This is a genomic window from Secundilactobacillus collinoides DSM 20515 = JCM 1123 (assembly GCF_001435975.1).
Taxonomy (GTDB): domain Bacteria; phylum Bacillota; class Bacilli; order Lactobacillales; family Lactobacillaceae; genus Secundilactobacillus; species Secundilactobacillus collinoides.
In genome coordinates this window covers 1-57,671 of the sequence record NZ_AYYR01000039.1, presented here as the reverse complement: position 1 = coordinate 57,671, position 57,671 = coordinate 1, and the positions used below count along the sequence as shown (strand labels likewise).

47 protein-coding genes and 1 other annotated feature (1 of these 48 running past the window's edge) are annotated in these 57,671 nt (G+C 47.1%); of the genes, 30 read left to right on the top strand and 17 right to left on the bottom strand.

Going from position 1 to position 57,671, the window contains the following annotated elements:
* From FC82_RS07115 to FC82_RS07105, 4 genes are all read right to left on the bottom strand, one after another.
* Positions 1-510, bottom strand: the 5' portion of a protein-coding gene (locus FC82_RS07115) for a demethylmenaquinone methyltransferase (RefSeq protein ID WP_056996604.1). Its footprint begins 216 nt before the window's first position; the window shows 510 of its 726 coding nt (coding positions 1-510); the start codon lies at positions 508-510; the stop codon falls past the left edge of the window.
* A gap of 141 nt (positions 511-651) precedes the next feature.
* Positions 652-1,443, bottom strand: coding sequence for a type I methionyl aminopeptidase (gene map / locus FC82_RS07110; RefSeq protein WP_056996603.1), 792 nt, complete (start codon positions 1,441-1,443; stop codon positions 652-654).
* 580 nt (positions 1,444-2,023) lie between these two features.
* On the bottom strand, positions 2,024-2,194 hold the full coding sequence (locus FC82_RS16990) for a hypothetical protein (protein ID WP_169790573.1): 171 nt from the start codon (positions 2,192-2,194) through the stop codon (positions 2,024-2,026).
* Positions 2,195-2,264: 70 nt separating this feature from the next.
* A complete protein-coding gene (locus FC82_RS07105; RefSeq protein ID WP_054759368.1) occupies positions 2,265-2,963 on the bottom strand; it encodes a zinc metallopeptidase in 699 nt (232 codons plus the stop codon).
* 318 nt (positions 2,964-3,281) lie between these two features.
* Between FC82_RS07105 and FC82_RS07100 the strand changes: the two genes are divergently transcribed.
* The 4 genes from FC82_RS07100 (at position 3,282) to FC82_RS07085 (ending at position 7,994) form a co-directional block, all read left to right on the top strand.
* A complete protein-coding gene (locus FC82_RS07100) occupies positions 3,282-4,661 on the top strand; it encodes an MFS transporter (RefSeq protein WP_056996602.1) in 1,380 nt (459 codons plus the stop codon).
* Positions 4,662-4,820: 159 nt separating this feature from the next.
* Positions 4,821-5,468: a nitroreductase gene (locus tag FC82_RS07095; RefSeq protein WP_054759370.1), complete on the top strand. Its 648-nt coding sequence runs from the start codon at positions 4,821-4,823 to the stop codon at positions 5,466-5,468.
* A 293-nt stretch (positions 5,469-5,761) separates the two neighbouring features.
* Complete coding sequence (locus tag FC82_RS07090; protein ID WP_056996601.1) at positions 5,762-7,462, top strand: hypothetical protein; 1,701 nt, start codon at positions 5,762-5,764, stop codon at positions 7,460-7,462.
* Positions 7,463-7,718: 256 nt separating this feature from the next.
* Positions 7,719-7,994 carry a hypothetical protein gene (locus tag FC82_RS07085; RefSeq protein WP_054759371.1) on the top strand — a complete coding sequence of 92 codons (276 nt, stop codon included), beginning with the start codon at positions 7,719-7,721 and terminating at the stop codon, positions 7,992-7,994.
* 60 nt (positions 7,995-8,054) lie between these two features.
* Here the strand turns inward: FC82_RS07085 and FC82_RS07080 are convergent, their stop codons facing one another.
* The gene (locus FC82_RS07080) at positions 8,055-9,446 is read right to left on the bottom strand and encodes a DUF2252 domain-containing protein (RefSeq protein ID WP_056996600.1); all 1,392 of its coding nucleotides are present in this window, start codon (positions 9,444-9,446) and stop codon (positions 8,055-8,057) included.
* A gap of 329 nt (positions 9,447-9,775) precedes the next feature.
* Here FC82_RS07080 and FC82_RS07075 point away from each other — a divergent pair, with 329 nt between their 5' ends.
* The 5 genes from FC82_RS07075 to FC82_RS07055 all read left to right on the top strand — a co-directional run bounded on the left by FC82_RS07075 (position 9,776) and on the right by FC82_RS07055 (position 17,108).
* Positions 9,776-11,509: a phospho-sugar mutase gene (locus tag FC82_RS07075; protein WP_054759376.1), complete on the top strand. Its 1,734-nt coding sequence runs from the start codon at positions 9,776-9,778 to the stop codon at positions 11,507-11,509.
* Positions 11,510-12,047: 538 nt separating this feature from the next.
* Positions 12,048-13,223, top strand: coding sequence for a galactokinase (locus FC82_RS07070; protein ID WP_056996599.1), 1,176 nt, complete (start codon positions 12,048-12,050; stop codon positions 13,221-13,223).
* 111 nt (positions 13,224-13,334) lie between these two features.
* Positions 13,335-14,339 carry a UDP-glucose 4-epimerase GalE gene (gene galE / locus FC82_RS07065; protein WP_056996598.1) on the top strand — a complete coding sequence of 335 codons (1,005 nt, stop codon included), beginning with the start codon at positions 13,335-13,337 and terminating at the stop codon, positions 14,337-14,339.
* 2 nt (positions 14,340-14,341) lie between these two features.
* Positions 14,342-15,805 (top strand): UDP-glucose--hexose-1-phosphate uridylyltransferase, encoded by a 1,464-nt coding sequence (locus tag FC82_RS07060; RefSeq protein ID WP_056996597.1) that lies wholly within the window; start codon positions 14,342-14,344, stop codon positions 15,803-15,805.
* A gap of 307 nt (positions 15,806-16,112) precedes the next feature.
* On the top strand, positions 16,113-17,108 hold the full coding sequence (locus FC82_RS07055; protein WP_056996596.1) for a LacI family DNA-binding transcriptional regulator: 996 nt from the start codon (positions 16,113-16,115) through the stop codon (positions 17,106-17,108).
* A 587-nt stretch (positions 17,109-17,695) separates the two neighbouring features.
* Here the strand turns inward: FC82_RS07055 and FC82_RS07050 are convergent.
* Entirely contained in the window at positions 17,696-19,615 is a 1,920-nt protein-coding gene (locus FC82_RS07050; RefSeq protein WP_056996595.1) for a M13 family metallopeptidase, read from the bottom strand.
* A gap of 795 nt (positions 19,616-20,410) precedes the next feature.
* Here FC82_RS07050 and FC82_RS07045 point away from each other — a divergent pair.
* From FC82_RS07045 to FC82_RS07020, 6 genes are read left to right on the top strand one after another with little or no spacing between them, the layout of a single operon-like run.
* Entirely contained in the window at positions 20,411-20,890 is a 480-nt protein-coding gene (locus tag FC82_RS07045; RefSeq protein ID WP_054759378.1) for a GAF domain-containing protein, read from the top strand.
* Positions 20,891-21,967: a methionine ABC transporter ATP-binding protein gene (locus FC82_RS07040; protein WP_054759380.1), complete on the top strand. Its 1,077-nt coding sequence runs from the start codon at positions 20,891-20,893 to the stop codon at positions 21,965-21,967. It abuts the gene before it with no gap.
* Positions 21,967-22,644: a methionine ABC transporter permease gene (locus FC82_RS07035; protein ID WP_056996594.1), complete on the top strand. Its 678-nt coding sequence runs from the start codon at positions 21,967-21,969 to the stop codon at positions 22,642-22,644. The genes FC82_RS07040 and FC82_RS07035 overlap by 1 nt, the downstream gene beginning before the upstream one ends.
* A 51-nt stretch (positions 22,645-22,695) precedes the next feature.
* On the top strand, positions 22,696-23,556 hold the full coding sequence (locus FC82_RS07030; RefSeq protein ID WP_054759382.1) for a MetQ/NlpA family ABC transporter substrate-binding protein: 861 nt from the start codon (positions 22,696-22,698) through the stop codon (positions 23,554-23,556).
* Positions 23,557-23,605: 49 nt separating this feature from the next.
* Complete coding sequence (locus FC82_RS07025) at positions 23,606-24,079, top strand: S-ribosylhomocysteine lyase (RefSeq protein WP_046948759.1); 474 nt, start codon at positions 23,606-23,608, stop codon at positions 24,077-24,079.
* A gap of 28 nt (positions 24,080-24,107) precedes the next feature.
* The gene (locus tag FC82_RS07020) at positions 24,108-24,878 is read left to right on the top strand and encodes an acetoin reductase (protein ID WP_054759384.1); all 771 of its coding nucleotides are present in this window, start codon (positions 24,108-24,110) and stop codon (positions 24,876-24,878) included.
* 945 nt (positions 24,879-25,823) lie between these two features.
* Here FC82_RS07020 and FC82_RS07015 read toward each other — a convergent pair.
* The gene (locus tag FC82_RS07015; protein WP_054759386.1) at positions 25,824-26,048 is read right to left on the bottom strand and encodes a hypothetical protein; all 225 of its coding nucleotides are present in this window, start codon (positions 26,046-26,048) and stop codon (positions 25,824-25,826) included.
* 193 nt (positions 26,049-26,241) lie between these two features.
* Between FC82_RS07015 and FC82_RS07010 the strand changes: the two genes are divergently transcribed.
* From FC82_RS07010 to FC82_RS06985, 6 genes are all read left to right on the top strand, one after another.
* The gene (locus tag FC82_RS07010) at positions 26,242-27,819 is read left to right on the top strand and encodes an amidohydrolase (protein WP_054759388.1); all 1,578 of its coding nucleotides are present in this window, start codon (positions 26,242-26,244) and stop codon (positions 27,817-27,819) included.
* Positions 27,820-28,081: 262 nt separating this feature from the next.
* Positions 28,082-28,525 (top strand): universal stress protein, encoded by a 444-nt coding sequence (locus tag FC82_RS07005; protein ID WP_056996593.1) that lies wholly within the window; start codon positions 28,082-28,084, stop codon positions 28,523-28,525.
* Between the two features lie 217 nt (positions 28,526-28,742).
* A complete protein-coding gene (locus tag FC82_RS07000) occupies positions 28,743-30,476 on the top strand; it encodes an ABC transporter ATP-binding protein (protein ID WP_056996592.1) in 1,734 nt (577 codons plus the stop codon).
* On the top strand, positions 30,469-32,298 hold the full coding sequence (locus FC82_RS06995) for an ABC transporter ATP-binding protein (protein ID WP_056996591.1): 1,830 nt from the start codon (positions 30,469-30,471) through the stop codon (positions 32,296-32,298). The genes FC82_RS07000 and FC82_RS06995 overlap by 8 nt, the downstream gene beginning before the upstream one ends.
* A 767-nt stretch (positions 32,299-33,065) precedes the next feature.
* Positions 33,066-34,193, top strand: a complete 1,128-nt coding sequence (locus tag FC82_RS06990; RefSeq protein ID WP_054759392.1) for a YibE/F family protein — start codon at positions 33,066-33,068, stop codon at positions 34,191-34,193.
* The gene (locus tag FC82_RS06985; protein ID WP_056996590.1) at positions 34,172-34,945 is read left to right on the top strand and encodes a YibE/F family protein; all 774 of its coding nucleotides are present in this window, start codon (positions 34,172-34,174) and stop codon (positions 34,943-34,945) included. Before FC82_RS06990 ends, FC82_RS06985 begins: the two co-directional genes overlap by 22 nt.
* A 257-nt stretch (positions 34,946-35,202) precedes the next feature.
* Here FC82_RS06985 and FC82_RS06980 read toward each other — a convergent pair whose 3' ends face one another.
* The 3 genes from FC82_RS06980 to FC82_RS06970 all read right to left on the bottom strand — a co-directional run bounded on the left by FC82_RS06980 (position 35,203) and on the right by FC82_RS06970 (position 37,923).
* Positions 35,203-36,303, bottom strand: a complete 1,101-nt coding sequence (locus tag FC82_RS06980) for a peptidoglycan recognition protein family protein (RefSeq protein WP_056996589.1) — start codon at positions 36,301-36,303, stop codon at positions 35,203-35,205.
* A 532-nt stretch (positions 36,304-36,835) separates the two neighbouring features.
* On the bottom strand, positions 36,836-37,321 hold the full coding sequence (locus tag FC82_RS06975; RefSeq protein ID WP_054759396.1) for a Fur family transcriptional regulator: 486 nt from the start codon (positions 37,319-37,321) through the stop codon (positions 36,836-36,838).
* Between the two features lie 137 nt (positions 37,322-37,458).
* Positions 37,459-37,923, bottom strand: a complete 465-nt coding sequence (locus FC82_RS06970; protein WP_056996588.1) for a GNAT family N-acetyltransferase — start codon at positions 37,921-37,923, stop codon at positions 37,459-37,461.
* A 153-nt stretch (positions 37,924-38,076) separates the two neighbouring features.
* Between FC82_RS06970 and FC82_RS06965 the strand changes: the two genes are divergently transcribed.
* Positions 38,077-39,117: a lactonase family protein gene (locus tag FC82_RS06965; RefSeq protein WP_056996587.1), complete on the top strand. Its 1,041-nt coding sequence runs from the start codon at positions 38,077-38,079 to the stop codon at positions 39,115-39,117.
* Between the two features lie 119 nt (positions 39,118-39,236).
* Here FC82_RS06965 and fucP read toward each other — a convergent pair whose 3' ends face one another.
* Positions 39,237-40,598 carry an L-fucose:H+ symporter permease gene (fucP, locus tag FC82_RS06960; RefSeq protein ID WP_056996586.1) on the bottom strand — a complete coding sequence of 454 codons (1,362 nt, stop codon included), beginning with the start codon at positions 40,596-40,598 and terminating at the stop codon, positions 39,237-39,239.
* A gap of 65 nt (positions 40,599-40,663) precedes the next feature.
* Entirely contained in the window at positions 40,664-41,059 is a 396-nt protein-coding gene (rbsD, locus tag FC82_RS06955; protein ID WP_056996585.1) for a D-ribose pyranase, read from the bottom strand.
* A 541-nt stretch (positions 41,060-41,600) separates the two neighbouring features.
* Here rbsD and FC82_RS06950 point away from each other — a divergent pair.
* Positions 41,601-41,885: a hypothetical protein gene (locus FC82_RS06950; protein WP_153021034.1), complete on the top strand. Its 285-nt coding sequence runs from the start codon at positions 41,601-41,603 to the stop codon at positions 41,883-41,885.
* Positions 41,886-42,444: 559 nt separating this feature from the next.
* Here FC82_RS06950 and FC82_RS06940 read toward each other — a convergent pair.
* The 4 genes from FC82_RS06940 to FC82_RS06925 all read right to left on the bottom strand — a co-directional run bounded on the left by FC82_RS06940 (position 42,445) and on the right by FC82_RS06925 (position 47,343).
* Positions 42,445-43,068: a helix-turn-helix domain-containing protein gene (locus tag FC82_RS06940; protein ID WP_056996582.1), complete on the bottom strand. Its 624-nt coding sequence runs from the start codon at positions 43,066-43,068 to the stop codon at positions 42,445-42,447.
* A 288-nt stretch (positions 43,069-43,356) separates the two neighbouring features.
* Positions 43,357-44,262, bottom strand: a complete 906-nt coding sequence (locus tag FC82_RS06935) for a sce7725 family protein (protein ID WP_054759407.1) — start codon at positions 44,260-44,262, stop codon at positions 43,357-43,359.
* The gene (locus FC82_RS06930) at positions 44,259-44,954 is read right to left on the bottom strand and encodes a hypothetical protein (RefSeq protein ID WP_054759409.1); all 696 of its coding nucleotides are present in this window, start codon (positions 44,952-44,954) and stop codon (positions 44,259-44,261) included. Before FC82_RS06930 ends, FC82_RS06935 begins: the two co-directional genes overlap by 4 nt.
* Positions 44,932-47,343, bottom strand: a complete 2,412-nt coding sequence (locus tag FC82_RS06925) for an ATP-dependent DNA helicase (protein WP_054759410.1) — start codon at positions 47,341-47,343, stop codon at positions 44,932-44,934. The genes FC82_RS06930 and FC82_RS06925 overlap by 23 nt, the downstream gene beginning before the upstream one ends.
* 192 nt (positions 47,344-47,535) lie before the next feature.
* Here FC82_RS06925 and FC82_RS06920 point away from each other — a divergent pair, with 192 nt between their 5' ends.
* The 7 genes from FC82_RS06920 to FC82_RS06890 all read left to right on the top strand — a co-directional run bounded on the left by FC82_RS06920 (position 47,536) and on the right by FC82_RS06890 (position 55,761).
* Positions 47,536-48,942 (top strand): MFS transporter, encoded by a 1,407-nt coding sequence (locus FC82_RS06920; protein WP_056996581.1) that lies wholly within the window; start codon positions 47,536-47,538, stop codon positions 48,940-48,942.
* A 398-nt stretch (positions 48,943-49,340) separates the two neighbouring features.
* On the top strand, positions 49,341-50,285 hold the full coding sequence (locus FC82_RS06915) for an aspartate carbamoyltransferase catalytic subunit (protein WP_054759413.1): 945 nt from the start codon (positions 49,341-49,343) through the stop codon (positions 50,283-50,285).
* A 15-nt stretch (positions 50,286-50,300) separates the two neighbouring features.
* Positions 50,301-51,578 carry a dihydroorotase gene (locus FC82_RS06910; protein WP_054759415.1) on the top strand — a complete coding sequence of 426 codons (1,278 nt, stop codon included), beginning with the start codon at positions 50,301-50,303 and terminating at the stop codon, positions 51,576-51,578.
* Positions 51,579-51,682: 104 nt separating this feature from the next.
* Positions 51,683-51,892, top strand: coding sequence for a hypothetical protein (locus tag FC82_RS06905; RefSeq protein WP_056996580.1), 210 nt, complete (start codon positions 51,683-51,685; stop codon positions 51,890-51,892).
* Between the two features lie 123 nt (positions 51,893-52,015).
* On the top strand, positions 52,016-52,426 hold the full coding sequence (locus tag FC82_RS06900; protein WP_056996579.1) for a hypothetical protein: 411 nt from the start codon (positions 52,016-52,018) through the stop codon (positions 52,424-52,426).
* Between the two features lie 375 nt (positions 52,427-52,801).
* Positions 52,802-53,036, top strand: a binding site (T-box leader).
* Between the two features lie 48 nt (positions 53,037-53,084).
* Positions 53,085-54,185: a 5-methyltetrahydropteroyltriglutamate--homocysteine S-methyltransferase gene (locus FC82_RS06895; RefSeq protein WP_056996578.1), complete on the top strand. Its 1,101-nt coding sequence runs from the start codon at positions 53,085-53,087 to the stop codon at positions 54,183-54,185.
* Between the two features lie 421 nt (positions 54,186-54,606).
* Positions 54,607-55,761: a 5-methyltetrahydropteroyltriglutamate--homocysteine S-methyltransferase gene (locus FC82_RS06890; RefSeq protein ID WP_056996577.1), complete on the top strand. Its 1,155-nt coding sequence runs from the start codon at positions 54,607-54,609 to the stop codon at positions 55,759-55,761.
* Between the two features lie 267 nt (positions 55,762-56,028).
* On the opposite strand, the gene FC82_RS06885 is transcribed toward FC82_RS06890, so the two are convergent.
* Complete coding sequence (locus tag FC82_RS06885) at positions 56,029-57,444, bottom strand: hypothetical protein (protein ID WP_054759421.1); 1,416 nt, start codon at positions 57,442-57,444, stop codon at positions 56,029-56,031.
* Between the last annotated feature and the right edge of the window lie 227 nt (positions 57,445-57,671).

Sequence of the window (57,671 nt, the reverse complement as noted above, 5' to 3'; positions counted from 1 at the left end):
CCAACCGAGATGAATGATCGGTTGGGTGGGCTGCGATGTTTCCAAACAAGCTACCTGACCGCCGGAGTGGATGACCCGCGTCATTTCACTGAGGACTTGACTGGCATCAGGAACGTTGCGCAGGCCAAACCCAATTGTTGCGGCGTCGAAGTAATCAGCAGGGTAGGGTAGGCTCATGGCATCACCTTGAACAAGCGTAATTCTGTCTTCTAGGTTGGCTGCCTCAACCTTTCGTTTAGCGATTGCTAGCATTTCTTTGCTAAAATCGAGGCCGACCACGTGCCCAGCGGGGCCAACCGCTTGTGCCAGGGCGATGGTCCAGTCTCCTGTTCCGCAGCAAACGTCGATGGCAAAGTCGCCTGGGCGAAGCGCCATCTGTTTCATGGTCACCTTTCGCCAATGGCGGTGCGTCCGCAGGGTGATTAAGTTATTCATGTCATCGTAGTTGCCGGCAATGCGGTTAAAGAGCCCCTGAACGTTTTTTTCGGGGGTGTTATTCGTGATTGGCATGGTGCACCTTCTTGTTTAAAAATTTTCGGTATTACATTTATTGTAACAGACCACATGGCCAGTAAAGTAAAAAGTGATTACAACACAAAAATCGCGCCTCCAGCAACTAGTTGGGGGGACGCGATTTTTTTATGTTATGAATTAAAGGTATTTAGCATCCATTTTGGGATCTTGTGAGGTCAAGATTTTTGGGCCATCTTTCGTGATAACCAAGGTGTGTTCGTACTGTGCGGATGGGGTACCATCAGCAGAAGCGTAGTATTCCCAAGTGTCGCCAGGGACTTTCTTAGAAATAATTTCCCAGGTGCCAGTGTTGACCATAGGTTCGATGGTGATGGTCATGCCTTCACGTAATCGCAGACCCTTACCTTTTTCACCGTAGTGGGGCACGTTTGGCTGTTCGTGCATGGTTGGTTGAATACCGTGGCCAATCAGCTCACGGACATCACCCATGTGGTTTTCGTCTTCAACGTAGTGCTGAATGGCGTAACCAATGTCACCAATCCGGTTGCCAATAACGGCCTGGTCGATACCCAAGTACAGTGCCTTGAGGGTAACGTCCATCAAGTGTTGTTTTTCTTCTGAAATCTTGCCAACGGCGTAGGTCCAGCAAGAGTCGCTCATAAAACCATCCAAGTTCACAACCATGTCAACGGCAACGATATCGCCTTCCTTTAACAGCAATTCCTTGCGGGGAATGGCGTGGGCAACTTCATCGTTGACACTGACACAGGTGGCATACTTGTACCCTTCAAAGCCTTTTTCTTCAGCCTTGGCGCCATGTTCTTCAATATATTTATTAGCAAACCGTTCAATATCCCATGAGGAGATACCAGGTTTAATAATGTCGCGCAGACCGAGGTGAACACCAGCCAAAATGGCACCAGATTTACGCATCATTTCAATTTCACGAGGTGATTTTAAAGTAATCAAATTCTTTTTCTCCTTTGAAGTTAGTCTCATGTATTAATGTACACCTTTTGTAGAGTGTGGAGCAAGGCGTTTAGGGGGCGGAGCATAACGGACTCTGAGCCAAAAAGTCCGGGCCTGACTTTTTGGCTCAGAGTCCGTTATGCAGGAGCCCCCTGCCTTGCGGAACACATTTCGGCAATAAAAAAAGGGAGCGCGTCGCAATAAGCAACCCAAGTCAAAGTTCAACCAAACGAGCTCCAGACTTTTGTGACCGGAGTTGCTTCCTTGCCTTGCGGAACACATTTCGGCAATAAAAAAAGGGAGCGCGTCGCCATAAACAACCCAGTTCACTACGTCAGCAAACCGCAGTCATAATATTAGCCAAGAGCTTTATAAAAATACACCAAGTTGCAGTGGCCTGTATTCGTCACATCAGGCTGCACTTCCAGCGTCTAGTAAGCAGTCGACAACGAGAGCCAATGGCAGTAGTAGGCGACTGCAGAAATTTCTAAATCAATCAATCGACCGACCCAAAGAATACCGCAACCTATTAAAAAAAGCCACCAACGCAACTCGCGGTGATGGCCTCTAGACTAACAGCCTAAGTTAAGCTTGTAATGTCGCCATTTTTGATGGCCTTCATGATCTTGTTTGCTTCGTCAAGACGGGATTCGACGATGTAACGCATGGTGACGTCGTTCTTGTCTTTGGCGTCGTTAAATTGTTCTGTCAAGAAATCGATTTGGTCGTTCAGATAAGAAATTAAGTCCATATTTACACCTACTTTACATGTTCTTCACAATCCATTATAGCGCTTTTCTGACGGTTCCGACACGGAAACACTAATTGTCGCGATTACCACCAAAGAGGAGCACTAGCCGAAGAAGCTGGAGGAAAGTGGACAGGGCAGCAGCGACATATGTGAGGGCTGCTGCTGTGAGCACTTTGCGAACCATGGGTACTTCCTCCTGAGTTAAGCCCTCACCGAGAATTTTTAATGCACGGTGGGAGGCGTTGAATTCAACCGGTAATGTAACCAGTTGGAAGAGCAGGGCAAGCGAGAAGAGGAGAATACCGATATGGACCAGCGTTTGGTTAAAACTCAGCACGACCCCAATGATAATCAGGGGTAACGATAGTGAGGAGCCGATGTTTGCCAGTGGGACGATGGCCGTTCGCAGGCGCATTGGTGCGTAGTTGGTCGCGTCTTGCACAGCGTGGCCGCATTCGTGGGCGGCCACACCAACGGCGGCAACCGAGGTTGAATTAGCGGTCGATTGTGACAGACTCAATACCTTTGTTTGTCCGTTGTAGTTATCCGTTAAATTACCAGAAATTTGGGTGACACCGACATCGGTAATGCCGGATTGCTGCAAAATATAGTTGGCGGCATCCGTACCGGTCACACCACTGCGAGAGCGGTACTGATCGTACTTGCGAAACGTGCTGTTGACGTAACCGGACGCTGCCATGGATAATACCAAACCGATGATCACTAAGAAATAGGTGGGGTCAAACAGGGCAAAGATGGGTGATGTCATTCAGGTTCCTCCTTTAAATACTTTGACTAATGCTGACTAATATTTTATCAAGAAGAACTATAATAGTCACGGAAAATCCTCTGATTTCATGAAATTCTTAGCGTTGGTGCCGGTTTCATACGTATCGCTAAATTGTCTCGCACGCGCGAAAATAATCAGCACAAACGAGTCGCCAATAAAACACATCTCTAGCAGGACATAGGCGTGAACGATTGGCATCCAAGAAGAGGGTATGTTTACATTTGCGTTTTAAAGCGCTAAGATAAAGGTGGATTAGATAAGAATCGTTCTAAACTAATGTGAGAGGAAGATCATTGTATGTCTGATGCAGTTCAATTACGGGACTCACGGCGGTTGTGGTTTATTACCACACTGCTGATGGGTACTTTTACGATGTCCATAAGTCAATCAGCTTTGTCCACAGCTTACCCGACGCTGATGCGTTATTTCAGTATTTCCGCTTCGACAGTGCAGTGGCTGACCACCGGGTTCATGCTGATCATGTGTGTCATGATGCCGATTAGCCCTTGGTTGTTGAATAATATTGGGTTTAAGCCATTATTCTTGTTCGTGCTGGTCATGTTTGATGTCGGCACACTGCTGATTATTCTGGCACCGAATTTTCCGTTAGTGTTGCTGGGCCGGGCAATGGAAGCTGTAGGGGTAGGCATCCTTTTTCCTTCCTATCAAACAGTACTGCTGACAATCACGCCAAAGGAAGATCGCGGCAGTGCCATGGGTGTTGCCGGACTGGTCATGGGATCGGCGTTAGCGGTTGGTCCCATCATTTCAGGAATCGTGTTGAAGTTTACGACTTGGCAGGGGTTGTTCTGGGTGTTCTTGGTAATTATTACCTTGGTGGCTATTTTGGCAACGCGTACCATCGTGAACGTCATGCCCAGTGATAAATCCAGTTTGGACTGGCTGTCAGTTATTTGTCTGGTCGGGTTTATCGGTATTTTGTACGTCATTAATTTAACGGGTCAAACCGGTGTGAACTGGCCGTTAGCCTGGGGGATTCTGATTGTTAGTGTGCTGGCTGTTATCCTGTTTGCGACGCGTCAGTTCAGACTTGAAACACCGCTGTTGGACCTGCGGGTGTTTGGTGTGGGTCAGTTCAACATTGCCGTTTGGCTAACGGGGTTGTCTTACATCGCACTGATTGTGGTCACCATTGTTTTTCCACTGTATTACCAAATTGTGCTTGGCGTCAGCCCGTTTATTTCTGGGATGGCGTTGGTCCCTGGGGCGGTGTTCCTGAGCATATTGAACCCAATTACGGGGAAACTTGCTGACCGTCTGGGGTTTAAAAAAGTTCTGCTGATCGGGATGATCATGATTCTTGCCGGCTGGGGACTTCTGGTGTTGATTCCCGGACAAGTCGGTCTGTGGGGCATGATGCCAATTGCGATGCTGATCGAAGGCGGGAATGCGTTTGTCATGATGCCGGCGGTAACGCTGGGCGCGGATGCTCTGCCGACACATCTGGTATCTCATGGGACGGCGGTCATTACGACGATGCGGCAACTGCTCGGGTCCACCGGGGTCGCAGTGGCCACCTTGTTGTTGTCATTAGGTCACGTGAAGACGGCCACGCTGGGTAACTTCCACATTGTGTTCTGGGTGTTCTTTGCCCTGGAAATTATCGGGCTGGCCTTAGCCTTGGCACTGAAAAATAAGCAACAAGCAGCTTCATAAAAACGAAAGAGACGGTTGCGGTCATTTCCCGCAGCCGTTTTTCTGTGGCAAAATTTTGCGAAATTATGAGGTACTTTTGCGGTATGATGGTCTTGACTGCTGGAACCGTCACCATTGTTTCAGCGTGAGTGATATTTTGAATAGATGGGATGATGATACATGGAAGTTGAAGCTAGTATTAACGCGCGGCATTCAGTCCGAGCATACAGCGATAAGCCGGTTTCAAAGGCACTCTTGACTGACCTGGCAGCCCAGGCACAAAAAAGCCCGTCGTGGGTCAATTCGCAGCCTTGGAAAATCTATATTGCAATGGGCAAAACAATGCGCCATTTAGCCGAGCAACAGGCAGCTTATGAAACCCAGGGAGTGGACTCGCATCCGGATATTCCGGTGCAACATCGGGAACTATGGGATAAACCGCAACAGGCGAACATGCGGGAAAATTCGACACGTCGGGCAGTCTATGGTGAGGAACACGGCGTGAGTTATCCAGAGTCGCAGCGCCATTTGTACAATGCGCCAGCGGTGGCCTACCTCACGATTCCAAAATCCAGCCCGCAGTGGTCACTTTATGACCTTGGCAGCTTTGCTGAGGCGTTAATTCTTTCTGCCACTGACAAAGGTTTGGGTACAATTCCCTCCTATTCATTGGTAAAGTATCCGGAACTGGCCCGGCAGGCACTCGGCATTCCAGATAGTGAACAATTGGTCATCGGGATTGCAATCGGCTACGAAGCAGAATCACCCATGAACGCATATCGGTCAAACCGGATGCCCTTGGATCAAATTTTAACTATCAAGGACTAATTTAACGTTTCAAAAAATCACTGATTGCAAAAATGTATAAATATTAAAAAATACGTCATTTTTTCTAATTTTTTAAAAATGAAAAGTCCTATTTTCACGAAAATTATTAAAATGATAAGATATGAAAAGACTGGTACAGCTTCCTTTCTGTACTGCTAAATGAGATGTAAGCGATTTATATGAAAAAATGCTAATTTTTTTATTTATATTTAATTTTTGTATTTTCGTTCGTGTTTAAATAGGCTACAATAGCCTTAAGTCGAGAAAATGACCTGGAAGGAGAACTTGATTATATGACAGAACCACAGAATGTTGAAACGGCTGCGTTATACATGAACCCAGCCCGAGACGTCGCTGTTATCGATTATAGCAGCAAGCACATGTCAGACATCTTTACGTTAATTAACAGTAAGGAATTGTTTGAAGTCGTTCGTTTATATCTTGAACAACACAGTCACCACGAGGAAGGTACCGATAATGAATTTGAGGATACCGACCCGAAAACATACTTGGATACTGTGAAAGCAGTATTACTTGATCGTGAAGACGCCTACGATAAGTTCAACCGATATGAAATCCTTGATAGTATTGAAAACCTTTATTCATACTACCGGTCATTCCTGAGAATCGGCGTTTTGAACCTGCATGGCAGTGAAGCTTCAGCCAACACGTTCATGCAATTAGATGATCAATTTAATAGCCTAGTGATCCGCTCATACCGGACACTTGAAGAAAAACTTCAGGGCTTTAAGAACAAGACATACCGTCAAGTGAGTGCTGGGACTTCTGCTGTTGTCCTGACTCAATCACACGACTGGCCAATCCCAAAGGGTTACGAAGCATTGAAGCCAATTCGTTTCCTGGACACATTGAGCTTACGGCCACCAATGATGATGACCACGCCAAGCAACAAGCGTGAGGGGACCTTTACTGCCGTTCCTGACAACCCAATTGACAAGTTCCATGGCGATCGCAAAGAATGGTACTGTTTCCCAGCTAAGATCGGTGAAAGCCTTTGCTACATCTACTTCCACCGTGACTACTTCGTAAGTGGTATCTCACTTGCCAACTTGTTTGAAGTTGCTGACGCTAAGGAAGTTGCTGGTCACAAGCCAGATGAAATTCTGTTATTTGGGATCGACAAGACTGAGGGCGACGTTTGCCACTACCACCACGATGAAGAAAATGACATCTGGGTCGGTGAGGTTCCTTACAACGACAAGACCACCTACTTCGGTTACATGAAGAAGATGTGCTTGACCCTGCATAACCTGCACATGATCTATGAGAACCACCTGCCAATTCACGGTTCAATGGTTCGAATCAAGTTTGCAAACGGCAAGAACAAGAACGTTGTCTTCTTCGGCGATTCTGGTGCCGGGAAGTCTGAATCATTGGAAGCCCTGCAAGAAATCGCTGATGACAAGATTATCAGTTTGGAAACGATTTTCGATGACATGGGCAGCTTTGCCTTTGATAGTGACGGCAACATGTATGCTCAGGGGACAGAAATCGGCGCCTTCGTCCGGTTGGATGATTTGAGTTCCGCCGTGGCCTTCAACAACATGGACCGTGGGGTTTACTTGAATCCTGACCGGAAGAACGCCCGGGTTATTATCCCAGCCGATTCTTACCGTCGGGTCATTAAGCACCACCAAGTTGACATGTGGGTTTACGCCAACAACTACGATACTGAAATTGGAATCCACCAATTTGAAAACGAAGATGATGCTAAGAAGACCTTTATCACTGGGAAGCGGTTTGCGCTTGGAACCACTGATGAAGTTGGGATGAGCACGACCTTCTTCGCTAACCCATTCGGCCCTGTTCAAGAAGAGGAAAAGACCCGTCCAGTTATCGACAAAGTCTTTAACCACTTGTTTAAGCAAGGCATCTACGTGGGTGAAATTTACGCCCACCTTGGCACTGATAAGTCTAAGGACAGTTTGAACGAATCTGCACAAGAATTGCTTGATGTGCTCTGGAATTCATAAAATAAAATCGTATGACTTGAGCCGGCAGCAGTCGAAATGACTGCTGCCGGCTTTTGTTGTCGAAAAATGCTGTCAGTTTTGAGCTGGTAGTCATTTTTTTGCGTAGTTATGGGTATTGTCCGATATTTCAGCAACTAATGAAGTGTAAATAAAGTCAGTGGACTGTATTGCGGCAGAGATTGATCGTATTTCTTAGACAGCTGAATGAAAAACTGGGACACTCATTGAATGGAACGGAAGACAGAGGAGGCACTGAATGTATTTACGTACGAAACAGATTGAAGATCATCATATGATTGAAGTTCCGATTGAATTTAACATTGGCCCCGGCGTCATCGTTCGCCCCTACCGGTTTAAAAATGGGTTCGGTTACGAATTCGTGTCGAAAGACCGTTTGCATATGACGGACGATGATATTCTAGCGGAAGTCTTGCGCGAAAATATCCCGCGCGAGGCCGTTTTGACAGAATTTCAGCGCCGGCGAGCGGCCATCGAGCACGCGTTGAATTTGCTGCTGCCCGAACGCAATTAAAAAACGTGCCAACAATTACCATTTTTGGTAGTCATGAGCACGTTTTGATTGTTAATTAAATTAGGCGTTGCTGAGCTGCTCTGCATCCTTTGCTAACCGGTACAGTTTAAAGGCCTGATAGTCACCCTTAACCTGCTCAATGTATGCTTGAGACCAGTCAGCAATGGCGGTATCAAACTTTTCAGAATGGCCGACATAGCCGAGGATCATTCCGGCAGTCGGACTCTGAGCATGAGCGGTGCCGAGAATCCAAGCGCAGGTCTTGGCGTAAGCCTCAAACTGTTCCCAGTCAAGTTGGCTAAGGTCAACGGAAGCCTTCATATCCCGGAATTGGCGGACGTAGTAGGAGCGTGACGTACCGGCAAAATAACCGAGAAACGGGTCGGAGGCAGATTGTAGGATCTTCTGTGAGTAAACGATTCGTTTGCCTTCATTCTTTTCAAAAGCAACACTGGCTTCATCAGGGAGGCGATCGGCCAATTTACGGGTCGGCAGGGCTTCTTTGATTTGGAGCACCAGGTGGCTGCCATCGGTACTCGTCATTAGGACAAGGTAGCAGCGGGAACCAAAACTGCCAACGCCCACACTATGCCGCACCACATCGGTAACCGTAAACTGCGACAGCATCATATTGACATCCGGCTGCAGAGTATCACGGTAGTCAGAAAGGTATTTTTCAATATTTTTTGTGACATTATCCTTAACGTGACGGGTTCGCGGCGCGTTCTCATTGAACAGGCAAGTCCCGTCTGCCTTGGTTGTAGTGAACTTGCGGACAACTTGTTCAGAATCGCGTTTGCCGGCCTTTTCCATGAACTTTTTGAGTTTCTTATTGTGTTGCAGTTCATCGGGAATCGCGTTCAGCAGTGTCTCAACTTCATTTAAAGGATAGAAGCGGTTCAAGGTGGTGCGTTCAAACATGGCGTTCATACTTTCGCGGTAGGAGCGGCCAAGGTCCTTCAGCAAAGCAGGCAACAGCGAGCTGTCAAAATCAGGATGTTCGCCAGCCGCCAAAATGACACTGACGGCGAGGCGTTTCACGTCCCATTCGAATGGGTTGATGCCGGCTTCGTCAAAATCGTTCAAGTCAAACAACAGGTGCCGTTCCGGCGATGCAAACAGCCCGAAATTTCCGACGTGGGCGTCACCGCAAGTGATGGCGTGAATCGGCGAGTTGGTTTGGTGAGCTAAATCATATTCCATCAGTTCTGCCGTTCCTCGAAAGAACGTGAAGAGCGACTCACTCATCCGTTGAGTGCGTTCCGGCAACAGTTCTGGAATCAAAATCTGCCGAACTTGATCCATCAGTCGATTGGGATCACGGGAGATCGGCTTAAAGCTGCCCAGCGTTTCGAAAGGCGCGGTCTTACGGATGGTCTTACCCAGTTTTTCCTGTTTTTCAAGGGACTGGGTGATTTGAACTTGGCTAAAACTATAGGGGCGGACTGACAATATAATGACCTTCTTTCGAGTTTACGCATTTCATCGACAAGTGTACCATGACTGAGCCAGAAGCGTTAGTATGGGCAACCGACTCTGTGGAAAAGCAGTTTTTGTAAGATTACAGGGGAAAACCAGACATCGCAAGAAGATAAAAATAGTTCATAGCAGGCGCATAGGATCGTCAGATGAATGGAATGTGGAAGGGCTTTCAACTCAGGTGCTATGCACTGAATGATTATTTAGTAAAATTTTTACTATTTTTCGACTTTCTGCGTTACAATGAAAACGGTATAATTAGTCTATCGCAAATAAGAAACGATAATAAGGAGCGATTTTTAATGAGCTGGAAAGATAATTATCAAACCTGGAAGAACTATAAAAATCTTGATCCACAATTAGCCACTGACTTGGCTGACATGGCCAACGATAATGAAGCACTTGAAGAAGCCTTTACAAAACCAATGTCCTTTGGGACGGCCGGAATGCGCGGCTTGATTGGTCCCGGTATCGGACGCATGAACCTGTACACGGTTGGTTCAGCAACTGAAGGTTTAGCCCGATTCATGGATACTTTAGATGAAGAGACCAAACAACGCGGCGTCGCCATCAGCTTCGATTCCCGTTACCAGTCACGTGAATTTGCCCACCACGCCGCAATGGTGTTGGGGGCCCACAAAATCCCAAGCTACGTTTTTGATGACATCCGGCCAACCCCAGAGTTGTCGTTTGCAGTGCGTCATTTGCACACCTACGCTGGAATCATGATCACCGCTAGTCATAACCCGAAGCAGTATAACGGGTTCAAAATCTACGGCCCGGATGGCGGTCAAATGCCGCCCGTTGAAGCTGACAAGATTACTGATTATGTGCGTGGCATTGATAATTTGTTCACGGTGGCAACCGTTGCCGAACCAAAACTCCGTCAATCTGACACTATGCACATCATTGGCGAAGACGTCGATGAAGACTACTTCAAAGGTATCGCTGAAGTCTCCATCAATAACAAACTGATTGATGAAGTCGGTAAGGACATGAAGCTGATCTACACACCGCTTCATGGGACCGGGCGTGTCATTGGCTACCGTGCCCTGAAAAACGCCGGTTATGACCACTTTACGATGGTCAAGGAACAAGCAATTGCTGACCCTGAATTTCCAACGGTTGAACACCCGAACCCAGAATTTCCCGAAGCCTTCAACATGGCAATCAAATTAGGGAAGGAACAGGGTGCTGATTTATTAGTAGCCACTGACCCTGATGCCGACCGTTTGGGCGCCGCAGTTCGGATGCCAAACGGTGAGTACCAGTTGATGACTGGCAACCAAATTGCTTCTGTTTTGCTGAACTATATCCTGAAGGCCAAGCAGGACGCCAACGCATTGCCAGCCGATGGGCTTGTTGTGAAGTCCATTGTTTCGACGGAACTTGCCACTAAGATTGCCGAACATTACGGTGTCACAATGAAGAACGTGTTGACTGGGTTCAAGTACATTGCTGAACAGATCAAACTGGCTGAAGAAAATCACGACCACACCTTCCTGTTCGGGTTCGAAGAAAGTTTCGGTTACCTGATCAACCCGTTTGTTCGGGACAAGGATGCCATTCAGTCGACTATTTTGCTGGCGGAAGTTGCTGCTTACTATAAGCAACAAGGGCTGACACTTTATGATGGTATTCAGCAATTGTACAAGGAATACGGATTTTACGCTGAAAAGACCACCTTTAAAGAATTCGACGGCGTGGATGGTGCTGACAAGATGGCGGCTATTATGAGCGCTTTGCGTGAAAATACACCGACCGAATTTGCCGGCGTCAAAGTTGAAACCACCGATGATTATCAGACCCAAACAGCAACCCACACAGACGGCACCACTGATAAATTGGATCTGCCAGAGTCAAACGTGTTGAAGTACTGGTTAACGGATGGCACGTGGATCGCTGTCCGGCCTTCCGGAACCGAACCCAAAATCAAGTTCTACACTGGTACCAGTGGCAAGACTGATGCTGAAGCAAACCAGAACCTCACCAACTTCGTCAACGCGCTTGACGAATGGGTGGCTAAGTTCGATTAACTTTTACGGATAACAGCTAGCAATCACTCATCTTGAGTGGTCGTTTTTTTCGTGAGTAATACGCTTTTAAACGCACTTTATGCTAATTGACAACAATGAGCCATTTCTATCACAACAATCATTGCATTAGTAACCATCTGAGCTAATGACCATAAACGATGATGATCAAGGGTTGTGCGAATTGAGCAAAGATGCACTCAGGTGCTTTTCCGTTCGGGCATTAAAAACTTGGCTTGAAAGTAAAACTAGTGGTTTTCCAGTTAGTTAATTATCAGTTATAGACGGCAACCACTTTCCTGGCGGTAACTCCTAATCGTTTTTTTATGGTAACCAATAAAGGAGACCTTCAGTGCGCAGAGTTAGTCAGCAAAGTGACGTATAACTTACCTGCAAACCCAATAACCGTAGTAAAATTCACAAGAAAAAACGAGATTGTGAAATTTTACTCCTGAAAAGTAACCGATTACATTTGACTTGTGACGGCATTTGGCGTATCTTAGTTTATGGTAAAAGTTTTAGTAAAAACGGAGGCGTGATCATGGACTATCAAAGTTTAAAAAAGGAATTTAACGATGCATTCGGCTACGAAGCTGACAAGGTATACTTCGCTCCAGGCCGGATCAATCTGATTGGTGAACATACTGATTATAACGGTGGCAACGTGTTCCCATGTGCTATCAGCATGGGGACTTACGGGGTCTACAAAACACGTGAGGATAACAAGATCCGCGTGCAATCCGCCAACATTCCAGACGCCGGCGTCATTGAATTTACAACTGATGAACTCGATTTCAAGAAGGACTTAAGCTGGGACAAATTCGTCCGTGGCGTGCTCTACGAATTAAAAGCAAACAAGAACCTTACTGCCCCTCATGGCTTCGATTTGTTTGTTCACGGTGACCTGCCAGATGCATCCGGTTTGTCATCATCTGCATCAATTGAATTATTGCTGGGCAACATTTTCAACACTGAATTTGGCTGGGGCTTGGAACAGCTTGACTTGGTTAAGAACGGCCAAGCGGTTGAAAACGACTATCTTGGTTTGAATACTGGGATCATGGACCAATTCGCCATTGGGATGGGTAAGAAGGACCAAGCAGTTTTGCTTGATACCAACACACTGAAGTACGAATACGTTCCAGCTGAATTAGGCGATAACGTGGTCGTTATCATGAACACCAACAAGCGCCGTGAACTGGTTGATTCTAAGTACAACGAACGCCGCAACCAATGTGAAGAAGCTGTTGCCCGGATGCAAAAGGGCGGCGTCGATATCAAGACGTTAGGTGAACTGACCCAGGATCAATTTGACGAAGACTCCTACCTGGTCGACGATGACACCCTGATCAAGCGTGCCCGTCACGCCGTTATCGAAAACCAACGGACCTTGCGCGCTAAGCAGGCCTTAACGGATGGCGACTTAGTGAAGTTCGGTAAGTTAGTGAACGCTTCCGGCGTTTCATTACGTTACGACTACGAAGTGACCGGTAAGGAATTGGATTGCTTAGTCCAAACGGCTTTGCAACAAGATGGGGTCCTTGGCGCCCGGATGACTGGTGCCGGTTTCGGTGGCTGTGCGATTGCCATTGTGAACAAGGACAAGGTCGATGCCTTCTCTAAGGCAGTCGGCGACGTTTATAAGAAGGAGATCGGTTATGATGCTAGTTTCTATGTTGCTAATATTGCTGATGGTCCAAAGGAAATCAAAGCTTAATCTAGTTTTAGTAAAAGCGTACAATTAAAGTGATACAAGCGACACTCGCTGGCCCCGCCCAGTGAGTGTTGTTTATGAGATAAGACGAGAGAATTACAGGAGGCTACTTACATGACAGTTGTTGTTTTAGGCGGTGCCGGCTACATCGGCTCTCACACCGTTGATCGTTTAGTTGAAAAGGGCTACGACGTTGCCGTGATCGATAACTTGATCACTGGTCACCGCGCCGCAGTGAACCCCAAGGCACGTTTCTACCAGGGGGATATCCGCGACCGTGGGTTCTTGGACCGTGTATTTGGGACTGAAACCAACGTTGAAGGCGTGATTCATTTCGCAGCCTTTTCAATCGTGCCAGAATCTATGGAAAATCCTTTGAAGTACTTTGACAACAACACCGGTGGCATGATCACACTGTTGGAAGCGATGAAGGATCACGACATCAAACGGATCATCTTCTCAAGTACCGCTGCGACCTATGGCGAACCAAAGCAGATTCCAATCAAGGAAACGGACCCGCAGATTCCAACTAACCCATACGGCGAATCAAAACTCTGCATGGAAAAAATTATCAAGTGGGCTGACAAGGCATACGGTATCAAGTTCGTGGCTTTACGCTACTTCAACGTTGCCGGTGCTAAGGACGATGGCTCGATTGGTGAAGATCACCATCCAGAAACTCATTTGGTTCCTATTATTCTCCAAGTGGCTGCCGGCGAACGTGACGGGCTGAAAATCTTTGGGACCGACTATCCAACTAAGGATGGGACTAACGTTCGTGACTATGTGCACGTTATGGATTTAGCTGACGCCCATATTTTGGCGCTTGAATATCTCAAGGACGGCCACGACAGTGATGCCTTCAACTTAGGCTCATCGACTGGTTTTTCAAACAAGGAAATTTTGGAAGCTGTCCGGAAGGCTACCGGTCAACCAATTCCTGCCGAAGACGCCCCACGGCGCGCCGGTGATCCAAGTACCTTGATTGCCGCCTCTGACAAGGCGCGGAAGATTCTTGGCTGGAAGCCGCAGTACGATGATGTTGAAGAAATCATTCGCACTGCCTGGAACTGGAAGCAAAGCCATCCAAAGGGTTACAACGATCGGGGTGAAGCATAATCATGGCCAAAACAGTCGATCAATTTGTTGACGCAATCATTGCAAGCGGCACGTATCAACCGCTTGACCGAATTTACGTCACTAATAAAGTACTCGGTTTTGTGGGTGATGCTGATGCGATTGACGCGAAAAGCGATGATTTGTTAGACGTGCTTGATGCGTTGCTTGAAACGGCCGTTAAGAATGGCAAAATCGAAGACAGTCAGACGGACAAGGACATTCTTGAAGCGCAACTGACTGATCTGATGACGCCAACGCCCGCAAATGTGAACACCACCTTTTGGAACAAATACAATAACAGTCCGGAAGAAGCTACTGACTACTTCTACGATTTAAGTCGTAAGAATGATTACATTAAGACGCGTGCCATTGCGAAAAATATTGTTTTTGATGCCCCAACAGACTTTGGCGATTTGGAAATTACCATCAACCTTTCTAAGCCAGAAAAGGACCCAAAGGCAATCGCAGCGGCCCGGAACCAAAAGACGAACACCTACCCGTTAAGCCAGTTGGCAATTGAAAACGAAGGTTACCTAGGGCGTTTAGGTTACCCAGCGCGTTCAAATCACCGGGTGATTCGGATGACCCTGGGCGGTGAACCATGGGGCTTCCAATATTCGCCATACGCCTACTTCAGTGAGCATGCCATCTTCTTGCTGGCGGCGCACCGGCCGATGGCCATTACGCAACGGACGTTTACTAACCTATTGGAAATTGTCCACACTTTCCCGCACTATTTTGTGGGGAGTAACGCTGATTTGCCAATTGTCGGTGGTTCAATGCTCGCTCAGGACCATTATCAAGGCGGTCGGCACCAGTTCCCGATGATGAAAGCGCCGGTTGCACGCAAGGTCACCTTGCCTGGGTTTGACGACGTGGATGCCGGGATCGTGAAATGGCCAATGTCTACGATTCGTCTGACTGGCGATGCCCCAGATTCACTGATCAACGCTGCCAACCTGATTGCCGAATCTTGGAAACAGTATTCGGACGAAACCGTTGACGTTCGCGCTTACACCGATGGTGAACGGCATCATACGGTTACGCCGATTGCTTACCGCAAGGGTGACAAGTTTGTGCTGGATATCGTTTTACGAGATAACCAAACCTCAAAACAATATCCGGACGGCATTTTCCATCCACATCAGGATGTTCAACACATCAAAAAGGAAAACATCGGTCTCATTGAAGTTATGGGTCGCGCGATTTTACCTGCCCGTCTCAAGACTGAGATGCAGGATGTTAAGAAGTATGTCCTTGATCAACCTAACGAGATGAAGGACTACCACAAGGCTTGGGCCGATGATTTGAAGGCCAACAACGACTTTACGGCCGACAACGCTGATCAATTGATTGATCAAGCTATCGGGAAAGTCTTTGCCCGTGTTTTGCAGGATGCTGGCGTGTTCAAACAGACAGCTGACGGTGAAGCGGCCTTTGACCGGTTTATCGGCCAATTAAAGTAGGTTAGTTAAAGAAACGTTTTTGATGACCAAACAAAAGCCACGATGGTTCAGAAGGTGAATGCCTTTTTGAAGCAGCGTGGCTTCTGTAATAGACTGTTTCATTTTGAAGAGGATATTGCGGCGCTTGAACCCGTTTTAGTGGTTGACGGAAGGGTTTCCATGCGACACAATTAATGATGTAAATAATTATGGAAGGCTAAATAGAGAGGGTTTCTCTTATCTAGCCGGAACGTGTATAACAGGGTACGGAGCTAGTGTGTACGGCCTCCTAACCGCCCTGCTGAACACTCTAGGAGGGGCGCCCATCATGAAAGTCACACTAAAAGATATTGCGCAGAAAGCGGGTGTTTCCTTATCCACGGTTTCTCGAGTACTGAACTACGACACCACGCTATCCGTGAGTGATGACACTCGGCAACGCATTTTTGAGATTGCTGAGGAGTTAAACTACACAAAAATCAAGCGGTCACCGAAGAATCCTGAAGTGCACCGGATCGCTGTTGTTCAGTGGTACTCAGAAAATAAGGAAATGGATGACCTCTACTACATGGCCATCCGTATGGGGATTGAAAAACGCAGTCAGGAATTACAGATCCAAACCACGCCCGTTTTTCAAAGCCAGGTTTCAGAAATCAGTCAGGATGTTGATGGCATTATTGCCGTCGGAAAATACAGCGCCGACCAAGTGAGTCAACTTAGCGAGCTGACGAATAACCTGGTGTTCGTTGACTGGAGTGAAATCGACCGTGGGTTCGACAGCGTGGTCACCGATTTTAAGACACCGGTGACCCAAGCGTTAAATTTGTTATTGGAACAAAGTGACCAGGTGGGTATCATTTACGGGTCTGAATATACGACCGACCGGGCACTGAAAATTCCCGACCCGCGGTATAACACATACAAACGAATCATGACGGAAAAGGGCAAGTTTAACGACAGACTGACGTTTGAGGGTAACTACACCAATCAATCCGGTTACGATCTCATGCAGCAGGCCATTCACGAACTGGGCGATGATTTACCGCACGCGTTCTTTGTCAGCAACGACCCGATGGCCATTGGGGCGCTAAAGGCGCTGGGTGAAGCCAACATTGACGTTCCGGACCGGGTTAGCCTATTTAGTTTCAATGACACATCCGTAGCGAAATACGTGTATCCGGAGTTGACTGCCGTTCACGTGTACACCGATCAAATGGGTGTCACGGCTGTGGATATGATGAAGTCGCGGCTGGACGACGGAAGGGAAGTCCCGTTGAAGACGGTGGTTGCAACGACTTTGATGAAGAGAAAGAGCACAAGGTAGAGTGTGGAGCAAGGCGTTTAGAGGGCGGAGCAGAAGCAACTCTGGGCAGAAAAGTCTGGGTCTGACTTTTGTGCCCAGAGTTGCTTCTGCAGTAGCTCTCTGCCTTGCGGAACACGTTTCTGCACAGCTGTCTAAGAGCACGTGGCGGGTACCACTCGGTGGAAAACACCCACAAAAGTCTGGGTCTGACTTTTGTGCCCAGAGTTGCTTCTGCAGTAGCCCTCTGCCTTGCGGAGCACGTTTCTGCACGGTTGCCTAAGCGCACGTGGCAGGTACCACTCAGTGGAAAACACTCAAGAAAAGTCTGGTTCTAATTTTTGGCGCCAGCCAACTTTGACGAAAAGCAAGCGCACCAGCAACTCTTTTGGCCCGGCTTCAATCCCAAATAATAGGTAACAATCAGTATGCAGTCTTTCAATGTTTGTATGAAGCTTTCAACAACCTTCTAACCAACAGACATTGATGACTATGCAATACTGACAAACAAAAAAATACCGGCAGTAAGTTCCATACGGAGCTTACTGCCGGTATTTTGAATTTTTCATTGAAATAGATGCAGCTTTTTTGTTCGCAGTTTAACAGTGAACTTACCAGATCTTGACCCGGTCAGCCGGTGCCTTGTACATCGCGTCGCCTTCAGTAATGTCAAACGTGTTGAAGAAATCGTCCAAATTTTGCGCCTGGACGTTTGCCCGCAGTTTTGCAGGGGAATGGACATCAATGGAAAGCAACAATTGTTCGCGCTCCTTTGTGGCCTTTGAACGCCAGATAGCGGCCCAGTTAATGAAGAAGGCTTTCAGGTCGACGTCGGGTTCGCCCTTAGCGGCTTCTAAGGCGCAGCTTAAGCCGCCGCCATCAGCGATGTTTTCAGAGACGGTGAGTTTACCGTTCACTTTCTGACCCGCAAATGGGAGCCCATCGAACTCGTCGATCATGTTTTGGGCAAGGTCTTTAAAGTGGGCGTTGTCGGCTTCAGTCCACCAGTTGTTCAAATTCCCGTACTCGTCAAACAACGAACCGTTGTTATCGAAAGCGTGGGAAATTTCGTGCGCGATGACAGCACCGATCCCGCCGAAGTTTTCGCTGGAAGATTGCTTAAGGCTGTAGAACGGTGCCTGCAGAATTGCGGCTGGGAAAACGATGATGTTGTGGAATGGGTGGAAGTAGGCGTTAACCGTATTCGCACTCATTTCCCAGCGGGTCCGGTCTACGGGTTGGTTCCACTTTGAGAATTCATCTTCATTGCGGATGCGGGTGAAGGCCATGACGTTGCTCAACAGTGAACCGCCGTCTTCAGCGGTTGTGACCTTAAACTTCGAGTAGAGGGGTGTGATGGCATCAGGATAGCCAACTTGAATGCCTAGCTTGTCCAGTTTTAAAACGGCTTTATCACGAGTAGCTTTACCCAACCAAGTGTTGTTTGCGAGGCGTTTTTTGTAAACGTTGACCATCTTGACGACCATGTCGTGAACGTCTTTCTTAGCCGCTTCGCCAAAGTACTTGCGGCCGTAATAGTCGCCGACGACTTGGTCAAACACGCCGGTCGCGAGGTCGTAGGCGGCCTTTTCTTGACTGCGTGCTTCCTTACGGCCGGAAAGTGCGCGACCGAAAATGGTGCTCGTTTGTCGGAAGTCTTCGGTTAAGTAGGACGATAACCCGGAAACGGTCTTTACCAGAAGCCAGCTCTTCAATAGTGGGAAGTTAGCATCGGTGAGCAGCTGGTTCAGGGCATCGAAGTAGGCAGGTTCCGGCGTGATGATGACTTCTGGGGTACCTTGAATCAAGGCCGTGATAGCAGCCTTTAAATCAAGTTTATCAGTGCTGCCGGCAATGTCATCCAGGCTGCGCGGGTTGTACATCTTACTGTAGTCGGCGCCCTCTTCAGCGGATTTGACGTTCGGTGCAATTAACCGGTCAAATTGTTCCGCTTGGTCAATGATGGTCTTTGCGTCGTCCTCTGTATACCCAGCCAGTTTAAACAACTGTGTCATCATGTTGGTGAAAATCGGCATCAGTTGCGCTGCAGCCTGATTACCCTCAGCATAGTAGGTTTTATCAGGCAGGAACAGGGAAGGTCCACTCGCAAACAGGGCGTATGTTGTGGAGTTCTTCATGTCGGAGTCGATGTCAAATGAAAATGGCGTCGGCAGACCAGTCAAGATCCAATCAGCCAGTTGGTCGCTGAGATCCTGATAATTGTTTAAGCCGTTGATCCGGTCAATAAATGGTTTCAGCGGCGCACTGCCATCCTTTTCACGTTTTGCAAAGTCAGTGGTCAGTGTGTAGAATTTCTTGAATTCAGTTTGTTCAGGATTTGTTGGCTGTAGTTTACCTGAGCGTAAATCATCAAAGTCGCTCATCAGCGTCTTTTCAATGTTATCAGCCAGATCCGTGAACCCACCGGTCGTGGAATGGTCAGCAGGAATGACAGCTGTTTTAAGCCAATCGCCGTTAACAGCGTCGTACAGATCAGTTTTGATTTTCGTTTCATCAATTGTGTTTGCCATGCAGATACCTCCAGAATTTTCAATTATGTATGCCCATTATATCGCTTTGATGTTGGTTAACCAATTATTAAACAAGCGGTTAAATCAAATCAGGGCGTGCCGCGTTGCCGGACTGGATAAACTAAGCGCGCTATGATAACCATCTTAATATTAGTCAGTGTGAATACGCCCTTTGTCGCGATTTTTTCATAATGGCTTATCGTCATGCAAAATTCCGATAATGTCTAATCAAAAAAAGATTGTGCACGGTTGAATATTATTTCAAAATGATAGCTGCATCATTACTTTCTATTTCCGTTGATGGTTTCCAGAAAAATTGCTACTAATCGGTACAGACCCCTTTATGGTGCTATGAAAACCGATTTCAAAATGAGTAAACTTTAACGATAGCTCATATTTTTTTAATTTATCTGTTGACACCCGTTCAATTTCAATGCATAATAATCACTGTTAAATTCATATGAGAAACTAACGAGAAGATGAGTAGGACAGTCACCATCCTGAGAGAGTTGCCGTTTGGTGCAAGGCAACGTTGGGAGCTGTTCGAAGATGGTCTTTTAAATCGTTTCAGCGCTGAGCTAAGGCTAGGTGCTGGCGGGGACGCTCGTTACAGCGTTAGGGTATGCACAATAGTAAGTACTGATCATAAAACCAGGCTTAGTTTTGGCGTACCCGCGAGGAATGGCTCGTGAGGGTCGTTTAAACTAAGGTGGTAACGCGAATGGCATTTTCGTCCTTGTCTAGAAATAGATTTGGATGGAAATGCCTTTTTATTTTGGAAAGGGAGTGTCCCGAATGAGTGAAAAAACGGAACGTTATGAGTTATTGAAACAGCAGGCACAGGCATTGTTGACGGGCGAATTTGATTTGGTTGCCAACATGAGTAACCTTGCGTCACTGGTCTTTAACGAATTACCGCAATTGAACGGGACCTCGTTTTACAGGTTCAAAAACAATGAATTGATTTTAGGCCCGTTTCAGGGCAAACCAGCATGCATGCATATTGCGGTTGGCAGAGGCGTCTGCGGCACGGTTGCTAAAACCCAGAAGGCAGAAGTTGTGCCAAATGTCCACGATTTCAGTGGGCACATTGCCTGTGATAGTGCATCCAAATCCGAGGTCGTTGTTCCTGTGTTCAAAGACGGGAAGTTCTGGGGTGTCCTTGATTTGGATAGTCCCGAATACAACACCTTTGATGATGTGGATGCAAAATATCTTTCAGAGATTGCGCCAATTGTCTTCGGTGTTCAAGCAGAGGTTGGGGGTCGAGCCTAAATGGCAGAAGATATCAGTAACGTCATTGATCTGCAAGATATCAGGGTGACGTTTAAAAACAGCGGTAAGGATTTGAAGGCTGTCGATGATGTTAACCTCAAGATTAAAAAGGGCGACATTTATGGCATCATCGGGTATTCCGGTGCTGGTAAGAGTACCCTGGTGCGTGTGATCAACTTATTGCAGCAGCCAAGCGAGGGCAAAGTCATCGTGAACGGCCAGGACCTGCGGGAATTGAAACCAGTCAAATTACGGGAAGCCCGCCAAAAGATCGGCATGATTTTCCAACATTTTAACCTGATGAAATCACGAACGGTGTTGGGAAACGTGGAGTATCCGCTGTTAGGTAAGAAAATCAGCAAGCAGGAACGACAGGAAAAGGCGTTGACTTTGCTGAAACGGGTTGGTCTGGAAGAATACGCCAACACCTATCCGCAACGGTTATCCGGTGGGCAGAAACAGCGGGTGGCGATTGCCAGAGCGTTAGCAACGGAACCAGAAGTACTGATTTCTGATGAAGCTACCAGCGCGTTGGACCCGAAAACGACCAAAGCCATCTTGGAGTTGTTGAAGAAACTCAACGATGAATTGGGGCTGACCATCGTTTTGATCACCCATGAAATGCAGGTTATCAAATCCATTTGTCATAACGTGGCGGTGATGGATGAAGGCAGAATTATAGAGCGGGGTACCGTTGCCAAGGTCTTCACTGATCCGCAAGAGAAACTAACAACCGATTTCGTGGAAACGTCTACGAACGTAAAGGCGGCCATTGACCGGATAACGGCAACCATCAACGTTGAAGACCTGCCTGACAACCAGGAACTGGTATATTTCAACTTTATTGGAAATGCGACGAAACAAAGCATTCTCTCAGAGTTATCGCAAACCTATCACGTTGCCGAAAACATTCTGTTTGCAAACATTGACCAGATTGATGGCGAAAATGTTGGTTATATGATTGCTATTATTGAAGGCGAGTTAGTACCATTCAACAAAGCACTTGAGGATTTGCGGCCGCACGGGGTTAAAACTCAGATTCTTAGTGGCGTACCGGTGAAGGGGGATGAGGCATAATGTTACAAAAACTGATTCCAAACGTCCTCCAGATGAAGGGTGAATTTGTTCAAGCCACTTGGGAAACCTTGTATATGACCTTTGGTTCAGCCATCATTGCCGCGGTGCTCGGACTGCTCCTCGGGGTCTGCTTGGTCATTACACAACCCGGGGGAATCCTTGAGGACGGTTTAACCTATTCCGTTTTGGATAAGATTACCAACCTGCTACGGTCAATTCCATTCATTATATTGCTGGCGGTGATTTCACCGCTGACCCAGTTTTTGATTGGGACAACCGTTGGGACGACAGCGTCGCTAGTGCCGTTGATAGTCGGCATCTTCCCGTTCTACGCCCGTCAGGTTCAAAACGCGTTGTTGGATGTTGATCACGGCGTCATTGAAGCCGCACAGTCCATGGGGTCAAGTCCCACGGAAATTATTTTCCGGGTCTATCTCCGGGAAGGGCTGGCAGACATTCTGCGGGTGTCTATCGTGACTGTTATCAGTCTTATTGGGTTGACCACCATGGCCGGTGCCATTGGTTCTGGCGGTCTCGGGGACGTTGCCATCAGTATCGGGTACGCCCGGTTTGAAAACGACGTCACCTTCGTGGCTATGATCATCATTTTAATTTTAGTGTTTGCGGTTCAGATCATTGGGGATCTAATCGTCAAAGCTGTCGAACACAATGAATAGTAGGAAACAAACTTTAAAAGAGGATTTAGAGATTAATTAGAGGTGGAAAGTATGAAGAAAAGTTTTTGGTGGTTAATCGGCATTATTGTCGTGATTGTAATCGCAATTTTTGGGATTCATGCCGCAACGAGCCATAGTGCTAGTGCGACGAAGACAAGCACCATCACGGTTGGCTCACAGGGGTCTGACTACGACATCTGGCAACACATCGCAAAGTCGAAGGATGCAAAGAATATGGGCCTGAAAATCAAGGTTAAGCAGATTACCGATGGGGTCCAGCTGAATAAGGCGACCGCTCAAGGCAACGTTGACGTTAACGCCTTCCAGTCATGGTCATACTACCTGGCTTACAACAAGGAAAACAAGTCCAGCAAACTGGCTGCTTTAGGAACCACTTACCTGGAACCCATGGGCATTTACTCTAAGAAGTACAAGAGTGTTAAAGACATTCCCGATGGTGCAACGATTGCGATTGCCAACAACCCATCACAAGCCGCTCGTGGTTTGATCCTGTTGCAAAAAGCCGGTCTAATCACTTTGGATAAGAACTTCGGTTACTTAGGCACTGTGAGTGACATCAAGTCCAACCCAAAGCACCTGAAGTTTAAGGAAATTGATGATACCACTGGTCCACGGGTTATCAACAACGTTGACGCCGTGCTCATTTCAAACACGGTCGCTTTGGAAGGACACCTGCACGTGCTGACCGATTCCATCTTCCACGAAAAGGTTGATCAAAGTACGAAGGACAACATCAACATCTTGGCTACTGCTGCTAAGAACAAAAACAACAAGTCATACAAGAAGTTGGTTAAGCTCTACCACAAGAAAGATATTCAAAAATACATCAAGCAGAAGTACTACGGCACCAAGATCGAAGTTAGCAAGCCGCTGTCGTACTTTAACAACTAGGTCGTTTCAAATCAGCTAAAACAGTTAATATAAAAGGAGATCATCAATTATGGCTAAAGTAGAAAGTTTCACCCTGGATCACACAAAGGTAAAGGCACCATACGTTCGTTTAATTACTGAAGAACACGGCGAAAAGGGCGACATCATCAGCAACTACGACCTGCGTCTCGTTCAACCAAACGAAAACGCCATTCCAACAGCCGGTTTGCACACCATCGAACATTTACTTGCTGGCCTGCTGCGTGACCGTCTTGACGGCGTTATCGACTGTTCACCATTTGGTTGCCGGACCGGTTTCCATTTGATTACTTGGGGTCAACACTCAACCACAGAAGTTGCCAAGGCTTTAAAGGGCTCTTTAGATGACATCGCAAACAAGATTACCTGGGACGATGTTCAAGGCACTGACAAATACAGCTGCGGGAATTACCGGGATCACTCATTGTTCTCAGCTAAGGAATGGTCAAAGGACATTTTGGCTGAAGGTATCTCTGACGATCCGTTCAACCGTAACGTTATCTAGTTAAAGCCCATTTAAGGAGGTATGCGAAATGAGTAAACTTGCAATCATTACTGGTGCCGGCCAAGGAATTGGCGAAGGCATTGCTCATCGCTTAGTGAAGGATGGTTACGCCATTGCCGTGGCAGACATCAATGATGACACAGCTGCGAAAGTGGCCGCCGATTTAACCAGTGAAGGCCACCAGGCAAAGTCATACCACGTTGATGTGGCGCACCGGGATGAGGTCTTTGAACTTGTTAAAAACGCAGTCGCTGATCTCGGCGACTTAGCACTGTACGTCAATAATGCAGGAATCGCATTTATTGACAGTTTCGTAGATTCGGATCCCGATGACGTTGAACGATTATTGGACGTTAACCTCAAGGGGACTTATTGGGGTATCCAAGCTGCCGCAGCCCAGTTTAAGAAGCAGGGCAATGGCGGTCGTATCGTGAACGCAGCGTCATTGGCCGGATATGAAGCTTCAGCTTTGCAAAGTGCTTATTCTGCCTCCAAGTTTGGTATTCGTGGTCTGACCCAGTCGGCAGCCAAGGAATTAGCTAAGGATAAGATCACGGTAAACGCCTACAACCCAGGAATTGTCCGCACTAAGATGCGGGACGCCATCGATAAGAAAACTGCGGCAATCAAGCATGAAACGATTGCAAAACAACAGGCGGATTGCTTGGAAGAAATCGCAATCGGCCGTGAAGCAACACCAGCTGATGTAGCAGAAGTCGTGGCATGGTTCGCATCGGATGCCGCCGGCTATATCACCGGGCAGTCACTGCAGGTGGATGGTGGGATGAGATTTCATTAGAGTGCGGAACAGGCCGGTTAGGGGGCGGAGCCTAAGCAACTTTCGGCAGAAAATCCCGGTTTTGGATTTTATGCCGGAAGTTGCTTAGGCAGTAGCCCCCTGGCCTGTGCAGCACGTTTAGTCTCGAGGACAGCCAAGCACAGTGCCAATGGGGCCTTTAAAAAGAGAGACTCAAAAGTTCGCTGCCCAGAACACTTGAAACAGTCATAAAAAGGATACTCGTACTATGAGTATCCTTTTTATGACCTTAATTACCATCCGGGTTTGCCTTTTTTGGTCGAAGTGCCTTAGGCAGGAGCCCTCTGCCTTCTGCAGCACGTTTAGTCTCGAGGACAGCCAAGCACAGTGCCAATGGGGTCTTTAAAAAAGAGAGACTCAAAAGCTCGCTGCCCAGAACACTTGAAACAGTCATAAAAAGGATACTCGTATTATGAGTATCCTTTTTATGACCTTAATTACCATCCGGGTTTGCCTTTTTTGGTCGAAGTGCCTTAGGCAGGAGCCCTCTGCCTTGTGCAGCACGTTTAGTCTTGAGGACAGCCAAGCACAGTGCCAATGGGGGTCTATAACAAAGAGAGACTCAAATACTCGCTGCCCAGAACACTTGAAACAGTCATAAAAAGGAAACTCGCATTATGAGTACCCTTTTTATTAATTTAATTACCGGCCAAATTTGCGTTTCTGGTCGAAGTGCCTTAGACAGTAACCCTCTGCCTTGTGCAGCACGTTGAGTTTCGAGGACAGCTAAGCACCGTGCCAATGAAGCCTTTAACAAAAAGAGCCTCCAAAGTTCACTTCCCAGAACTTGCCCTATCAATAATAAAAAGGATGCTCAACCAGTGAGCATCCTTTTTATTATGATCGTTTAATACTTCTATTTTATGTAACCGAAACATGCTCCAAAAGACTAGACACCACGCCTTAACTGCCTTTCTCCACACGCGCTTAATTCGTCCACCATTTCTCATTCACAACCTGAACGCCCCTTAACTCGTCCAGTTGGAACTCTTTGACGTCACCATCGTGGGTCAAATAAAAATGGCCATCATCGGTGTAGGTATTGACCATGCCGGTGACGCTGCCATTGCGATTAAATTGAAGTTGGATGACCCAGTTATGGCGATAAGCGTTCTTGATTGTCGTTAATAAATTACTTGATGTGTCCTGCATTTTAATTCCCCCCGAGTTAAACTAGTTCCCATTATAGAAACAGAAAAATTGCAATTCAATATTGACTTTTGGAGAAAATCTGGCGTTTCAAGTGGGACGCGGGTTTGTAGAATTGGGCTTTTTTTCGGTGGTAAAAATCGGTAGAATAGGGGCAAAGATAATCAAACAATAACTTGTAAAATGAGGGATTATGATGACGACATTTGTGAACGGACACATTTTTACAGGGAAAAACGAAACCGCTTTCGTTGAAGCTATGCAAGTGGTTGACGGACGAATCACTTGGACTGGGGCAACCGCAGCTGCCCCGCAATCTGACGACGTGGTGGACTTAAAGCGCCAGACTGTTTTACCGGGGCTGCTGGACATCCATACCCACCCGAAGTATATCGCGGATGCGCTTCATGGTGTGGCCTGCACACCGCCGGACATTAACAGCATTGCCGACATGCAGCAGGCGTTGCGCCGCTCACCCGAATTTGGTCAGGGACCTGATGTTTGGCTCGAAGGGTGGGGCTTTGACGAGACAAAACTAGCTGAACACCGCACGCCAACAATCGATGATTTTGATGCCATCACAACTGAACAGCCGATTTTTATCTACCGGTCGGATTGCCATTCATCGGTTGGTAATTCCAAGGCTCTTGCGTTAGCGGGCATCACGGCTGATACTCCCGATCCAGAGGGCGGACACATTGGTCGTTTTCCGGATGGTCGTCCTAACGGCTACATGCAGGAAGTGGCGGCTTCTCAGCTGTTGATTCGCGAAAAATCCGCGCAAAATTACCAGCAGGATGTGATCAACATGGTGAATACATCCGACCACTATTTGGCTAACGGATTGGTTGCTATTGGTGAGTTGATGGGGCGCAAGCGGCCGTATGATTCGCTCAACCTGTATCAGGACGCTATGAAGGCTGGTTTTAAACCGCAAACGGCTATTTATTACGTGTGGGACGAACTTAAAAACGACCCGCAACCGATTTTGCCAACTGAAAATGACAACCTGACTATTGGCGGCGTTAAGGTGTTCATGGACGGCAGTATTTCGGGCGAAACGGCCTGGAACCAGCAGCCCTATCCAAGTGGTCAAAACGGCATACAGTTAACCACAGGGGCTGATTTAATGGCTGCAGTGACGTTTGCACGGGCACATCAGTTACAGGTGGCCGTGCACGCGATGGGCGACGCCGCAGTTCAATTGATTTTGGATACAACGGACCGGGTTGAGCCGTGGCTGGCAGACCGGCCGTCCATCCGAATCGAGCACGCTACCTTGTTGAGTGACACCATGCTGGCCCAGATCAAGGCCGCCAAGATGCAGTATGCATTGGTGACCCAACCGATCTTCTACTTTGCTGAAGATGAGTCTTACCGGACGTATTTGTCGGCAGGCCAATTTAAGAACGCTTACCGCATAAAATCGATGCTGGCGACGGCAGCGACCGCGCTGAGTTCCGATGCGCCATGCACGCCATGGGCCGAACCGGACAGCCCGTTTATCGCCATGCAGGCGGCGGTGAATCGCACGGCAGTGAATGGTGATGTGGTCAATGCTTCGGAGGCAATTTCGATTGGCGAGGCCGTTTTAGGATACACCAAGTGGGCCGCTGCCATTGCGGGCCTCACTGATAGTGGACAGCTAGTCGTTGGCAAGCGCGCAGATTTTGTCGTTTTGAATCAAGATTTGTTTTCGGTGATCCCAGATAAAATAGGAGAAACGCGCGTCAATAGTACTTGGATGAAGGGGCAGCCGGTATACGAATCATAAGACGGCACGATTAAATGAGAACGTGCTTATGTTCAGAAACAAACTTTTTTGTGCCACTTGTATGTTTGCGGTGAGTGAAAATTTGATTTTTTAAGTGTCAGCCATTTAGAGATTAACGTGTTATTTTCACAACGGGTGTTTCGCATACCGTATTTAAGTAGAAGAAAGAAATGAAGCAGAAATTCACGGTACGTATCAATACCGGTACCGCTTTCAACTGTGCTAACATTAAGGTATAGACAACAAAACGGAGGTGGTCTCGATGTTTGAAAAAATCTTGGTACCCTTAGACGGTAGTGAAAATGCTTTTGCGGCCCTCAGAGCAGCGTTTGATATTGCAAAACACTACGATTCGAAGATCTACGCGGTGAGTGTGGCCAATGATCAAAGTTACACTCAGTATGGCGCGGTCTTTGGTGATGATATTATGCAGCACATGAAGGACCAGGCTGAAGTCGCGCTGAACCAGGCGGCTGGTGAAGCGAAGGACGCTGGCATCGTGCTGGAAACGCATTTTGAAGTCGGCATTCCCAAACAGGCCATCGCAGAATCCTTGCCAGAACGGCTTGGAACAACGTTGACCGTAATTGGTAAGTCGGGTGCTCACGGGTTAAACCGGGCAATTATGGGTTCGACCACGGCATACGTGGTCAGAAGATCAACCGTACCAGTCCTCGTTATCAGCCAAGATGAGAAGAAACACTAAGAATATTGGCTTAAGGGTAAACTCTCGAATAGACAGGAAAAAGTCCACTTCAATGTGGACTTTTTTGTTGGCTTGAGGTGCAAATTTGTGAACAGTAAAGGCTCATATGATGGGCATGCCACCATGCTTTCACAATTAAGTGTTTCAACAACAAATTAGCTGGGTGCAATGCTAAAATAAGGCGATTAATCATTGAAGGATTGGGGGTAGGGTTACGATGTTACACACCTTAATGCAATCGATACGTGAATATAAACGAATGACGATCATTTCGCCCATTTTGGTGGTCGCTGAAGCCGCTATAGAAACATTTATTCCCTTTTTAATGGCGGCAATTATTGACCAGGGCATTCGACCCGGCAACCTAAATTTAGTGGTACGGGTCGGCCTTTTGCTACTGGTGATGGCCCTGTTTTCTCTGGTGATGGGCGCTGGTGCCAGTTGGGTGTCCAGTCAGGCAGCTGCGGGGTATGCGAAAAACTTGCGACAGGATTTGTTTTACCACATTCAGACCTTTTCGTTTCAAAATTTGGACCAGTTCTCAACCTCCAGTCTGGTAACGCGGCTGACAACGGATATCACAAACATTCAAACGGCCTATCAAATGCTGATTCGAATTGCCTTTCGGGCGCCGTCCATGCTGATTTTTTCAATCGTCATGGCGTTTACAGTGAATGCTGAAATGGCGTGGCTGTTTGTCATCGTCGTTCCAATTCTGGCCGTTGGGTTGGTCACGATCGTTAGTAAATCACGACCGCTTTTTCGGCAGGTTTTCAAACGGTACGACCAGTTGAATCGGGTCGTTCGGGAAAACCTGCGGGGCATCCGGGTTGTCAAAACATATGGTCAGCAGGATAGCGAGACAGCCAAGTTCAAAGCAGCTTCCGGCAACATCTTTAAAGTGTTTTCCAAAGCACAACGAATCGTGGCCCTCAACATGCCGCTGATGCAACTGGTCATCAATACGACCATGTTGCTGCTCTCATGGTTTGGCGCCAAGCTGATCGTCGGTAAACAGCTTGAGGTTGGCCAGTTTGTAAGTCTCTTTTCTTACAGCACCTCCATTCTCTTTAGTTTGAACATGCTGTCGATGATTTTTTCCCAACTATCTGTTTCTCAGGCCTCAGCAGAACGTGTGGTGGAAGTCCTGAACAGTGAATCGGCCATTGCGGACAAACCAGATGCACGCACAGACGTGGCGAACGGTGCCATTGATTTTGAACGAGTCTCATTTCGTTATCCGGGCACAAAAAAAGACCAGCTCCACGATGTCGACCTGCATATTAAAAGCGGGCAAACGATTGGTATTATCGGTGAGACCGGGACGTCGAAGAGTACGCTGGTCGAATTGATTCCGCGACTTTATGACGCGACTGCTGGAACGGTCCGTGTCGCTGGGCAAGACGTGCGGGATTACGATTTAAAAACGTTACGGGATAATGTTTCAGTTGTCCTGCAAACGACCACCCTGTTTTCCGGCACCATTCGCGATAATCTCAAGTGGGGTGACGCGGATGCCACCGATGAGGAGATTCAGCATGCCGCCCAATTAGCCCAGGCAGACGGTTTTATTCAAACGCTGCCGCAGGGTTATGACACGCCGCTGGAACAGACCGGACAGAATGTTTCCGGCGGCCAGAAGCAGCGGCTCACGATTGCGCGGGCGCTGCTGAAACACCCGAAGATTCTGATTCTCGATAACGCAACGAGTGCGACAGATACGAATACTGAGGCGAAAATCTGGCAGGCGTTTCGCCATGAAATGCCGGACGTTACCAAACTGATCATCACTCAGCGGCTGGGCGGTATCGTTGATGCAGACAAGATTTTAATCATGGCTGGCGGCAAAATTGCCGCCGCGGGTACCCACAGCGAATTGCTGGCTGAAAATGAGTGGTACCGGCAGCTGTATGACACGCAAACAAAGCGGGGAGGTGGCCAGCATGACTAACGCGACAACACAAACATCAAAAACAACGCAGCGCCGTCAGACGTTTAAACGCCTTATTGCACTCATTTTCAGTCAGTACAAGGGGTGGCTGGTCATTGCCTTCATTGCGATCATTATCAGCGCGTTGGCGGGGGTGGCTGGTTCGTTGTTCATTCAACGACTGATCGACGACTATGTTTTGCCGTTAATGCGCAGCAATCATCCTAACTACGGCCCGCTGCTTGAAGCAATTTTGATCATGGGTGCCCTATTTTACACCGGCGTACTTGCAACCGTCGCCTACAGTCAAATCATGGCTGTTTTAGGACAACGGATTCAAAAATCGATTCGGGACCAGATGTTTACCAAGATGGAATCCTTGCCGTTGCGCTACTTTGATGAAAACGACTACGGTAACGTGATGAGCCGTTATACCAATGACGTTGACACGCTGACGCAGTTGATCACGCAAAGCTTTCCGCAGTTTATCGTGGCCACGTTTAACGTAGTTTTCGCGCTGGTAGCCATGGTGAGCTTAAGTCCGATTTTGACACTCATTTCACTGTTGATTTTCGCCACGAGTATTGTCATCGTCCGTTGGCTGACCGCGCGTTCCAGCAAATATTTTCGCGCGCAGCAGGCGTCGATCGGGAGCCTGAACGCGTTTATCGAAGAGATGCTGAACGGGCAAAAAGTAATCAAAGTCTTCTCGCATGAGGCCACTGTTAAACAGGAATTTGACCAGTATAATGACGACCTGCGAAATGACGCGCGGCTGGCTAACGGTTTTTCGACGATGTTATTTCCAATCATGGGTAACTTGGGAAATCTGCTGTACGTGCTGATTGCGATTGCTGGCGGGGCACTGGCAATCACCCATGCCAGCTTGCTGACACTGGGAACGATTGCTGCATTTCTGCAACTGAGTCGGTCGTTCAGTCAGCCAATCGCGCAGATCTCACAACAGTTAAACGCAATTATCCAGGCTATGGCCGGAGCAGGGCGAATTTTCCAGTTGCTTGATGAGGCGCCGGAAGCCGATAGCGGCACTGTTACCTTGACGCAAAAGGGCGAGACCTGGTGCTGGCAAGATGGTGACAAACAGCTTCCCGTTCGCGGTCAAATTAGTTTTAAAGACGTTAGCTTCGAATATCCAAATTCAGATGCCGGGTTGCACGACATCAGTTTTGACGTCGAGGCCGGTGAAAAGATTGCCTTGGTTGGTGAAACTGGGGCGGGGAAAACGACTATTACCAACATGCTGAACCGGTTCTATGACATCGACAGCGGTCAGATCACCTATGATGGTATCAATATTACTCGGATCAACAAAGAAGCACTGCGCCGCTCCGTGGCCATTGTACTGCAGGAGACCCATCTTTTTAGCGGTACAATTGCAGATAATATTCGGTACGGACGGATGACGGCAACCGATGATGAAGTCATTGCAGCCGCAAAACTGGCCAATGCGGACAAATTTATTGAAACGTTACCTGATAAATACGAGACTCAGATTACTGGGAATGGTAGTGAGTTGTCTTCAGGACAGCAGCAAATGTTGTCGATTGCGCGGGCGGCACTCGTGGACCCGCCGGTGATGATTTTGGATGAAGCCACTTCGAATATTGATTCGCGGACGGAGCAACTGGTTCAGGCAGGGATGGATAATTTGATGACTGGCCGAACCACGTTTGCGATTGCCCACCGGTTATCGACAGTGTTTAACGCCGATTTAATTCTCGTGATCGGTGACGGCCGCATTGTTGAGTCTGGGACGCATGAGGCGTTGCTGGCTAAGCATGGGAAGTATTATGAACTGTATACTGGGGCGCTTGGTGGGTGATGGTCGTCCACTGGGTACAGAATAAGCACCATAGCTAACTTGATCATCGTTTGGATGATGTTGTTAGCTATGGTGCTTATTGGTGTTGAGTGGGATCGGCTGCTGCGGTTTTTAGCTACATAGCTGAAACGTGTTCCAGCAGGCAGAGGGCTCCTGCCTAAGGGGCTTCGACCAAAAAAAGCAAGCCCGGCCTTTTTCGGTCAAAGCCCCTTAGGCTCCGCCCTCTGAGCGCCTGCTTCCACACTCTACAAAAAAAGCCCGTAAAGCAAAACGCTTTACAGAGCTCCTCTAATTACTTCTTGTTCTTAAGCCACTTTTGTAAGTCGGCTACTTCTTTTTGGCGCTTCTCGCCCTTTTTAGCATTAACTGGACGATGGCCTTGTACTCCATGTGGATGTGCTTTTCTCATGTCTAACCCTCACTTCAAAAAAATATTAATCAATCATTCAATTATTTTAACGCAGGAAGGGGGGTGAATGCAAGGTTGGATTTGGGATTTTTGTTGATAAACCGGCATTATGCCTAGCAAGACAACGTTCCGTTACTCTAGTCTTTTTTAACAAAATTCGTTTTGCTAGCCTGCTTTGCGAATATGTAACGTTTCAATCTCGCGTTTGACCCCGTGCTTATCATTTTTCTAGGTCGGTGCCATTCTGTTATAAGCTCTGCCTAAAATAGTAACAGTTTAGTTAATTATCAACCGACCCAAACCGGCCATTTGAAGGGTGTGTTATGATAAATTCAAAACGTGTTTTGGGGTGAAAGTTATGCAATCAGTTATGCGCCGTTGGTTGAAATGGTGGCCGATTATCATTGTTTTGATTGGCGGCCTTTGCGTGTTGGGAATCGCGCACGATGATGGTCTTTACCAGCAATCGATTATGAAGATCACAACCGTTAAGACCACGGCAAATGAACAGCAATCCGATCAGTTTGAAAACAAAGATCGGCAAATCACACAAGCAGTTACTGGGACGATTACGAATGGTAAGGATAAGGGGCAGCAGCTTACTATCAAGAATACATATATGAAATCTCAGGCAACGACTCAGGCGTATTATCGGCATCAGCATGTGTTCTTGACGTTGCACCGGCATCACGGGGAAATTACGAGCAGTACCATTTCGGGACTGAAACGAGATACGTCGTTGGCGTTCGTCGTGTGGTTGACGCTCAGTGTGCTGTTGATTCTCATGCGGTTCAGTGGGGCTATGGCCTTTTTGAGCGTGGTCGTTAACGCCGTGCTATTTGCCATGGCGGTCAACTGGAATTCGGATACTCAAGGCAGTAAAGTGCTCGTGATATTCGGGTTGCTGGCCATTGTTTTTGCGGCGTTGACGCTACTAATTGTTATCGGGCCGAATAAACAAATGCTGATGACGCTTGCCACGACGATCGGCGGGACCGCGTTGTCGATCATCATTGCCCTGCTTGTCTTTATGGTTACGAACGAAAAGGGCGTCTACTATGAGTCAATGCAGTACGTGACCCAGTTGCCCAAGCCGCTATTTTTAGCCGAGACATTATTGGGGTCGTTGGGTGCTGTCATGGATGAATCCACAGATATCATTGCGTCACTCACTGCACTCAAAGAGGAACGACCCGATGTCACGGCGAAGCAGATCTTTAAATCCGGCCGACAAATCGGTGGTGAGATCATGGGACCGTTGATCAATGTGCTGTTCTTCATTTTTGTTGCTGACACCTTACCGCTGGCGCTGCTCTACTTTAAAAACGCAAACTCGTGGGGCTACACATTTAATATGACCATGTCGCTTGGTGTCATTCAAAGTCTGATCAGCGGTATTGGAATCGTGTTGACGGTTCCGCTGGCATGCGGCATTACAAGTATGGTGTTAGGGGGTAAAAAGCCATGGGCACGATTACGGCATTAGGGTTAGTCTTATTGGTTTCAATGGTCTTAGTGAGCGGTAAACAGGGCGTCCAAGCATTCTTGAGCCTGCTGTTCAACTTTGGCGCGCTATTCTTCGCCATTGTGTTGATGGCGTTTCATTTAAACCCAATCGTGGTGACGCTGGTCACCAGTATTATCGTTCTAGCAATGACCATTTTTCTTGGTGGCAGTGACGATTACAGCACCGAAGTAGCCTTCTACGCGTCACTCATTGTGCTGGTCGTGCTGGTGTTAGTGATTGTCCCAGTCGAGCACTGGGCACAGATTCAGGGGTTTGGACAGGAAGATAGTGAAGACTTGGAAGGCATGTCAAACGTGTTAGGTATTAATTACCTGCAAGTCGCGATGGCAACCGCTATTCTCAGTACACTGGGTGCAATTGCAGAAGCTGCAATCGCCATTTCTGCCGGCTTAGCCGAGATTCTGGAACAGCATCCTAAAATTGAGCTGAAAAACCTGCAGGGTGCCGGTTTGCGAATTGGTAAGCAAATTATCGGGACAACGTTTAACACCTTGTTCTTCGGCTTCTTTGGCGGTTTTCTCGCGTTGTTTATCTGGTTTGCGAGTGTGCACTACTCGTTAGGAGAAATTTTAAATGATCGCATCTTTGTTGGGCAGATCCTAATGGTCTTGTTTTCGATGATTTCCGTCATTGCAACGATTCCGCTGACGACTTCAGCGATGATGCTGCGGGTCAGACGGATGCGGGAAAACCCGAATAAATCTGAATAAAAGACAGAGTAAAGTGTCAAGAAGTCACCCAGGTAACGGTTGTTGCTGGGTGGCTTCTTTATTTGATATTGGGATGATATCATTCGGGTCTGAGACTCTCTAGTGCTAGCTCGAAGTCGGTGCCCGTTCAGTGACACTGCACTGTCAAGGTATTAAGAGTGGTCAGAACGGTTTCGGTGGTTACTATTCCTGATAACTTTTATGTAAAAGAGCAAAAAAAAGAAGCCAGCTTATTGCTGACTTCTTGACGTGCATGATTAGTTTGAGCTTGAGCTGGAAGCCGTGGTTGAGCTGGCAGTTGTGGTGCTGCTTGAACTTGAACTCGTTGCGGCGTTTGAGCTGGAACTTGCGCTTGATGATGACGCCGTTGTTGATAAGTTAAACGCGTCTGAGTATGCCCAATATTGTTTAGCACCCTTTGCGGTACTGGTCGTAAATCGGTACCAAGTGCTGCCTTGAGGACTCCGAATACCCTTCATGTTGATGTACACTTTCTTACCAGTCTTAGCACTGATAGAAGACCACTTGTACGTTGTCATGTTGGTGTAGGTGCCCTTAACGTGGTTGTAGAGCTTGTACTTGCTGTATGAGCTTGAAAGTGTGGCCGTAGTGGACTCACTTGTGTACGTTGCCTTATTCAACGAGGTTGAGGCAGTTGATGAAGACGATGATGATGTCCCGCTGTTGTAGTAAGCCTTAACCAGTGTGTAGAACTGAGCCATGGTGTATGCCTGACCGAAGTACTTCTTACCATTTGAAGAGTAGTACCCAACTGGGTCGGTATGTGATGAGCCGCCAAGGTATTTAGAAACGGCGTTATGTGACCAGACCGTCCCTTTACCATCATAGGCCGCATCGTTTGGCTTCAAGTTATATTCATGGAGCAGGTAGGCGGTGTACCAAGCAGCGTTGGCAATTTCATGTGCGAAGGCTGACTTGCTGTGGACTTCAATTTGTTCAAATTGAACGAACCGCGCGTTACCTGGGTAACCAACACCCCAAGCCAAGTAGTTTGTATTTGCAATGTTGATGATCCGACTGGCATCAACGAAAGAATGGACAAACGCGTTGTTGTAGTTTTTCTTCATGTAAGCAATTTCGTTATAGATGGTTGAGCTGGAGTTGGCCGTTTCGTGAACGACGACCCCCTCAGGCTTGCCGTATCCGTTACGGTACTTATTTTTTGGGAAACCGCTCCAAATACTCTTAGTAATTGAAGCTGGTTTAATATCTTGACTAGAAATGTAGTCATTCAGTTTTGACGAACTGGCATGTGCAGTTGTCGCACTATGTGTGCCGACCAACCCAACGGCAACGAGGGTTAGCAAACCGGTCATTAATAATGTTAATTTTTTCAAATCTATTCATCCCTCTAATTTTTGATTTCTGCATGAACGGCTAATTCATTTTCTGATGGTTATCATACCGAGGATTGAGGTGAAAAACAACCGGTAAGCTTGAGATAAAGCCTTATATTACAGGCGTGAAGACTGCGTTGACGGGCAGGAGGGAGTTAGTTTTCAATCGTGTTAAGAGTAGGTAACAAAGTAAGCGTGCAAAACCAGGGGCGGTTAAGGAGTGGAGCCTAGTGGACTTTGACCACAAAAGTCCGAACTTGGTTTTTGTGGTCAAAGTCCACTAGGTGCAACTCCTTGCCCCGTGCAGCACGTTTCGGCTTGAGGACAGGAGGCTACTTACAAAAAAGAAAACCACTACGCCATTAAACAGAGCCAACCAAGACGTAAAACCAAGACTGCCACCCATAAAACAAAAAAATAAGCACCATAGCTAATTTGGTCAACTCATCAAAAGATGACCAAATTAGCCATGGCGCTTATTCACTAAACACTTAAATTTCTATTCTCATGGTCACAAACGACCAGCACCAACCTAAACGTGTGCCTCAGCAGCGGCACCATCAGGCTTCTGTGCTGCTAACTTAGCCTGGCATTCATCACACAGGCCGTACACTTCAATGTGACTGCTGGTAATCTTATAGCCAGACTGCCGGGCAGCTTCCGTTTGAATCATTTCTTCTATTTTAGGAAAATTCGGGTCAAAAATGTCGGTCACTTTTCCACAATTTTCACAGATTGCGTGATAGTGGGGACTACCAAAGAAGTCGTAGCGAATACCACCGTTTTCATTTGGAATTTCAATAACGATCCCCATCTCCACAAACAAATTGAGTGTGTTATAAATGGTTGCCAGACTTAAACTACTCATCTGCGGGGCCAATTCTTGGTAAATGACTTCCACAGCAGGGTGGTTATGGTGTGTGATCAGGTAATTTAGAATGAGTTTGCGTTGTGGTGTAATGCGGACATGCTTGTCGCACAAAGTATTCAACGCCTTATCAAGGGCTTCGTCTGCCAAATGCGGTTCCTCCTTTGAATTATTATTAACTACATCATAAGACAGTTATTAGAATAATTCCAATATAACAGATTGTTTTTCAGGATTATTCCAATTTAATCGTATTTTTAATTAAATTTAGACTATTTAAACGGTATTTAATCCACAGTTCGCGACAGGTATGTACCGTTTGAAGCAAACCCATTTTGTAGAAAAAGGGATTTTAACGGCACATCATCGGCAATAAGGAGAGTTGATCGGTGTAATTCTTTATCGGCAAAAGCAGCAGTGTGTTCGACCAACTCGCTGACTACTTGACGAGCATCAGCATCTGGTGTCAGAGTTAATACCAAGGTAGCCTCACTTGAGTTACCAGTTAACTTGCTCAGCCCGATGATGCCGTTAAACTGCTGACTAGTTTTATCTTGAATGCCCCAAATTAGGGCTTGATTCTGCATAATGGTACTCATTTGGCGGTTCACATAATTTGCTGTTTCAACCACTGTCTCGCCGGTATTAGTCTGTTGGCGCAACCGGTTGATATCCGTTAGCTTAAACTGCGTCAGCCAGTCTAACTGATAGTGAGCAGTCATGATTGGATGGTATCTTTCAAACTGAGCCACGATAAACGGCTCCTTCCTTACTAAAAGTACGATAAATGTTAGTGTATCACATCTGGGTGAAAATGTAACTTAATTGATTAAATCATGTTGCTTTCATAGTTTATGATATAATGAAAGGGTTAACAAACTTGCATAAATAGGAGATTGAAGATTATGATCGAAAAACTTCTGATTGGGACATACACGCATAAAAGCAGCGAAGGTATCTATGAATTAGAACTTGATACTGCCGCTAAAAAGTTACAAAACCTTACGTTGGTCGGCCGTTCTGGCAACCCGACTTATCTCGTACAATCTAAAGCAAATAAGGTTTATGCGATTGATGCTGAATCTGCTGATGGTAAAAAAATTGGCGGTTTGAAGGCCTTTGATGCCAGTTCGCGGCCGTTTACTGAAATTGACAAGTACTTGGCTAACGGGACTTCACCAGCCTACGTGACCGTTGATGAAGCACGCCAATTGGTTTACACGGCCAACTATCACATGGGCGTTGTGACGGTATATAAGATTGCCGCTGACGGGACTTTGACCCAGACTGATCAGGCCCAGCACACTGGTAAAGGACCGCTTCCAGAACAAGCAGACGGCCCCCACCCACATTTTGCTGATTTGACACCTGATAACCGAATCGTTGTTTGTGACCTGGGTAACGATACGGTGTATGTTTATGATGTTTCGGCAACTGGTAAACTGTCAGAAGTTTCTCGTTTCAGCTGTGAAGCCGGTTTTGGCCCACGGCACATTGTCTTCAACCCAGAAACTGATAAGGCCTATCTCGCCGGTGAACTCTCAAGCAAAGTTTCCGTTCTCGACTATGACCGAAAGAGCGGCAGTTTTAGTCTGAGCCAAACCATTAAAACGATTCCGGATAGTTGGACTGAACATAACGGCGCCGCTGCGATTCGAATCACCAGTGACCACAAATACATTTACGTCTCTAACCGGGGCTTCAACTCCCTTGCGACTTTGGCAATTCAAGCCGATGGCAGTGTTCAACTGATCGACCAAACACCCGCTGAAGGGGACTTCCCACGAGACTTCAACTTCAACAGTGACGAATCGTTCATCATCCTGGTTAACCAAAACACTGATAATGCAACGCTGTATAGTCGCGACGCTGCTTCTGGTAAGTTGACTACCGTTCAAAAGGACGTTACGGTACCTGAAGGCGTTTGTGTGAAACTCGAATATTAGTTACAATTTAATAGTGATAAAAAAATACCAAGCTTTGGAATTTTCCTCAGCTTGGTATTTTTGTTTTGTCGTTACTCGGCGCTAATGTCACGGCCAGTACGACACGTTTAGAATAATAATTAGTGTTCCTGTAAGTCTTCAGGATGTTTCTTTTCAAATCGGTATTCTAAGAAGAAGTAAACGGTAATGTATAAGTAGCACAGTGCCGGCACGATAAATGAGAATTGCATTGAGCCAGTCAGGTCAGAGACGACCCCCTGCAGAGCGGGCACAATGGCACCACCAATGAGCGCCATTACGATGAAGGCACCAGCGGTTTCGGTGTACTTCTTTTCCTTCACTTGATCAAGGGTGTGGGTGTAGATGGTTGGCCATTCAGGACCGAAGAAAAAGCTCGTCATGATGGCAGCGTACACAGCAGTCATGTTTGGCACCGTAAATGTGACGATTAGGCTAACGACTCCCAGCAGGGAGAAACCGGTCAAAGTACCTGTGATCGAGAAGCGACTCATAAAGAAGTTTGCCACGAGCTTTCCAACGAACCAAGCAACGTAACTGTAAATCATGAAGGTTGAGGCTGCGCTATCCGTAATGTTGTGATTCAAGTTCAGGGCCAAACGGATGGTAAACGACCAAACTGTTGTCTGCAATCCGGCGTAGATAAGCTGGGTGAAAACACCTTTTTTGAAGTTCTTGTTGTGCCAAAGGTAGGCCACTGTTTCGCGGAGACTTGGTTTTTCTTCCTCAGTCACTTCGCTATCAACACTGGTTTCAGCGGTGGCTTTGGCGCGCGGCATTGGCACAAGTGCGAAGATCACGAGCATCACCAACAACACGATCAGGATGTACTTATAAGGACGCAACGTCATTTGCAACATTTGTTCGCCGTATGCTAACCGAGCAGCACCGTGCATGGTCGACATTTTCTCAGAGAGGTTGCCAACCGAACCAAAGATGAGGTACTTGCCTAGGAGAATCCCGGCAATATCACCAAGCGGTACTAGTGTTTGTGAGAAGTTCAGACGAATCGTGGCATATTGTTTCGGGCCAAGCATTGAGCTGTAGGTGTCACAAGATGTTTCCAGAAAACTTAAGCCAACGGCAATGGCGAAGATGGCAACCAGAAACATACTGTAAGTGGCCACGTGTGAAGCTGGGAAAAAGGTGGCACAGCCAATGATGTAGAAGATCAGTCCGGTCATGATGGCGAATTTGTAACTGTTCTTCTTGATGATCATCGATGCGGGAATGGCAATTAAGAAATACCCGCCATAAAAGGCACTTTGCACGAAGGCAGTCGCAGCATCATTGAGCTGGAAAACGGTTTTAAATTGCGTGATCAGGATATCGTTTAGACTGGCGGCAGCGCCCCAGAGTGGGAAAATTAATGATACCAGTAAAAACTGAAAGACGGGGGTTTTGCTGAGGTACCCGTCAGAGAGTTGTGTCCAGCTGTGGCGTTTTTCGGCTGTTTGTTCCATAAGAATAAAGGTCTCCTTTAGCGATTGAATAAGTTCATAAAACGTTTTACTAGAAAAATAAATTCTTAGAAGGTGACACCGGATTCTAAAATAATGTTTGAAAACGGGGTCATTTCACCTGTTCGGACAAAGGCATGAGTGTTTGCCAAATTCTTTTTCAGGTCGGTGTGGGGCATGAACGCCACCTCAGCTTCGGGCAAAAGTGCCTTGATAGCGGACAATTGTTCGGGGTTGTCAGTTTTGATCTCATCAGCAAGGTAGATTTTTTGGACTTCAAGTTCGCTAAGAATATTTTTCAAAACATCGATGAAACTTGGCAAGTTCTTTGTTAAAGCGAGATCGATTTTCTTGGTACCCATGGGAACGGGCATGCCAGCATCGCCGATACTAAGCCAATCCATATGGCCCATCCCAGCAATAACGGTCGCTAATTCGGAGTTGATTACAGTAGTTTTCTTCAAGATGGTCATCCTTTCGGGGTAGAGAGTGGCAGAAAGTGTTTGGGAGCAGAGGAGAAGCAATTCTGACAAATATCCGGGCCTGATTTTTTTCAGAGCCTTTTCTGCTGCCCCCTTGTCTTGTGGCACTCGATTTTGGCACGGCAACCAAAGAAGCCTAAAATTTTCTGACATGGCGCCGTCCCAGCAACAATAATTAAGAAATGCTATGATCTAAATAAAATCATTTATGTAAATCGTTTTACCTAAATCATCAACGAAAAACACTTTATCATATCCTGAAAACGATTGCAACCATTTCTTTGAGAATAGCGTCACAAAATATGATGTGATCATGACTAGTTTAAAGCCCGTAAATACGGCGTTACTTTAAGAAATTAATAAGCGGTCTCATTTTGAAAACCGCGCTATGTAAGGGTTCCCATTTTCCTAATTATGGTTAAATTAGAACTTGATAAAGTATGCTTGAAATTCCTTTATTTCGGGGATTGGTGCGTTACAATAATCATGGAAATTAAAAGAAAACTGATGGGAGTGATTGATAATGATGAATCGTCTTAATTTACAATTGAGTACTCGAGAACACCGAATCACGGAGGGGCAATTCTTGGTCGTGATGCTCAACATTGTTAACTTTTTCGCACTGCTGGTCAGCACATCAAGTGCAGTCTATGGCATGTTAATGTTCACTAGTTTAATGGTCCTGAGCGGCCACTTCATTGTCTTTCCTTCAACAAAAAATGCCGGCCGGCTAGCTGATCTAAATCTGTGGATTGTCGGTTTAACCTTATTGGCTGGGTATGTGAAGTTGATAATGGTGATGTGGTAGAGAGTGGAACAAAGCGTTTAAGGAGTGGAGCACAAGAGGACTCTGACACGAATGCCCGAACTTGGCATTTGTGTCAGAGTCCTCTTGTGTGCAACTCCTTGCTTTGCGTAACTCGTTTAGTCTGGAGGGGATAAACCCACAATACGGAGGGGGCCTTTAGACTTGGTGATGTGGTAGAGAGTGCGAAAGAAGGCGCTTAGAGGGCGGAGCCTAAGACACTTTGACCGAAAAAGGCTGGGTCTGCCTTTTTTGGTCGAAGTGCCTTAGGCAGGAGCCCTCTGCCTTCTGCAGCACGTTTAGTCTCGAGAACATGAAAGTGCTGTGTCATGGGGTCTTTATTCTTAGTGTTGCGCATTCAGTCAAGAGAACCACAATACAAAAACGGCCTCAAAACCTAAAAACAAAAATCCAAAAAGCCAAAAATCCAAAAAGCCAAAAAGCCAAAAAGCCAAAAAGCCAAAAGCACGTAACAACCGCCAGCCATATAGTCCCACAAAACCAACTACATGCCAAAAAGGCAATAAAAGAGCCTGAGAAATACAAATTTCTCAAGCTCTTTTTATTTCCCTGAAGGCCGAAAAAACACCATAATCTCGATGCTGACACTAATCAGCAGAATCAAAATGTAGCGGCCTAAAAATAACCCATTCAAAAAACTATAGTTCTGCAAATGATGCCAAGTGATGATCGTTGGAATCAGTAAATTGATATAAACGTGCAGGGCAAAGACTGCCACGAAGACAATGAGTGCTAATAAAATCCAGCCACGACGACCCGCAAAACGTTGCCAATCGTTAAAATATGTCAGAAAAACGACTTCGTTAATGACGACTAGAAATGCAATTAATGGCGTGTGAAAGCCGTGCGGATGAAAGAAATTCAAATAACTGACCAGCCACATCAAAATATTGACGTAGTAGGCATATTTCATGACTTTTTGTTCTCGTTTGTTGTGCTTGGATTCAATTGCGTAGTGTTCCAGCAGCCGGTCATCCCGAACCAGATCATCGACTGAAACATGGTAAAGGTCACTGAGTGCGACCAGACCGTTAATATCCGGGAAACTGCGGTCGCTTTCCCAACCCGAGATGGTTTTGCGGGACACGTGAATCAAGTCCGAAACCTCTCCCTGAGTCAGATTTGCCTTCGTACGGCAGTATTTTAATTTTTCCGATAATTTCATTGTTCACCTAACCTCTGAAGGATAGTTTACCATAGTTTGCTGTGGGGACAAGAAGGGGGAATGATCACACGATTGAGAGCACATCGTTAGACATCGCAGATAAAACGGCATTAGTAGCCAGAATTATACCTAAATTAACGTTTCATCGGGATAAATGGCATTATTCTTGCCGATGAATGCCGGCACCGCTGGCATCAACTGCCCCATCACTTAAATCTTCTAAACGATTCGTGACCCATAATTGAAAACCAATAACAAACGACCAAAGAGCGCTTTTGTTGGCAGTCTTTAGTCGTTATTTTGGTGCAGATATCGATTCATAATTTCAAGGTGGTGGGTGATCATGAGTTGTTTCAAAATACCCATTCCGGGAAATTTACGCATTGTTGAAAGTTCCTGCAGTCGTGCGGTTGTTGGGGTTAAGTTCACTTCTGGTTGCCGAGTGATCCAAGCCGTTGTCTTTGTCAGCGCCTCAAAAAACTTTTCTTTCGGGTGGGCAAAATCATCGTGCTGGTCAGAAACAAAGTGGTGGACCCGTACCTGATTGTCTTTCAAATAAGTCAGGTGCAAAGTTACAGCGCGGCTGGGATGGCCTTGCTCGGAGTAGGTGTGGCCCATAGTCAGATAGTCGCTGAAGCCGATTTCACCATAAAAACGCGCAAACTCAGCATCTGTTGAATAGAAACTATCGGTCATGTCAGCAAAGTCCGCACTGTGATCCGGAAATGGAAAATGGTCAAACAGATGGCCAAATTGTCGACCACGCAAGAGCTGCCGTACGCGGGCCTCCGGAGCTGCAAGCAACGTGACAGTTTCGGGCAGCCAATCACGTTGTACAAAGAGTCGGAGGTCATCAAAATGCTGGACAATGACAACGGCTTTAGGATTCGCGGTCAGGAGTTCCGGCGGCAGCAGGGGCGTGAGCACAAATGCCGGGACAATGTTCGGCGCCAGCAGCAGGTCGCTGATTGGATAACGTTGTTGTACCTGGTACTGGTAATGGCCAACTTGCGGGTTCTGAATAACAGCTAACGGATTGTTTGCAGCGGTAAACGCCTTGATTGTTTTCGGTAAGGCGTTTAAGTCTTTGACCGGTTCAATGATCGGCACTATGTTGGCGTATTCGGTTCCCGCAAACTGGGTAAGGGCGCGCAGGTCGAACTGACGCCCACGAAAATAGGGGTAATAGATCATGATTTTGCCTTCTTAAGCAACACCGATTGCAGTTGCGCAATTTCAAGATTCAGTGCATCGACTTCTTCCTGCAAGGCGGTCACCGCAGTGGATCTGGTCTCGTCAATAAAGCGGTCGTAAAAATTAGCTTCGGAATCGTAAATGTCATAGTGCTGGTGGCGTCTTTTGAGTTCGGTGTACAGTCGTTCGGTCGGGTACTGGGCAATGCCGGTATCCAGTCGTTTGGCCTTGCCGACTTCTCGCGCTAACGAATGGACGAAATGGTCAGTTAGGTCAGCTTCGTCTAACTGTAGATCCTGATAACGCGGTTTACGTTCGACCGTGAAGTATCCAGGCACTGTGACGGGTTCGTCGGCTGCGGCAAGCCGTTCAGCATCGTAGGGTTGATAACTCAAAACACCGATTTTTTCCGGAATTTCATCCGCGACTTCCCGGTAAAGCTTCAACGGTAATACGAAATAGTTGTAGTGGCCAATAAAGGAAAGCTTGGCCTTAGAATGAAAATCGCTTTTGGTCACCTTCAGTTCATAACAGCGCCATTCCACGTGGCCATCGGCTTGACGCTGGTAGCTGAGGGTGTCAACAATGCCCTGATCATCCGGCATGGTGACCTCTTCAACGACCACCGCACCGGCGTCACGACAGTATTGGTAGAGTGTGCGTTCCATTTCAAGCGTGAGTTTGGTTTTCATCAGCTGCCTCCTTTTCGGCGTCGATCATTTGCCAGAATTGTTGGATCGTGGGTGCGAGGTCATCTTGCTTGTACAGTGTTCGGTGATACTGCCAGTGCGGCGGAAAATAGCGGGTATACCGATTGGCACTGAAGCGGCGATCCATCAACAGGATCACCCCGTGGTCGTGAACGGTTCGAATCAACCGCCCGGCTGCTTGCAGCACGTGATTCAGTCCTGGTAGTTGGTAGGCGTACTCAAAGCCGGGTTCATCCTGCAGGTCGAAGTAGTCACGCAGAAGGTCGTTTTCGGTACTTATTCCGGGCAAGCCGACAGAGACAATGCCGACACCAATTAGGCGGTCCGCGGTGAGGTCGATGCCTTCCGAGAAGATGCCACCAAGAATCGCAAACCCGACCAATGTTTCATCAGGATCATTATCGAATGCAGCCAGGAAATCTCGTCGCGTATACTCGTCCATGGCAGTTGTTTGCGCAATTGTTTTAACGTCTGGAAAAGCCGTTTGGAAGACTTGTAAAACGGTATTCAGGTAGGCGTAGGACGGCAAAAAGACAAGGTAATTCCCCTTTTTTTGGGCCACCATGGTGTGAATACTGGCAACAATATCGGGCAGACTGGCTTCACGATTGCGGTAAGTTGTATCAATGTAGTTGGCAATCAAAATCGCCTGGTGCTTTGGTGGGAACGGGGACGGCAATTGGTAACACAGGCTGTCAGTATCTCCGCCCAACACCCGCTGGTAATAGGATAACGGCGAAAAGGTTGCTGAAAACAGCACGGCGCCGCAGCCCTTCAACAATGAATCACGCAGAAAAGCGCTGGGGTCCAGACAAAGCTGTTTAAACACGATGTCCCGGTTTTCATCATCACCGGTCATGATCCGGGTACGGAACGTATCATCGTAGAAATCAGCAATCTTTAGATAACTCAGACAGCTGAAATAGTAGTTCAGAACGGCTTTGGTGAAGTCCGTTTGCGGCTGCTCATCAGCTAGCCAGTCGCTGATGGTTCCGGTGAGTTTTTCAATCGCCTTGTTGAAGTCATCAGCGGGCGCGTTAAACACGCTTTCGTGAGTTGGTTTTGCCATGGTTGGGCCGCTGTAGGTGAAAAAGGCCTTCCGAAGTTTGCGGAAAGCGGAAAGTAAGGGTGTCCTTTTGCCCGCTTGCGCTTTGGATAAATCAATCAGGTCCTGCAATCCACCGAGGGAGAGTTCAGCCGAATACATATCACGTGCCCGGTTGACTAGATTATGGGCTTCATCCACTAAGAAAAAGTTATCGTCGTCATGGTCTACGGCAAAGAAGCGCTGCAGGTAAACTTGCGGGTCAAACAGATAGTTGTAATCGCAAATGATGACATCGCAAAATAAACTGAGGTCCAGTTGAAATTCAAACGGATCCAGTTGGTGTTCGCGAGCATAGGTTTCAACCGTTGTGCGCGTAATGGCGTCTTCATGCTCCAAGACATCCTTCATCGCCGGCTTTAACCGGTCATAGTAGCCCACCATGTAGGGGTTTTCTTCGGGTGCGAGGTCGGCTTCTTCTGGAAATGTGATCGTGTCCTTAGCGGTTAACGTGATGCTTTTGAGATGCAGGTGCTGTTTAGCTAACAGCGTGAGGGCTTCTTCCGCGACGTGGCGGGTGCTTTGCTTGGCCGTTAAATAAAACAGTCGTTGCATTTGGTTTTCGCCCATGGCTTTGACGCAGGGGAAAATAGTGGAAATAGTTTTCCCCGTACCGGTCGGCGCCTCGATGAAGAGTTCACGCTGGAGGCGAATGGCTTTGTAGACGGCGACAGCTAATTCTCGCTGGCCTTGCCGGTAATGGTCAAATGGAAATTGCAATGGTGCGATGCTCTCGTTGCGTTGCTGGCGCAGGTCGGCACGCAGTTGCAGCCACGTTTCATATTCTTTGGTCACGCTCTGAAAGAAGGTCGTGGCTTCCGCTAATGTATAGGTGATTTTTTTGGTTGTAACCTGTTCAGTTGGACGCTGGTAATAGGTTAGCTGCAGGGTGAGTGAAGTCAACGCTTTGTCAGTCATCAAAATAAACGCGTACATTTTTGCCTGGCCCCAGTACAGGGTCAGCGTGTTTTCAGGTAGTTTTTCGAAGGGAAGGTCGGAGGTTTTTATTTCTTCTATAACCGTCTTGTCGCCATTGAGGATAATACCGTCAGCCCGGCCATGAATTAACAGGTCCTGATCAGCAAGCGTGATCGGGTAGTCCAGTGTGTATTCTTTTTGGTAGTTGTCACCGCGCTGACTCTGCAGCATTCGGTGAATGCGTGCGCCCTCTAACGCCGTGTTTGTGCTGTTCAGACTGGCGTTTAAGTCGCCGCCCTTCAGCGTAAATTCAATGAGTTCCCGAATTCCAATTTTACTGACGCTCATGCTGATTCCCCTTCGATTTTAGTCCCAACAAGTATACCATGTTTCACTTGTCGAAGGATGGCACTTGACTGGTGTTTGAGAAAGTCCTTAACCCCATATATTTGTGTGTATTTGCGCAAGTCTTAATACTGTCTTACAGCGCTTATGGCGTTATAATTCACGTAATAAGTAGGTTATATTGGGGGCATTAAAATGAAAAATCGATGGTGGATATTGGTTTCAATTGGGTTGTTTGCGTTCATGTCCAATCTGGACGCCAGCATTGTCAACGTTGCCATGCCGGTGATGGCCAAACAGCTCAACATTCCAATGAATCAAATTGAGTGGGTGGTCTCACTGTACCTGATCGTCTTAAGCGCACTCCTATTGTTCTTTGGGAAGCTGGGAGATCTGTATGGCAAGATTCGAATCTTTAGAATTGGAACGGTTGTTTTTCTGGTGGGGTCGTTGTTATCCGGCTGGCAGATCAACTTTCCGTTTTTACTATTTGGTCGTATCATCCAGGGACTTGGCGGCGCCATGACCCTGTCGAACACGTACGGCATCACGACGGCCACCTTTGATCTCAAGGAACGGGGCCGGGCAATGGGGTTCATTAGTACCTTCGTGGCGTTGGGGGCCGTTGCTGGTCCTGGTGTCGGCGGTATTATTTTGGCGAAACTGCCTTGGGGCTATATTTTCTGGGTCAACCTGCCAATTGGTATCATTGCAATCATATTAGGGATGTTTGTTTTACCGAAATCAACCGCGGAGACCAGCGGCAAGATAGACTGGGCGGGATTCTTGAATTTTGCACTGCTCATTGTGAGTTTTTTCGTGGCCATTTTTATTGGTCAGGAAATCGGGTATCTTAAACCGTTGCCACTGGCGCTCTATGCCATTGCTATCATCACGTTCTGGGGCTTCATCCACAGTGAAAAGCGCGCGGATTCGCCGCTGATGCCGTTGTCGATGTTTAAAATTAAACCCTTTACGTATGGGGTGGGCGCCGCGGTATTGATCTTTTTATCCAACTTCTTTACCGTGGTCATCATGCCGTTTTACCTTGAGGATGCACGCCACTTATCGGCGAGTGCGGCGGGATTGCTGCTGATTATTTTCCCGATCGTGATGACGTTTGCCGGACCGTTCGGCGGCTATCTGGCCGACCATTTTTCACAAAGTCGAGTTGCAACACTAGGGCTGTTGATTGTGGCTATTGGTCAGTCAGGATACATCTTTCTTGGGCTCAACAGTCCAATTTGGGTATACGTAGCAGTCACCGTGGTGATGGCTATCGGGACTGGCCTATTTCAATCGCCGAATAGCGACATTGTCATGTCTGTTGTGCCAAGAAGTCAATTAGGAAGCGCTGGCAGTCTTAATGCGCTCGCTAGAAATATCGGGATGATTTCAGGTACGGCCCTGTCGACCACGACACTGTTCTTAGGTATGAGCGTTAAGGCGGGGTTCCGGGTGACCAACTACCTGCCGAGTCAGCCGGAAGCGTTTATCTATGGAATGCACGCGGCGTTCATCGTCTCGCTGGTGATTATTATTTTGGCGTTCCTGCTGTCACTGTTACAGGGTAAGGCGGTTGCCACCGTCAAGATGGCTTGATAAGCGTCGGTGCTGAACGTTTGGCCTAACGGAGGGATAATGTTCGGTTATGACGAACACAAGACCGCACAATGTTTCAAAATAAAACGAAACCAACTTTCTGCAAAAACATCTTAAAACGACCTTGCAATTTCTAGAAATGTGCGTATACTTTAAAGCAATTAAACCTTTAACATTTAGTCCTGTGAGGCTAAAAAGGATCGGTAATGACTGGCTATAAGTCCAGACACCAACCTCTTTACTCACAGGCAGTAAAGAGGTTTTTTAATTCATATTGACGATTTAATTGTCTCCCGTGAGAGCAAAACGTCCAGGAAAATCCGAACATTAATGAGGAATCCTAAAAAGGCGCGCTTTGCAAACATGGCAAGGCGCGTTTAATTTTAGGAGGAAATATTATGCTAGAAACCACCAAGCCGTTAAGTTACGCAAACGTACTCAGTATGAAAGATTTAGGTGCTGATGAAGTCATGGACATGATCCGTGAAGCTCAACAATTTAAAGCTGGTAAAGAAATCCAATTGAAGCGGCCCGTCTACGCGGCCAACCTGTTCTTCGAATCAAGCACACGGACTCACACAAGTTTCGAAGTTGCTGAACGTAAATTAGGGTTGCAAGTGGTCAACTTCGACCCTTCAAACAGCTCAGTTAACAAAGGTGAAACAATGGGCGACACCGTCAAGACGTTCCAAGCCTTGGGTGTTGACGTTGTGGCTATCCGCGACCGAAAGAACGAATATTACAACGACTTAGTAAACGACCCGCACATTCACTTGGGAATCGCAAACGGCGGTGACGGTTCTGGCGAACATCCTTCACAATCGCTGCTTGACATGATGACCATTTATGAAGAATTCGGTCACTTTGATGGCTTAAAAGTCGCCATTGTCGGCGATTTGACCCACTCACGCGTTGCCCGTTCAAACATGGAAGTCCTCAACAAGTTAGGTGCTGAAGTATACTTTGGCGGTCCTGAAAAGTGGTTCAACAACGAGTTTGCTGAATACGGGACTTGGATGCCCGTTGATGACCTGGTAGAAAAGGTCGATGTCATGATGTTCCTGAGAGTTCAACACGAACGCTTGGACGCATCAGAAAACAGCACTTTTACAGCCAGCAAGTACAACGCTGCTTATGGTTTGACTGAAGAACGTGAATCCCGAATGAAGGATCACGCCATCATCATGCATCCGGCGCCAGTCAACCGCGGTGTTGAAATTGCAGATTCACTGGTTGAATGCGACCGTTCACGGATCTTTACTCAAATGGCAAACGGTGTGTTCATCCGCATGGCAATCATGGCCAGCATGTTACGCTACCGCGGCCTGATTGACGAAGACTAGGCGGATAAGAGACGAATGAAGCGATTACTCAAAAATGGCCAGTTACTGATTGATGGTCAAATCAAAACCCAAGATATTTTAATTGAAAACGATAAGATTGCAGCCATCGGCAAACTCGATGGTGCGCAAGTGAATGCGGATGACGTGTTTGATGCGGCTGGCTTGTTTGTTAGTCCCGGTCTAGTCGATGTGCACGTTCATTACCGCGAACCCGGTCAGACCGACAAGGAAACGATTAAAACTGGTAGTCTGGCTGCGGCCCACGGCGGTTTTACGACCGTAGCAGCAATGCCAAATGTCATTCCAACACCAGACACACCGGAACGCATAACAGCTCAAATTGCCAAAAACAAGAAAGATGGCGCTGTACACATTGTCCAGTACGCGACCATTACTACAGATCGCGGCGGTGACGAACTGGTTGACTTTAAAGCCCTTAAAGCAGCTGGCGCGTTTGCTTTCAGCAACGACGGCAACGGTGTTCAGACAAGTGAAACGATGTATGAGGCGATGAAGCAGGCGGCTGGTTTAGACATGGCCGTTGTCGCTCATGCTGAAGACGATAGTTTGACCCATGGCGGGGTGATGCACGAGGGTGCTGCTTCCCGGGAACTCGGGTTGCCTGGTATTCCAAGTGTCAGTGAAACGGCACAGGTTGCGCGTGATGTTGTGTTGGCTCAGGCGACTGGTGCCCACTACCACGTTTGCCACGTCTCGTCTGCGGCCACGATTCAGGTTGTACGGGCTGCTAAGCAGGCTGGCGTGAACGTGACTGCCGAGGTGTCACCGCACCATTTACTGTTGTCAGATGACCAGATCACTACCGATAATGCTATGCTGAAAATGAACCCGCCGTTGGGCAGTGAAAACGACCGTCAGGCACTGATTCAAGGATTGCTGGATGGCACGATCGATATGATTGCGACTGACCACGCACCGCATACGGATGCAGAAAAGGCGCAGTCGATGCTTAAATCACCGTTTGGTATTACGGGTAGTGAAACAGCCTTTCAAGAGTTGTACACCAAGTTCGTTAAACCAGGCACGTTCAGTCTCGCACAGCTGATCAACTGGATGGCTGTGCAGCCAGCTAAGGTCTTTGGCCTCGATAATGCTGGCAGCCTCAGTGTGGGCCAACCGGCAGACCTTGCCGTGTTTGACCTCACCACCCCTTATGAAATTAAAACGGACGACTTCCTATCAATGGGTCATAATTCACCATTTGTTGGTGATACCGTTTATGGCGGTACCCAGTTAACACTGGTTGATGGGCAAGTTGCGTATAAACGTTAATGAAGAACCAATGATTTCTCCTGAAACACCACCGAGCACATTGCTCGGTGGTGTTTTAGTTATGCTAAAATTGAGAAGACGTCACAATGAAGGAGACTTAATGAATGACAGCGGAAGACTTAAAAAAGCTTGCCGAGTTATTGACAGCATATAATATTGAATTGAAAACAGATGGCACAAAAATCACCCATGTGAACGGCCATGTAGCCGAGCTAAAGGGGGAAGATTATATGCCTGATCAACTGATTACCGTGATTCTGCAGATAGTTGGTGCCGATTTACGCGGCGCATGGTTTCATGCTTTACATAACTAGTGTTACAGTTTCATTTCAATTATGACAAAGCAACAGATATTGTTAGATGTGTGTGACAGTCACGTCACGTTTTCTTGGTATGCTATTCCTCGAGTTGTTAAGAAAATCTAAAGAAACCGGGGAATGAAGACAGTGTCAGTTAAAAAATTATTGAACGTCATGATAATCTTTGTTGCGATGATTGGTGGTCTGGCACTGCCTTCATTGTCACCAGTAGGGTCACAGGTGCATGCTCAGGCAAAGTACAATCCAAGCAAGGATGCCGTAATGTCCGTTAGCGTGTTTAAACGAATGGGGCGGGTCTATTACCACAAACGGGTCTTTACCTACTATTCACCAAATGGCAGTCACGTGTATGGGATGGGTGCATATACATCAGACGGCACCTACACCCTAAACGGCCGTGACAAAAACGGTTACCTCATTTTAGCCAACAACAAAAAATTTGGAACAAAAATCAAAACACCACTGGGTGTAGGGGTCGTGCATGATCGTGGCACCTATGGAAGTCATTATGATATTGTGGTGAAGTAGAGAGTGGAGCAAGGCGCCTAAGGGGCGGAGCAGAACGGACTCTGAGCGAAAAAGTCCGGGCCTGACTTTTTGGCTCAGAGTCCGTTCTGCAGTAGCCCCTTGCCTTGCAGAACTCGTTTCGACACGGTGGCCTAAAAGCACATCGCCAGCACCACAAAGTCTGAGCGAAAAAGTCCGGGCCTGACTTTTTCGTTCAGAGTCCGTTCTGCAGTAGCCCCTTGCCTTGGAACTCGTTTTGGCACGGTGGCCTAAAAACACGTTGCCAGCACCACTTAAGTCAACAGGTCCAAAGAGTTCAATTCTCTCTTTGACAGAATCACAACATTAAGTTGACATTTCTCATCAAAGCATTAAACTAACAGTAATCAAATAAATGATAAAACAATGAGAAGATGAGTAACCAGCATACCCTGCAAAGCGAGTTCCGGTTGGTGCAATGGAATCAGCGGTATTTGGTGAAGATGGTCTTTGAGCAAAATCATGGTAAGCAATCGCAAGCCGGGATTGGGTGCTGCCCACTATTGCAGCTGTGTGACCGTTATGGGCACACTAAGCGACCTCGCGTGGCGGGGTAATTAAGGTGGTACCGCGAAGATCAATCGTCCTTAGAGTAATTTCTAGGGACGATTTTTTTGTTGTAAATAGGAGGAATTTAATCATGAGTCAATTTCCAAATCGTTTCGATATTGTCGGCAGCTTTTTACGACCGGCCGCAATTAAGCAGGCCCACGCTGATTTGAAAGCCGGGAAAATTAGTCAAAATGATGCGACAGCAATTGAAAATCAACAAGTTGAACGATTAGTAAAAAAAGAAATCGATCTCGGCCTGACCGATGTTACCGATGGTGAATTTCATCGCAGCTGGTGGCACCTGGACTTTTTGGCCGGGTTAAACGGTGCCGATTTCTTTGAACCAGAGCATGGGTTTGTGTTCAACGGACAAGAAACGCGCAAGGGCGCTATTCGAATTGATGGCAAAATCACCTACAACCCAGACCACCCATTTTTCAAAGGCTTCCAATTTTTACAAAGTATTGTTCCGGCTGGCATTACACCTAAGCAGACGATTCCGAGCCCCTCGGTGCTATTTCCTAATGAAGCTGCCATGATTTACGACAATTACTATCATGATTTCGACGCGTTTTTGGCTGATGAGATCAAGGCTTACCAAGAGACCGTACAACACTTTTACGACCTTGGCTGCCGCTATCTGCAATTGGACGACACCTCATGGGGCATGTGGGCCAGCTTCTCAAAGGGTAAGACGATTTTGCCTGAACTGGCACCGTTGTGTGAAGCAACGGTCAAGGCCATCAACGCGATTGCGGATAACAAACCTGATGACCTGACACTGACAATGCACGTTTGTCGAGGAAACTACGACTCCAATTGGGCCGGCGCTGGGGCTTACGATCCGGTCGCCGATTATTTAGCTGAGCTGCACATTGACGGCTATTTTTTGGAATATGATGACGAACGGTCAGGCGGCTTCGAACCACTCAAAAAGATTGCGGACAATGGTCGTGAACAACGCATTGTTTTAGGGCTGGTCACGACGAAGAAACCTGATCTTGAATCCGCAGATTTATTGAAGACCCGGATCAAAAAAGCGGCTCAGTTTGTGCCCCAAAACAATCTTTGTCTATCACCTCAATGCGGATTTGCTTCGACTGAAGAGGGGAACCATTTAACTGAAGATGACCAGTGGGCCAAACTAAAACTGGTCGTGGATACCGCAAAGGCAGTTTGGCCAGCATAGGTGTCCCACGCGGATCGCAGTCTCGGAAAGAAGAGATGCTTGCAACTCCCTTGACTTTCACAGATGAATCTCATATAATCTAACTTGAATTTAATAAATCGTTAATTGAAATGCGTTGATGAGAAGAGTAGTTGCGCCAGTGGTGTTCAGTGAACCGTGTAAGTGAGAAGCGGTGACCGCAAACGGGACGAAGATGAGCTCAGAGCAGTCGCAAGGTTCACGCTTTGCTTCCGGTTGCCACCGATAACTGGCCGGGTATCAGCAGGTACCTCGAGGTGTTGTGTGTGAACGCAGCACGAACTAGGGTGGTAACACGAGCTTTCGTCCCTATACCAAATAATTGGTATGGGACGGAAGCTTTTTTTGTTTCATTTAACGAACACTGTCAGTAAATAAGTTTTTTAAAAAGGGGATTTTTCTAATGAGCGAAACCACAACACAAACTTTTACAAAACGCACAACCTCACCATTTCGATACGATGTCGTCGGCAGTTTTTTGCGGCCATTGTCTTTGAAACGCGCACGTGAGCAATTTGCTAACCATGAGATCAACGCCGTCGAACTCAAACAGGTGGAAGACCAGTCCATTATCGAACTGCTGCGCCGTGAAGAAAACGCTGGCCTGCACGCAGTTACCGATGGTGAATTTCGTCGCAGCTGGTGGCACCTCGACTTTTTCTGGGGTCTTCAGGGTGTTGAAAAAGTAAGCTTGGATTCAGGTTACAGTTTCCACGATGAAGAAACGCGGGCTGAAAGTGCTCGGTTAACAGGTTTATTGAGTGGTGAGAACCACCCGTTTGTTGAGCATTTCAAATTTACACAAAAACATGCCAGCGATACTGTTTTAGTCAAACAAACGATTCCAGCGCCGGCGCAATTTTTGGCAGAATTGCAACGACCAGAAAATTTAAAGGCCACTCAAGCATTTTACCCAACCGATGATGATCTGATTGAAGGTATCGCAAAAGCTTACCATCACGTAATTTTGGACCTTTACAATGCTGGTTGCCGCAATGTTCAACTGGACGACTGTACGTGGGGCATGCTCGTGAGCCAACACGATGGTGCCCGTCCAGATGCCTCACAGGATGAAGAACGACTGACAATTTTAAAACAGCAGTACGTTACGGTTAATAACAAGGCCATTGCGGGCTTGCCAGACGATTTAACCGTGAACACCCACATTTGTCGTGGTAACTACCATTCTACTTGGGCATCAGCTGGCGGCTATGATTCAGTTGCCGACCCGCTGTTCAATCAGGAAAATGTGTCAGCCTACTTCTTGGAATATGACACTGAACGGGCTGGCGGCTTCGAACCACTAAAGAAGGTTTCAACTGATAAACTGGTCGTACTTGGTTTGGTGACTTCAAAAGACGGCAAACTGGAAGATCCAAAGGTCATCATTGACCGCATTCACGAAGCCGGCAAGTACGTGCCATTAGACCGTCTTTGTTTAAGTACCCAGTGCGGTTTTGCTTCAACTGAAGAGGGTAATGTTCTGACCGAAGAACAGCAGTGGGCAAAAATCGAGTTGGTTAAGAAGGTTGCCACGGCTGTGTGGGGTGAGGGCTAAAGTGGCGAAGAAGGTGATTCACCCTTGCCTTCGAGAACACGGTTCAACGCTATTTTCATTGGATTAAACTCGTACAACAATCGAACAATAACAAAAAACACGCGCAACCGGGCCAAATGACCAGGGTGCGCGTGTTTTCGGTCTGGGGCTGTTTGGCAGCCATTGACCTATTTACATAAAATGTGAAGTTACTAGCTAACATAGGGTTAGCCGATATTCGGAATAAGATTTTTTTTGGTAAGTTTCATTGCGTTGCGTTTTGCTAAATTAGCTCACGTAACTGGTGTTGCCTGAATCAGTGGTTGTCGTTGTTGATGGAGTCGTGACGTAGTAGGTGTCAAAGACGACCTTGATCGTGTCGCCATAGCTTAAGTTGCTGTTTGCAGAAGCCGTCTTGTCCGCATCATAAACGTAGAAGTATGACCGGCCATTGCTTGCTGAAGCACCGACATATCCGCTTTTAGTGGTGCCATCTGAGCTGGTAGCAGTGGTGTAGGCAGTTTCTGAGGTGCCCTTGAAGAGGCTGCCGATCGAACCGTCAGTATCATAGGCGTCAGAACTGATTGTTGTCCCACTAGTCCCAGTCAAAGCCTCTTGCTGGGTGGTCGTTAATGATGGGTAGCCGTCGGCAAAGTCAGATGATGACAATGTGTTGTAGTTACTGTTGACGAAGGTGACTTTAGAAGTCGATGATTTTGCGACAGTCACGTACGCTGTTCCACCATAGACGGCGGATGACAAGTCAGAAGTGCTAGTTACTGTATAGCCAGAAGGGACATTGTCCTTTGCGAAGGTTTCCAGCGTTTCACCAGCCGTGTTTTTGTCAGAGCCAACGCTGCCACCCTCGGTGGTTGAAGTGCCGGATGCGGCAATGAACTTGTTGGAAGCTGTCGAAATGATGTTACCACTCGAATCTCGGTAAACGACTGTCACACTGTTTGACGAGGTAGCGGTTGGTTCTGCGTTCGTCTGGGTAACATTTGAGGCTTTGACCCAGGCACCAACTAAGCCGTTAGTGGTTGAACCGTCAACTGAAGCAATTTTGTACCATGTTGCGCCTTCACGTGAGGTCTTTTCGGCAGCACTAAAGGTAAATGTTGAGTCAGCATATGCGCTGGTGGAGGTCAGTGTTGATCCATTGACCTTCGCCCGGCCAATCTTGTATTCGGCGTAGGAAGGTTGTTGATAGAATAAGGTGTTTGAAGTTGAGCTGGTCGAGGCGCTCAATTTATAAGTAGCTGATGACGATGGTGCAGTAGCTGTTGTTGTGGTGTCGTAAGACTTAACCCCGCCAGCGAAGGCAGAAGTTGATTTACCACCATAGACCCAGCCACGGTATGAGCCGTCGAATGAAACGACTTTATAGTAGACGGAACCGCGATTAGTAACAGCAACCTTGTAGGCACGGAAGTTGGCCTTGCCACTCGTCGACTTTGCTAACTTTTTAGCGGTTGTCTTAGTGGCAACTAGTTTGGCACCCTTCAAGGTCCCGACCTTGTTATAAATGGCGTTTGAACCAGTTAAACTAACGTTGCGGCTAGTTGCAGCCGTTGTTAAAGTCTTGTTGGATTTGATCGTTGCGTAGGATTTAGCACTCGCGGTCGTTGAAGTTGCTGCACCTGCAGCAACCAAGGAAACTGCTGCTAACCCCAAATAAAGAGATTTCTTCATCCCAGTTTTCATGGTATCTCGCTCCTTTATGGAAAATAGAATAAGTGAACACGCTAACGTCGGCGTTAACGTTAAAAGCACTATACCATCAAACTGTTGATTACTTTGTGAAAATTAGAAATTTTAATACTTTCGTGATGGAAAGTAAAGAAAAATGAAAGGAGTTTTTTAGGTTGAATTAAGGCCCGGATTTAAAATCTAAGTGCAACAAGTTCAAATTATACAAATAGGCCATGGAG

What these genes read in the sequence shown, in the direction of transcription:
- FC82_RS07035 (WP_056996594.1), top strand. Translation starts at nt 21,967, where the DNA reads ATGTTACAAAAACTGATTCCAAACGTCCTCCAGATGAAGGGTGAATTT.
- FC82_RS06995 (WP_056996591.1), top strand. Translation starts at nt 30,469, where the DNA reads ATGACTAACGCGACAACACAAACATCAAAAACAACGCAGCGCCGTCAG.
- FC82_RS06915 (WP_054759413.1), top strand. Translation starts at nt 49,341, where the DNA reads ATGCTAGAAACCACCAAGCCGTTAAGTTACGCAAACGTACTCAGTATG.
- FC82_RS07015 (WP_054759386.1), bottom strand. Translation starts at nt 26,048, where the DNA reads ATGCAGGACACATCAAGTAATTTATTAACGACAATCAAGAACGCTTAT.
- FC82_RS07075 (WP_054759376.1), top strand. Translation starts at nt 9,776, where the DNA reads ATGAGCTGGAAAGATAATTATCAAACCTGGAAGAACTATAAAAATCTT.
- FC82_RS07005 (WP_056996593.1), top strand. Translation starts at nt 28,082, where the DNA reads ATGTTTGAAAAAATCTTGGTACCCTTAGACGGTAGTGAAAATGCTTTT.
- FC82_RS06905 (WP_056996580.1), top strand. Translation starts at nt 51,683, where the DNA reads ATGACAGCGGAAGACTTAAAAAAGCTTGCCGAGTTATTGACAGCATAT.
- FC82_RS06920 (WP_056996581.1), top strand. Translation starts at nt 47,536, where the DNA reads ATGAAAAATCGATGGTGGATATTGGTTTCAATTGGGTTGTTTGCGTTC.
- FC82_RS06885 (WP_054759421.1), bottom strand. Translation starts at nt 57,444, where the DNA reads ATGAAAACTGGGATGAAGAAATCTCTTTATTTGGGGTTAGCAGCAGTT.
- FC82_RS07000 (WP_056996592.1), top strand. Translation starts at nt 28,743, where the DNA reads ATGTTACACACCTTAATGCAATCGATACGTGAATATAAACGAATGACG.
- FC82_RS06900 (WP_056996579.1), top strand. Translation starts at nt 52,016, where the DNA reads ATGAAGACAGTGTCAGTTAAAAAATTATTGAACGTCATGATAATCTTT.
- FC82_RS06890 (WP_056996577.1), top strand. Translation starts at nt 54,607, where the DNA reads ATGAGCGAAACCACAACACAAACTTTTACAAAACGCACAACCTCACCA.
- FC82_RS06925 (WP_054759410.1), bottom strand. Translation starts at nt 47,343, where the DNA reads ATGAGCGTCAGTAAAATTGGAATTCGGGAACTCATTGAATTTACGCTG.
- FC82_RS06930 (WP_054759409.1), bottom strand. Translation starts at nt 44,954, where the DNA reads ATGAAAACCAAACTCACGCTTGAAATGGAACGCACACTCTACCAATAC.
- FC82_RS07050 (WP_056996595.1), bottom strand. Translation starts at nt 19,615, where the DNA reads ATGGCAAACACAATTGATGAAACGAAAATCAAAACTGATCTGTACGAC.
- FC82_RS07090 (WP_056996601.1), top strand. Translation starts at nt 5,762, where the DNA reads ATGACAGAACCACAGAATGTTGAAACGGCTGCGTTATACATGAACCCA.
- FC82_RS07095 (WP_054759370.1), top strand. Translation starts at nt 4,821, where the DNA reads ATGGAAGTTGAAGCTAGTATTAACGCGCGGCATTCAGTCCGAGCATAC.
- fucP (WP_056996586.1), bottom strand. Translation starts at nt 40,598, where the DNA reads ATGGAACAAACAGCCGAAAAACGCCACAGCTGGACACAACTCTCTGAC.
- FC82_RS06895 (WP_056996578.1), top strand. Translation starts at nt 53,085, where the DNA reads ATGAGTCAATTTCCAAATCGTTTCGATATTGTCGGCAGCTTTTTACGA.
- FC82_RS06985 (WP_056996590.1), top strand. Translation starts at nt 34,172, where the DNA reads ATGGGCACGATTACGGCATTAGGGTTAGTCTTATTGGTTTCAATGGTC.
- FC82_RS07030 (WP_054759382.1), top strand. Translation starts at nt 22,696, where the DNA reads ATGAAGAAAAGTTTTTGGTGGTTAATCGGCATTATTGTCGTGATTGTA.
- galE (WP_056996598.1), top strand. Translation starts at nt 13,335, where the DNA reads ATGACAGTTGTTGTTTTAGGCGGTGCCGGCTACATCGGCTCTCACACC.
- FC82_RS07055 (WP_056996596.1), top strand. Translation starts at nt 16,113, where the DNA reads ATGAAAGTCACACTAAAAGATATTGCGCAGAAAGCGGGTGTTTCCTTA.
- FC82_RS06965 (WP_056996587.1), top strand. Translation starts at nt 38,077, where the DNA reads ATGATCGAAAAACTTCTGATTGGGACATACACGCATAAAAGCAGCGAA.
- FC82_RS07070 (WP_056996599.1), top strand. Translation starts at nt 12,048, where the DNA reads ATGGACTATCAAAGTTTAAAAAAGGAATTTAACGATGCATTCGGCTAC.
- FC82_RS06910 (WP_054759415.1), top strand. Translation starts at nt 50,301, where the DNA reads ATGAAGCGATTACTCAAAAATGGCCAGTTACTGATTGATGGTCAAATC.
- FC82_RS07100 (WP_056996602.1), top strand. Translation starts at nt 3,282, where the DNA reads ATGTCTGATGCAGTTCAATTACGGGACTCACGGCGGTTGTGGTTTATT.
- FC82_RS16990 (WP_169790573.1), bottom strand. Translation starts at nt 2,194, where the DNA reads ATGGACTTAATTTCTTATCTGAACGACCAAATCGATTTCTTGACAGAA.
- FC82_RS06940 (WP_056996582.1), bottom strand. Translation starts at nt 43,068, where the DNA reads ATGAAATTATCGGAAAAATTAAAATACTGCCGTACGAAGGCAAATCTG.
- FC82_RS07105 (WP_054759368.1), bottom strand. Translation starts at nt 2,963, where the DNA reads ATGACATCACCCATCTTTGCCCTGTTTGACCCCACCTATTTCTTAGTG.
- FC82_RS07085 (WP_054759371.1), top strand. Translation starts at nt 7,719, where the DNA reads ATGTATTTACGTACGAAACAGATTGAAGATCATCATATGATTGAAGTT.
- FC82_RS06950 (WP_153021034.1), top strand. Translation starts at nt 41,601, where the DNA reads ATGATGAATCGTCTTAATTTACAATTGAGTACTCGAGAACACCGAATC.
- FC82_RS07010 (WP_054759388.1), top strand. Translation starts at nt 26,242, where the DNA reads ATGACGACATTTGTGAACGGACACATTTTTACAGGGAAAAACGAAACC.
- FC82_RS07060 (WP_056996597.1), top strand. Translation starts at nt 14,342, where the DNA reads ATGGCCAAAACAGTCGATCAATTTGTTGACGCAATCATTGCAAGCGGC.
- FC82_RS06990 (WP_054759392.1), top strand. Translation starts at nt 33,066, where the DNA reads ATGCAATCAGTTATGCGCCGTTGGTTGAAATGGTGGCCGATTATCATT.
- FC82_RS07025 (WP_046948759.1), top strand. Translation starts at nt 23,606, where the DNA reads ATGGCTAAAGTAGAAAGTTTCACCCTGGATCACACAAAGGTAAAGGCA.
- FC82_RS07040 (WP_054759380.1), top strand. Translation starts at nt 20,891, where the DNA reads ATGGCAGAAGATATCAGTAACGTCATTGATCTGCAAGATATCAGGGTG.
- FC82_RS07020 (WP_054759384.1), top strand. Translation starts at nt 24,108, where the DNA reads ATGAGTAAACTTGCAATCATTACTGGTGCCGGCCAAGGAATTGGCGAA.
- FC82_RS06935 (WP_054759407.1), bottom strand. Translation starts at nt 44,262, where the DNA reads ATGATCTATTACCCCTATTTTCGTGGGCGTCAGTTCGACCTGCGCGCC.
- FC82_RS07045 (WP_054759378.1), top strand. Translation starts at nt 20,411, where the DNA reads ATGAGTGAAAAAACGGAACGTTATGAGTTATTGAAACAGCAGGCACAG.